Consider the following 53,893-nt stretch of genomic DNA (forward strand, 5'->3'; position numbering starts at 1 on the left):
TGCGGATGCTCTGATGACATTTGCCGAGCAGGCGCTCGGTATGGCGAAGGCATCAGGCGGCGACAGCGTTTCCGTTCACGGCGTTGCCAATATTTCCCACGTGCCGAAAGACTGGCTGATCTACCGGTAGACGAAGCCAATGGTGCCTCGGGCCCCGCGACGCCTCGCGATCTCGTCATGGCTAGCCAAGGGTGCCCTGGGCTGGCTATAAGGGGCTGCGCCTGAGCCAGCATGGCTCGCCAGCCCACATCTATCAGTATCCGAGACAGCATCATGAAAACACGCGAGGAACGGCAGGCACAACGGGTGAGCATGCCGCGCACCCAGCTTGCTGCCCACCACACGGAAAACGCGCGACTGCTTCCAGACCGGGGGGAGCTGCTCTATCGCATCCCCAATGGCGGCATCGGCGTCGAGGTGGGCGCCGCTTTCGGGGAATATACGGCAGAGATCCTCGATAAGAACCGTCCGGCCCAGCTTTACCTGATCGATCCGTGGAGCATGGATCGCTACAGCTCGGGGCTTGATCAGATCCATACCCAGTTCAAGCATCAGATCGAGGCCGGCCAGCTACATCTGATGCAGGGCACGTCGCTCGAAAAGCTTGCGGAGTTCGAGGACGATTTCCTGGACTGGGCCTATATCGACACGGATCACTCGTTCGAACTCACCTGGCAAGAGCTTCTGTTGTGCGAGAAGAAGGTCAAACGCACGGGCAGAATTGCCGGTCACGATTTCTGCACCGGCAACACCGTCAAGCCGATCGTCTACGGCGTGGTCGAGGCCGTAGCCAAATTCTGCAACGACTACGGCTGGCAATTCGAATTTCTCACCATCGAATCACATGCGCATTTCTCCTACTGCCTGAAGCGCCTTTAGGCCGCCTCAGGCCTTTCCGGCGTATTGCTCGTCGCTGACATGTTCCATCCAGTCGGCAGCGTTGCCGTCGAGGGCCTCCTGGATGGCGATATGCGTCATTGCCGTTTCGGACGCGGCGCCATGCCAGTGCTTTTCACCAGGCGCGAACCAGACGGTATCCCCCGCCCGGATGTCGCGGATCTGGCCGCCCCAGCTCTGCGCCAGGCCCCTTCCCGACGTGACGATCAGCGTCTGCCCCAAGGGATGCGTGTGCCAGGCAGTCCGGGCGCCGGGCTCGAAGGTGACGCTGACCACCCTCACCCGCGCAGGCTCGGGCGCTTCCATCAGCGGGTCCTGCCGGACAGCGCCGGTGAAGTACGCGGCGGGCGCCCTCATCGAAGGTCGCGATCCAGCAGCTTTGATCTCCATCGTCCATTCCTTTGCCCGTTGATCTGTTTCGCTCAACCGAACGTAAGGCATAGAGCGGTTTCATCCAAGTAGAGCAAGGAATGATCATGCGCCAGGCCGGAGGGTTCATCGCAAGCGCGCTGGCTGCCAGCTTGCTGCTCCCTCCTCGCGGAGGCGCCGTGATTTCCGGTCCGAGGATTTCCTCGCAGGACGAAGCGTTGCATCGGTCGTTTCCAGGCGATCAGCGGCGTCGATCGCAGCTTCACGGTCGCACTCGCCGGCCGCTGGAACGGCAAGGTGCTGACGCTTTGCGAAGACTTCCTTTATGCCGACGGCAAGCGGGATCGAAAGTCCTGGCGATTTATGAAGACTGCGCCGGGCCGGTACATGGGGACGCGTGAAGACGTGATCGGCGAAGCCAAGGTGAAAATTACAGGCGACGTCGCACGTTACACTCATCTCGTCGATCTCGATCCCAGACCTTGCGAGAATATCGTCCGCTTTCACGACACGCTGCGCCTGATGCCCGATGGCACCCTGTTAAACTCCGCGTGGGGCGAAAAAGTACGCTTTTCCGGTCGCCCGGGTGCAGGTCAGCTTTTCCAAGAAATAGAAACGACGCCGGCGGCATCGTGCCCTATCTCCTGCCGCAACGGCTTGCCCACAGACCGGCCCGCTGCTAGTGCCGGGTCAAATGATCACGCGGAGAATTTCCATGAAACAACATTCTTTCGGCCACCTGCCCCACACCGTCACCAATATCGGCTTCGGTGCGTGGCAGATCGGCGGCGCATGGGGCGATGTCAGCGAGGCGGACGGCCGCGATGCGCTCAACGCGGCGCTAGATGCCGGCATGACCTTCATCGACACAGCAGATGTCTACGGAGATGGGCGCTCGGAAAAGATCATTGCCGACGTGCTGGAAGGCCGTGGCGGCGAGCGTCCAATGGTCGCAACCAAGGCCGGCCGCCGACTCAGCCCGCACGTGGCCGATGGTTACACCAAAGCCAATATCGAGAGCTTCATCGATCGCAGTCTCGCGAATCTTCGTGTGGATTGCCTGGATCTCGTACAGCTTCACTGCCCGCCGACGGATGTACTCTATCGTCCCGAGGTTTTCGAAGGACTGGCCGAACTGCAAAAGGCAGGCAAGATCATGGGCTACGGCGTCAGCGTCGAGAAGGTCGAGGAAGCACTGAAGGCAATCGAATATCCGGGTGTCGTCAGCATCCAGATCATCTACAACATCTTCCGCCAGCGGCCTGATCATCTGTTCTTCCAGGAGGCCCGCCGGAAGAACATCGCGGTCATCGCACGAGTGCCGCTCGCAAGCGGGCTTCTATCGGGCAAAATCACCCGCGAGACGAAGTTCGCAAGTGACGATCATCGCAATTTCAATCGTCACGGCGAAGCCTTTGACGTCGGTGAGACATTTGCCGGCGTACCTTTCGAGGTGGGCCTCCAGGCCGTCGAGGAAGTGCGCAAACTCGTTCCTGCCGGCGTATCGATGGCTGCCTTCGCGCTTCGCTGGATCCTGATGAACGACGCAGTCACCGTCGTTATCCCTGGCGCGCGCAATGCCGAACAGGCAAGCGCCAATGCAGCAGCGGCGAACCTCGCTCCGCCGTCTCATGAGTTGATGGAAGCCACGCGTGAGATTTACGAGCGACTGATTGCCCCGCATGTGCACCAACGGTGGTAACGTCCGCGATCTAAACGGGAATGGCCGGGTTCGACCCGGCCATTCTCACTTCTTACCTGTTTGTTCTCAATTGATGCCAACGAGATTGACCGGGAAGAACAGCGTTTCGCCGGACGTATCGTCGACGCCGTCATTGTCCGTGACCGCATACGCCTTGCCGGAGGCGTCGAAGGCAAAGCCTTCGAGCTTGTCGAGCACGTAGCCGTTGGTCGCCGTCTTGAGCTCGCCCAGGAAATCATGGGCTTCGACCTTTTTGACGACGGGCAGTTTGCCACCGAGCTTGGCAGGCTTCAGGTCGGCGATTGCGACTTTGTAGAGCTTCTTCAGCTTCGACGCATCGCCGATGAGATTGTCTCGCTCGATGATGTAGACGCTGCCGTCGTGCGCGGAGATCTCAGAGAGGCCGACCCAACCCGCTTCGGACTTCTCGAGCGGGTAACGGACGGCGCCCCATTCCTTGCTTTTCGGCTTGTAGGACACGAGCTTAACGAAGCCCTTCTCGTCGTCTTTCCATTCCCGCTGCACCGCCATCCAGAGCGTGGCGTCATCGCCGGAGCCGACAATCGTTACGCCTTCGAAGCCATAACGGATTTCGTTGTCCGTCAACTCCTTGGGCAGCGCAATCTCCTCCTTGATCTCGCCCTTCGGATTGACGTGATAGAGGGCATGCGGCACCAGCTTTTCACTGTTGCCTTCGGAAGCGAGCCAGAACCAGCCCTTTTCGTCGACCGTGACGCCTTCGATGTCCAGCTTCTGGGCAGGCTGGCCATCGCGCTTGACGGTCAGCGTCTCGGTGATCACGGCCGGATTCCTGGTGGCGTCGATCGTGTAGATCGTCGGCTGCAGTCCGAGGACACTGTCGCTGACGGCAAACAGCTGGCCGGGCGCTTCCGGCACCGCGGTGAGCCCGGAGAGAGCCGCGAAACCGACCGGGTTCCCGTCCTTTTCTGCTGCGACAATCTGCGGATAGGCCTTCTCGCCTTCTGCGAATGCGTAGATCATGACATGCGACCGCGGACCGCCATCCTTCCCCAGGTCGACTTCGTTTGCCGTGACAAAGAGGTTGCGGGCAGGCAAAGCCACGGCTCCTTCGGGTGAAACGCCCGAGGGGAGCAATTGCGTGAGTTCCGGCTCCGCGCCGGTATCCTTGTAGACGCCGACCACCGAGGCACGCTCGGCAAGCACAAAGAAATAGGGCTGGCCACCGAAGGTCGCGGCCTCAAGGCCTTCTGGCTCGACGCCCTTCGCGGACGAACGCTTGTCCGGATAGTGACCGATGTTTGCGACTGCGCGTTCGAAGGACGCGCCGGATTCGTAGAGGACCTTGCCAGTTTTGTCGAAGACCGTGAAACCGCGCGATCCGCCCTGATAGTCGCCTTCGTTGGCGACGACCAGACGCTCGTCGTCCAGCCATTTTACCGCGTCGGGCTCGCGCGCGACCGCCTTCAGCTCGCTGGTGAATTTCAGGGCGCCGTCGCGCTTGGTATCGATCCCGGCCAGATCGGTGCTGCCTGCGGTAAAATGCGTCTTCACCTTGGCGGTCGTCGCGTCGATGATGACGATCTCGTTGTTCTCCTGCAGGGTCAACGCGATTTCGTTTTGGTTATTGAACGAAACGAATTCAGGCTCCGGATCTTCCGGTGCAACACCCGCGAGACCTGCGAGCGCGACATGCTGGATGGTGGCGCAATCGACAACGCCGTTCTTCAGCTGGAAGAGAACGAGATCACCCGCCGGCATTTGCGGAATTTTACCGTCGTTGACCTCCTCGTCCCGCTCGTTCTCGATGGCGATCGCACCGAGCGTCTTGTCCTTGTTGAGCGCGATGGAGTCCGGCTGGCCGCCGAGAGCGCAGGTGCCTTCGATTTTCTTCGACGCGACGTCCACCACCGCCAGGTGGCCCGATGGCGTTGCCTTGCTCTGCGACGTGTTGACCGCGACCAGGGCCTTGCCGGCTGCGGAAGCAACGGATGTCGGCTCACCGTCCATCATCAACGCGCCGCCAGCCTTCGGTGACCTGGCGTCGGAGATGTCGACGAAGCCGATCGCGCCCAAGGGGCTGTCGCTGTAGATAAGCGTCATACCATCATCCGTGGCTGTGACGATCTCCGCCGAAGTGGTCGAGAGCTTGTCCTTATCTGCCGGCAGGTTCGATGCCACCGGAAAGGATGCGATGCGGTTGAAGACCGGCTCAGCGGCTGCCGGAAAGGCAACGGATGTCAGGAGCACGGCAGCAAGCGCTGCCTTGCGCGAAAAAGTCGTCATGGAATCCCCCTGCGTCGAAAAGTCGAACCTGTGCGTTGTGGGCGACCGTCGTAACAGGGGCATGACAAGAGCCGACTTTTCTCGACCGGCAGTCAGCCGCCGCGCTGGCGCTCCCGCTTCATCTCGTTTCGCATGATGAAAAGCGACGCGCCGAGAATCAAAAGGGCTCCGAGCCATAGAAAACCCGCCGGCGCGTACCCGAAGACGAGCCAGCCGGCCAGAACATTCAGCGGTAGCTTGAGATCGTCGAAGGGCTGCACATAGGCTGCATCGGCGACGGCGTAGGCAAGCGTCAGGAAATACTGCGCCATGGCCGTCAGCAGTCCTGCCGCGACGAACAGGGCAAGTGCGAGCCCCGTCGGAACGCTGAACCCGGCAGCGAGCGCTAGCCCACCGTTGATCGGCGTCAGGAGAACCAGCAGCCACACCGTGATCGTCTCGGGTCGCTCGATGCCGGTCAAGCTTTTGGTCATCAGCGACGAAGCACCCCAGAGAAGCGCAGAAAGGATCGGCAGGAAAGCTGCCCAGGTAAAACTGTCCGACCATGGCTGCAGGATGATCATCGCTCCGACGAAGCCGACGCCCGTCGCGGCCCAGCGTGCCGATCCGACCTCCTCCGCCAGGAAGAGCCTTGCGCCCAAGATGATGAAGAAGGGCGACGTCATTACCAAGGCAATCGCCTGCCAGATCGGAACGACTGCAAGCCCGGCAATCCAGGCTTGGACGCCAAGGGCCGCGAAGGCTACCCGGATGACATGCCGCCAAGGATAGTGCGTTCGCATCGCCGCGAGACCGACCTTCTTCAGGAATGGCAGCGAAAAGACGAGCGCGAATGCATACTGCCAGAAGGCCGCAGAAGCCGATGGGAATGCAAGTTTCATCGTCAGCCATTGCGTGACGACGTTGAGGATCGCGAAGGCTATGCCAGCGAGCACCATCCAGCCGGCTCCGGCCATGGCGCGTGATGGAAGACGCGCAAGGGAAGTCTGATTCATGTCATTCATCCGCACAAAAGGACCAACACAAATCAGGACGCATGAGCACAACGGCCGACGCCGGGCAGATTCTGCCCTTCGTGCGCTTTGCTCATTCTCTTTCATCCGGCCTTTAACCGTCGGCTCCGGAATCACACCGGATCTGCTGACCCCTGCCGCATCGACCGGAAAGGCGCTMGCGGGCTTGAGCAGATGCTCTTACCGCCGGTGGGGAGTTGCACCCCGCCCTGAGAACGTCCAATTGCCTAGTTCAAAGCCGCATCGACATCAAGGACTTCTGAATGCGAAAAGGGTCCGGCTTGCGCCGAACCCTTCGAAAGACTTTGCACCGCCGGTCTCGTTACCCGGCAGCCAAGCAAACCTATCAGCCGTTGACGGCTTCCTTCAGGCCCTTGCCGGGCGTGAACTTCGGCACGTTGCGAGCCGGAATATCGACTTCTGCGCCCGTGGAAGGATTGCGACCCTTCGTGGCAGCGCGATGGGAAACGGTGAAGCTACCGAAACCAGCGAGGCGAACGTCGCCCTTGCCCTTGAGTTCAGCCTGGACAACTTCGAAAACTGCGTCAACTGCAGAAGCAGCATCGGTCTTCGAGAGTCCTGCCTTTTCGGCAACTGCGGACACGAGTTCATTCTTGTTCATGTTTCCACCCCTTTCTAAATGGTTCGAAACGACTCAAATCTATAAGCTAGGCGCAGAATAACGTTCATCAGGCCCGCCGAACCCCAAAGACCCTGCAAACAAAGGAAATGCAAGCGTCTACACGTGGTTTTCACAAAAAAAGGCTGGCGAAAACGCCAGCCTTTTCAGGGTTTTTAAGCAATTTGGCACGAATGTGGCAAACAGGGCTCAGTGAGCTATGGTTGCGCCCGTTTCATCGAGCCCTTCGACCGTCGCGATGACCGGCGTTTCCACCGTGCCATCCCATTCGATCGGCTCCGGTCTGCGTACCAGAGCATGCTTGATCACCTCGCCCATGCGGGATACCGGGATGATCTCCATGTTGTTCTTCACGTTGTCCGGAATCTCCGCCAGATCCTTGGCGTTTTCTTCCGGAATGAGCACCTTCTTGATGCCGCCGCGAAGCGCTGCTAGCAGCTTTTCCTTGAGCCCGCCGATCGGCAACACGCGACCGCGAAGGGTGATTTCACCGGTCATGGCAACATCCTTGTTCACAGGGATGCCGGTCATGATCGAGACGATCGCGGTCGCCATGGCGACGCCGGCCGACGGACCATCCTTCGGTGTCGCGCCTTCCGGCACGTGCACGTGGATGTCGCTCTTGTCGAAGAGCGGCGGCTGGATGCCGAAATCGACGGCGCGCGAGCGGACATAGGATGCCGCAGCGGAAATCGATTCCTTCATGACTTCCTTCAGGTTGCCGGTAACGGTCATGCGACCCTTGCCAGGCATCATCACGCCTTCGATCGTCAGCAGTTCGCCGCCGACTTCCGTCCAGGCAAGACCGGTGACAACCCCGACCTGATCCTCGCGCTCTGCTTCGCCGTGGCGGAAGCGCGGAACGCCCAGATAGTCGTCGATGTTGGCGGCCGTGACGTGAACGGACTTCGACTTACCCTTGATGATCTCGGTGACCGCCTTGCGGGCGAGCTTCATCAATTCGCGTTCGAAGTTACGAACACCGGCTTCGCGGGTATACTGCTGGCTGATCGCCATCAGGGCATCATCGCTGACCGAGAATTCGTTCGGCTGCAGTGCGTGTTCCTTGATGGCCTTGGGCAGCAGGTGCCGCTTGGCGATCTCGCGCTTCTCGTCTTCGGTGTAGCCGGCGATACGGATGACTTCCATGCGGTCCATCAAAGGTGCCGGAATGTTCAGCGTGTTCGCCGTCGTGATGAACATCACGTCCGACAGGTCATATTCGACTTCCAGGTAGTGATCCATGAAGGTCGAGTTCTGCGCCGGATCCAGCACCTCGAGCAGAGCCGACGACGGATCGCCACGAAAGTCCTGACCCATCTTGTCGATTTCGTCGAGCAGGAAGAGCGGGTTGGACTTCTTTGCCTTCTTCATCGACTGGATGACCTTGCCGGGCATCGAACCGATGTAGGTGCGGCGGTGACCGCGGATTTCGGCTTCGTCACGAACGCCGCCAAGCGCCATGCGAACATATTCGCGGCCGGTCGCTTTGGCGATCGACTGGGCGAGCGAGGTCTTGCCGACGCCCGGAGGGCCGACGAGGCACAGGATCGGACCCTTGATCTTGGTCGCGCGGGCCTGCACGGCCAGATATTCGATGATGCGCTCCTTGACCTTGTCGAGACCGAAATGATCCGCTTCGAGGATCTTCTCGGCATTGTTCAGATCAGACTTGACCTTGGACTTCTTGTTCCACGGAATGCCGAGCAGCCAATCGAGGTAGTTGCGGACAACGGTCGCTTCGGCCGACATCGGGCTCATCTGCCGCAGCTTCTTCAGCTCGGCATCTGCCTTTTCCTTGGCTTCCTTGGAAAGCTTGGTCTTGGCGATGCGCTCTTCCAGTTCGGCCATCTCGTCGCGGCCTTCCTCGCCGTCGCCGAGTTCCTTCTGGATCGCCTTCATCTGTTCATTCAGGTAGTATTCGCGCTGGGTTTTCTCCATCTGGCGCTTAACGCGCGAGCGGATGCGCTTCTCGACCTGAAGGACCGAGATCTCACCTTCCATGAAGCCGAGCGCCTTTTCGAGGCGTGCTTTGACGCTGGTGGTTTCCAACATCTCCTGCTTTTCGGTGATCTTGATCGACAGGTGCGAAGCGACCGTATCGGCAAGCTTCGAGTAATCGTCGATCTGGCTGGCAGCGCCGACAACCTCAGGTGAAATCTTCTTGTTGAGCTTTACGTAGCTCTCGAATTCGGACACGACCGAGCGGCTCAGCGCCTCAAGTTCGACCGGATCGTCGTTTGGCTCATCCAGCACATGGCCAAGCGCTTCGTAAAAATCTTCGCGATCCGTATAGGCGTCGATTTCAGCGCGTGCACGGCCCTCGACGAGAACCTTGACGGTGCCGTCGGGCAGCTTCAGCAATTGCAGAACATTGGCAACAGTGCCGACTTTGTGGATAGCTGAGGGTTCCGGATCGTCGTCGCTGGCGTTGATCTGAGTAACGAGCATGATCTGTTTGTCGGATCCCATGACCTCTTCAAGGGCACGGATCGATTTTTCCCGGCCGACGAACAACGGCACGATCATATGCGGGAAGACCACGATGTCGCGCAGAGGCAAAACCGGATAAGCGATGCTCGCAACTGACGTTTTCTTCGTCATTTTATTTCCTTTCCATCGTCCCGTTGCCGGGCTCTTCTGGCGCGGCCGTTTTGGACCGGCCACACTCTCACTTGAGACACAAGTGGAGGTTCTGACTACGCTTTTCAAGCTGCGCCATGGCCCACGTCCCCCTGGACATGACAGCTATGCTACAACGGAACACCTGCACTCTGGCGCACCATGCTGGACCGGCGCTTACCATTTCCGAACCGGCTAAAATACAAGGCCGAAACACACCAACGGAATCATTGCATAATCGCGAACGGCGCATCAATTCGCAACGGCAACGGAGGTGGTTTCCGATCTCATCAGCAAGATTTATCAGCGCTGCGCACCGGTTTGCAAATAGAAAGGGGCTCGCCGACGGCAAGCCCCTAAAAATCACGGTTCGTATCGCAAAGATATCGAAAGCGCTTTACGCTGAAGCGTTTGCCTTCTCGTCCTGGCGATCCGCGTAGATGTAGAGCGGACGCGAAGAGCCGCGGACAACCTCGTCCGATATGACGACCTCGCGAACACCTTCCAGTGTCGGCAGTTCGAACATCGTGTCGAGCAGGATCTTTTCCATGATCGAGCGCAGACCGCGGGCGCCGGTCTTGCGGGTGATCGCCTTGCGGGCGATTTCGCGCAGAGCGTCCTCGTGGAACGTCAGTTCGACATCTTCCATCTCGAACAGGCGCTGGTACTGCTTGATGAGCGCGTTCTTGGGTTCTGACAGGATCTGGATCAACGCGTCTTCATCGAGGTCTTCAAGCGTTGCCAGAACCGGCAGACGACCGATGAATTCCGGGATGAGGCCGAATTTGACCAGATCTTCCGGTTCGAGTTCACGCAACACTTCGCCAACGCGCCGATCGTCCTGCGATTTGACGGTCGCGCCGAAACCGATCGAGGTCTTCTCGCCGCGGGCGGAGATGATCTTGTCGAGGCCGGCAAAAGCGCCGCCGCAGATGAACAGGATGTTCGTCGTATCGACCTGCAGGAATTCCTGCTGCGGATGCTTGCGCCCGCCCTGCGGCGGCACCGAGGCAACCGTGCCTTCCATGATCTTGAGAAGCGCCTGCTGCACGCCCTCGCCCGACACGTCGCGGGTGATCGAGGGGTTGTCGGACTTGCGCGAAATCTTGTCGACTTCGTCGATATAGACGATGCCGCGCTGGGCGCGTTCGACGTTGTAATCCGCAGACTGAAGGAGTTTCAGGATGATGTTCTCGACGTCTTCGCCGACGTAACCAGCTTCGGTCAGCGTCGTCGCGTCAGCCATCGTGAACGGAACGTCGATGATGCGAGCGAGCGTCTGGGCAAGATAGGTCTTGCCGCAGCCGGTTGGGCCGACCAGCATGATATTGGACTTCGCCAACTCGACTTCGCCGTTCTTGGAGGCGTGCGCGAGGCGTTTGTAGTGGTTGTGAACGGCAACAGACAGGATCTTCTTCGCCTGACGCTGGCCGATGACGTACTCGTCGAGGACCTTGATGATATCCTGGGGCGTCGGAACGCCGTCACGGGACTTGACCATCGAGGACTTGTTTTCCTCGCGGATGATGTCCATGCACAGTTCGACGCATTCATCGCAGATGAAAACTGTCGGTCCGGCAATAAGCTTCCGGACTTCGTGCTGGCTCTTTCCGCAGAACGAACAATAGAGGGTGTTTTTGGAGTCGCCGCCGTTGCTGCCGCTGACTTTGCTCATATCACTTTCCTTCCAGCACGCCGCATTTCAAGGTGAAATAACGGTCAACTCATTGGCCTGCTCCACTCTGGAGCTCCAGCCGGCCAAGGCCGTTAAGGGGCACGAACCGGGTCAAGACTAGGCAGTCCTGGCTCCGGCGGCAACGATTTCCCCTTCGAAGCCGAATGCTATGTCATAAAAATTCAACATAGCATTAATACTTGAGATTGGTTCACCCGCCACCGGGTTTATTCCCTTGTTCGATCACAAATGAGATAGAACTGTGGCGGATAAAACACCATCCCTACTTCTTACTAGGCCGCATCGCCTTCCATTTCGGCGCGAGACGTCAGGACTTTGTCGATAACGCCCCAGTCGCGCGCCTCGGCGGCATCCATGAAATGGTCGCGATCCAGTGTCTTTTCAACTTCGTCATAGGTGCGGCCCGTGTGCTTCACGTAGACCTCGTTCAGGCGGCGCTTCATCTTGAGGATATCGCGCGCGTGGCGCTCGATATCGGAAGCCTGCCCCTGGAAGCCGCCTGAAGGCTGGTGAACCATGATGCGGGAATTCGGCGTCGCGAAACGCATGTCCTTGTCGCCGGCAGCCAGCAGCAGCGACCCCATCGATGCTGCCTGACCGACGCAGAGCGTCGATACAGCAGGCTTGATGAACTGCATCGTATCGTAGATCGCCATGCCGGCAGTCACGACGCCGCCTGGCGAATTGATGTAAAGCGCGATCTCCTTCTTCGGGTTCTCGGCTTCGAGGAAAAGCAGCTGGGCGCAAACGAGCGTCGCCATGTGATCCTCGACCGGACCTGTCAGGAAGATGATGCGTTCCTTAAGCAGGCGCGAATAGATGTCGTAGGATCGTTCACCGCGATTGGTCTGTTCCACAACCATCGGCACGAGGGCCATAGCGGTATCGACTGGGTTTCTCATGTGCGTCCTTTGTCAACGTCTTTCCGGCCCGACGCCGGGAATCAAAGAAAATGCCTTACCTCTACATAGAACTTCCCTACCCTCCTCTTCAAGACGCGCCTATGCATAACGTTAAGAGGGCCGGGAGCCATGTGAATAACTTTGTGCCTTTCCTAGGGGTATTGTCCAAAACGGTCATCAATGGCGATGGGCGGGTGCGCGCCCTCACAGCTTTTCTCGGCAGCAAGATGAAGGAAAGCTGAATCCGCAGGCCGCCTCATGTTTACCTCACGGAAATCCTATCGTCGGATAAGTGCGGGCGGGCATCAGCGAGTGGCCGGTGATTAACGAAGTTGCCAGCTTCTTCGACGAGTATGCGCCCAACAAGGGGTATTGCCGTGTTTAATGTTACAACGGGATTGGCCATTTGGTGCTCCGAGGCCATGACGCTTGCACTGGTTGCATTCATGGCCTGGCGCCATGATGTCCGCAACAGGACCTATCTTTTTTGGGGCATCGGCTTTTTGCTAAGCGCCGCCGGCTTTGCCATGGTGGCCCTGCGCGGCCACATCCCGAACTTCCTCTCGATCGAAGCAGGCAATGCTGTCGCGCTTTCTGGTCAGAGCGCCTGGGTTGCCGGCTATCTGGCGCTCTACAGGCGCAAGGCCGAGTGGTGGATGCTGCTGCCTCCCCTTGTCTGGCTCGCAGGTGTCTTCCTTCCCTGGGTCAACGACGACTACGCAAATCGCGTCATTCTCTACAATCTCGCCTCGGCAACCGGCGCAACGGCACTTGCCATGGCTGTCACGTCGCCCCATGCCGGGAGTGACGCTGCCAGGACCAAGCTTGCGGCCATCTTTCTCATCCAGAGCGGCCTCTGCTTCGGTACCGCAGTGGCCATCGGGCTCGCCGCTCCCACGGATCTGCAAGCCGCCAACTACGCCGGCGCTGCCGCGCTCGGCACGGCATTCCTTTTGACGTTTGCCTGCGCGCTTACCTTTCGGGTGATCATGGAGCGGTCGGAGAGGCATCTGCGGTTGCTCAGCGTGACGGACGCGCTGACCGGCGTCCTCAACCGACGCGGTCTGTTCGGGCAGTTCGAACCCGTCCAAACCAGGGCGTTCGACGAAAAGCGGCAGATCGCCGTTCTTCTGTTCGACCTGGACAACTTCAAGCGGACTAACGACCGCTTTGGCCATCAGGCCGGCGACGCGGTGCTGACTGTCTTTGCCAGAATGGCGCGCCAGTATACCCAGGCAGGTGTCTTCGGACGGATGGGCGGCGAGGAGTTCGCAGCTTTCACCGGTGTCGCCGACCAAACCGAAGCCGAAGCACTTGCGGAATCGATCAGGGCGGAATTCTGCCGCGTCCCGATCAGCACCGGCAACGCCCTCATTCCGGCGACGGTCAGCATAGGTGTTGCGCTCGCATCGCCTATCAACGCCAACATGGATAGGCTGGTTTCCGCAGCGGACCGTGCCCTCTACGCTGCGAAAGCAGCGGGCCGGAACTGCACCGTCATCTTTGGAGAAGCCGAGACTGCCGCCCCTGCGCCGACCGAGCCTGATCGCACCAGCGGCGAGCTCGTTCCGACGCTCGACGATCAGATCCATGCCCTTCGCCGTGTCGGATCTCTGTCGAGAGGTTGAAGATCCGCAGGCGTTCTCTTTTCGAGACCTGGCAAATCCGCTAAGCCTTGAGACATGATGATACCGGCCTTTATTTCGATCGATCCCGCCACACGCCGCGTCTCTCTCGACGCCGGCAATCGAGCTTTCTACAGCAACCCCAACGCCGCATACGCGGCGTTGCATGCCCATTGTCCGACCTTCTACTGGGAAGAGCAGAAGCAATGGTTCTTTACCGGCTACGACCATGTGAACGCGCTGTTGCGCGACCGCCGATTCGGCCGTCAGATCCTGCACATTGCAACGCGGGAGGAACTCGGTCTTCCCGAGCCGGACCAGCATCTCGCCAACTTCGATCTTGCCGAGCGCTATTCGCTGCTTGAGCTGGAGCCGCCCGAGCACACCCGCCTCAGAACTCTCGTCAACCGCGCCTTCGTGTCGCGACATGTCGAGAAGATGAAGCCCGAGCTTGCCGAACTGGCCAACAGGCTGATCGACGACTTCGAGAAGAAGGGACAAGTTGAGCTGCTGTCGGCCTTTGCCGATGTCATCCCCGTTACGATGATCGCTCGCATGATCGGCATCCCGGAAGAGATGGGGCCGCAGCTTCTGAGGTGGTCGCATGCCTATATCCGCATGTATCTCTTTGGCCGCACCAGAGAGGATGAGGACGGCGCCGAAATGGCAGCCAAGGAATTTTCCGACTACGTGAAGACCGTCATTGCCGAGCGCCGCGCCAATCCCCGCGACGACTTGCTGACGCACATGATCCACACCGAGCACAAGGGCCAGTACCTGACCGAGGACGAGCTGGTCTCTACCACGATCGTGCTGCTGAACGCCGGCCATGAAGCAACCGTCCACCAGATCGGCAACTCCGTCCGCATGATCCTAGATAGCGGCTACGATCCGGCAGAACTTTTCAAGGATGAAGCCGCCACTGAGCGTACGGTGGAAGAATCGCTGCGCATCTGTGCGCCCGTGCACATCTTCCAACGCTGGGCGCTGGAGTCCGCTGAGATCGACGGTGTTTCGTTCAAGCGCGGCGACAAGGTCAGCCTTATCCTGGCGGCCGCCAACCTCGATCCGCTGAAATTCACCGAACCATTGATGTTCAAGCCGGCCCGCAACGAGGCGCCCAATCTCTCCTTCGGAGCCGGCATTCATTTCTGCATCGGCGCGCCGCTTGCGCGCCTGGAGCTCAACGTCGCGCTGCCGATCCTGTTCCAGCGGTTGCCGGGCCTCAGGATTGCGACGACGCCGTCCGTCAAGGATGTTTACCACTTCCACGGATTGGACCGGCTGGAACTCAGTTGGTAAGCGGAACAAAAATATCCGCGCTTCAGGTGAAGCGCGGATTGCCGATGATCCGACGGGGTCGCCGATGATCCGGCAGCCCTTGCTGCGAGGGTTATTCTGCCGCCTGCAGGGCGGGTATAGTGACTTCGATTTCCTCCGGCAATTCGCCGGCCATCGCAGCGGCAAACTGCGTCTGGTCCAGTTCATTCTCCCAGCGTGCGACAACGACCGTCGCGACCGCGTTGCCGACGAAGTTCGTCAGTGCGCGGCATTCTGACATGAACCGGTCGATGCCGAGGATGAGCGCCATGCCGGCAACCGGAACGGAGGGGACAACGGAGAGCGTCGCTGCCAGGGTAATGAAACCGGCGCCGGTAATGCCGGCCGCACCCTTGGAGCTCAGCATCGCCACGAGCAGAAGCAGGATCTGATCAGCAAGGGTAAGCGGCGTGTCCGTCGCCTGGGCGATGAACAGCGCTGCAAGCGTCATATAGATGTTGGTGCCGTCGAGATTGAACGAGTAGCCGGTGGGGATGACGAGGCCGACGACAGAGCGCTTGCAGCCCGCCCGCTCCATCTTCGCCATGAGGCCTGGCAGTGCGGCTTCCGAGGAAGACGTGCCCAGCACCAGCAGCAGTTCCTCCTTGATGTAGCGGATCAGCGCCAGGATCGAGAAACCGTTGTACCGTGCAACAGCACCGAGAACGACGAGCACGAAGATCAGCGACGTCAGGTAGAAGGTACCGATCAGCATGGCGAGGTTGGCAATGGAACCGATGCCGTACTTGCCGATGGTGAAAGCCATCGCGCCGAATGCACCGATCGGCGCTGCCTTCATCAGGACGGCCACCAGCTTGAATACAGGCGCAGTCAGAGCCTGCAGAAAATCGACGACCGGGCGGCCGCGGTCACCGACCATGGCAAGCGCAATGCCGAAAAGGACAGAGAAGAAAAGTACCTGCAGAATGTCGCCATCGGCGAAGGCGCCGACGATCGTGTTCGGGATGATGTTCATTAAGAAGCCGGTGACCGTCGCGTCGTGCGCCTTTGCGGTATAGGTCGCAATGGCCTTCGCATCCAGAGTGGCAGGATCAATGTGCATCCCGGCACCCGGCTGTACGACGTTGGCGACGACGAGGCCGACGGCGAGTGCCAGCGTGGAGAAGACGAGGAAGTACAGCATCGCCTTTCCTGCAACACGTCCAACTTTCTGCAGATCGGACATGCCGGCGATGCCGGTCGCAACCGTCAGGAAGATAACCGGCGCGATGATCATCTTCACGAGCTTGATGAAAGCGTCGCCAAGCGGTTTCAGCGACGTGCCGATGTCCGGATAGAAGTGCCCGAGCAGGATGCCCGCGGCGATGGCGGCGAGAACCTGCACGTAGAGATGCCGGTAAAATGGTACTTTGCCGCGCGGCTGCGCGACCGGAAGTGCTACACCCATAGTGTCCTCCATCAGGCCCCAAACCAATTCGGCCTCCCGGGGCAATTGCGTTGCTCGATCAACAGCCGTGCAGCTGTTTGCGGACACATAGCAACGCGCATGCCAGTCCACGCATGACGCCCTATCCATATGATTTTATGTTATTTTTATCGCAACCCCTCAGACGACGTGAGGACATTGCGCGGCATTTCGCACAAATTTATTTGACGAATGTGCGAAATTGCGCACATCTTGGACGATGGCAACGCCAGTATCGATCCCAGAATTTCAGTTTGTCGCTGACGTCAGCCGGCGCGCGCGGCGCGTCTGGCTTGTTTTTGCCGCTCTGTCAGCGATTACGCTTGTCGCCGCGCTCGCCGGGGCGGAGTTCTACGGCCGCCGATCCTCGATCGAGGCGCTTGAAAGCCAGAGCCGGACCGATGCCACTCTCAAGGTCGCATTGCTGCGCGCCGTTCTGGAGAGACCGCGAGCGCTGCCTCTCCTGCTTGCGGAAGACCAGCAGGTGGACGATGGGCTGTCGTCGCCGCACAGCAGGGCTGTCGATGTTTTGAACCGCAAGCTCGAGCGGCTGGTTTCGGGCACCCAGGCGGCGGTGCTCTACGCTATCGGCAAGGATGGGATCGCGATCGCGTCGAGCAACTGGCGGGAACCGATCAGCTTCGTCGGCAATGACTACACCTTCAGAGACTACTTCCGACGAGCGATCGAACAGGGAACCGCCGAGCATTTCGCGCTAGGCAGCGTCAGCAAACGTCCGGGCCTCTACATCTCGCGCCGTGTCGGCAGTGCCGCGGCCCCGCTCGGCGTGGTGGTGGTCAAGCTTGAATTCGACAGACTCGAGGACGATTGGCGCGACGCACGCCGCCCCGTCTACGTGACGGATGACCATGGGGTCGTGCTGATCACGAGCATTCCATCGTGGCGTTTCATGACGGCAGCTCCGATACCGCAAGAGGATCTTGCGGCGATCCGCAACAGCCTTCAATTCGGCGATGCCCCGCTTGCGCCCCTCCCCATCATGCGCCCCGAGATCATCAATCCGGAAGCCTCGCTCGTCTCGGCAGTGCTGCCCGGCAGCGGCGAAGCGGAATATCTGCGTCTTTTTGCTGCCGTCCCCACAACCCCCTGGCGACTTGAATATCTCGTTCCGACCGACGCCCCGATCGCTTCCGCCGTGCGGGAGATGCGACTCCTGACGCTCGCTGTACTCGTGCCCATTCTGGCAATCGGCGCCTTTCTCCTGCGGCGTCGCCAAGTCGCGGCGATGAGGATCGCCGTCGAACAGGGGATGCGCGAGGAACTCGAGTGGCGCGTCGCTGAGCGCACCGAGGATCTCAGCCGCGCTCGGGACCGCCTTCAGGCCGAGATTTCCGACCATCGAAACACCGAGGCACGACTTCAAGTGGTACAGCAGGAGCTTGTGCAGGCAAACCGACTCGCCATCCTGGGCCAGGTCGCGGCGGGCGTCGCGCACGAGATCAACCAGCCGGTCGCCACCATTCGCGCATATGCGGACAACGCCCGCGTCTTCCTGGAACGCAGGCAGACCGATCCGGCGCGGGAAAACCTCGGCGCAATTGCCGCGCTGACGGAGCGCATCGGTAGGATCACGGAGGAGCTCAAGGCATTCGCCCGCAAAGGCAGAACCGCAGCGGAACCGGTTGAGCTGCGCGATGTCATCGACGGTGCTCTGGTGCTGCTAAAAAGTCGGTTTTCCGGTCAGCTTGAAGCGCTGTCCATTCGCCACCCCCCGCCAGGCCTGACAGTCCTCGGCAATCGCGTTCGCCTGGAGCAGATCCTGATCAACCTTTTCCAGAACGCTTTGGAGGCGCTTGAAGGCCGCGACGATGCGAAGGTGGAGATTTCGGTTACCGAGACATCAGATGAGGCCGCGATCACGATCGCCGACAACGGCCCGGGGATCCCTGCCGCGATTTTGGGTTCGCTTTTCACGCCGTTCAACACATCGAAGGAAAACGGACTGGGGCTCGGCCTCGTCATCTCCAAGGATATTGCCGCTGACTACGGGGGGCGCATCGATGTCACCAGCGGCGACAGCGGCACGAGTTTCACCGTGCATCTTGTGAAGGCGAAACCATGAGCGAAGCAGCCCCCATTTTCCTTATCGATGATGACAGGGATCTCCTTCGGGCGACAAAGCAGACGCTTGAGCTTGCAGGCTTCTCCGTGTCCGCCTTTTCGGCAGCAGGCGACGCACTCGCTGCCCTCACCCCGGATTTCCCAGGGGTCGTGGTTTCAGATATCCGGATGCCTCACATCGACGGGCTGCAGCTTTTCGGACGCGTACGGAAGCGGGACGAAGACCTGCCCGTCATCCTCATCACCGGCCACGGCGACATTCCAATGGCCGTGAAGGCCATGCAGGATGGCGTGTACGACTTCATCACCAAGCCGTTTGCAACGGACAGGCTGATTCAGAGTGTTCGGCGGGCGGCCGAGAAACGCCGTCTCGTTCTGGAAAACCGCGCATTGCGCAAGGCGACGGAGCAGGTTCGCGACGATCTGCCCCTGATCGGCCAAACACCAGCTATGGAACGGTTGCGGCACACCTTGCGGCAGATCGCCGATACCGATGTCGATGTGCTGGTGACTGGCGAGACCGGCAGCGGCAAAGAGGTCGTCGCGAGCCTGTTGCATCAGTGGAGCCGCCGCGCATCGGGAAACTTCGTTGCACTCAACTGCGGAGCGCTGCCGGAAACGGTGATCGAAAGCGAGCTCTTCGGCCATGAGCCGGGCGCCTTCACGGGCGCGCAAAAGAAGCGCATCGGGCGCATCGAGCATGCAAGCGGCGGCACGCTCTTTCTGGACGAGATCGAAAGCATGCCGCCATCGACGCAGGTACAGATGCTGCGCGTTCTCGAAATGCGGGAGGTCACGCCACTCGGCACGAACGACGTCCGGCCGGTTGACCTTCGCGTCGTCGCAGCCGCCAAGGTCGATCTCGGCGACCCCAGCCAGCGCGGTGATTTCCGTGAAGATCTCTATTACCGTCTGAATGTCGTCACGATTTCCATTCCGCCTCTCAGAGAGCGGCGAGACGACATTCCGCTTCTCTTCGGCTACTTCGCAGAACGCGCCGCGAAGCGATTCAAACGGGACGTGCCCGCTGCCTCGGCCTCGATACACCACCATCTGCGCGACCACAGCTGGCCGGGAAACGTTCGCGAGCTGTCGCACTTTGCCGAGCGTTTCGTCCTTGGCGTCGAACAGATTTCGAGTGGACCGCCGGCGCCGATACCGGACCAAGGCGAGTCCATGCCCCTGCCGGAGAGGCTGGAGCGCTATGAGGCCCATATTATCCGCGAAGCCCTGGACGCCAACAACGGCGATGTCCGGCGGACGATCACCGATCTGGGCATCCCCCGCAAGACGTTCTACGACAAGCTCCAGCGCCACGGCATCGTGCGCGCCGACTTTGCCCCGAATGGCGACCGGACTTAAGACACTTCGACGGAAGTAGTGCCCATGCGGGGTGCCGCTAAGCGCCTATTGCAAAGCGCTTGGCATCGGGCGCCTATTTTAGAGCCTGATCACATAGTCCTTGCGAGTCGTTTCAATGACTTCCCATGTTCCCCTGAAGCCCGGTCTCAGGATCATCCTATCGCCGGCGTGCAAATGAACTGGTTCGCCGCCGTCCTCTGTGACGACAGAGTGGCCGGACAGCACACTGAAGTATTCCCACTCGTCGTAAACGATGCGCCATTTGCCCGCAGTCGCTTCCCAAACACCGGAATAGATGCCTCCCGCGGCCTCCTCCAGATTCCACGTTTTGAACTGGGGATCGCCGGAAACGATCCGGTCGGCCTCAGGGGCGCCGAACTCCGGTTCGGCGCCCCTGATGTCGAAGGTGACGTGGTTTGCCATCGGGCTCAGATCTTTGCGAAAGACTGTTCGAGGTCGGCGATGATGTCCTTCACGTCTTCGATGCCGATCGAGAGGCGGACGACGTCAGGGCCGGCACCGGCTGCGATCTTCTGTTCGTCGGTCAGCTGGCGATGGGTTGTCGATGCCGGATGGATAACGAGCGAGCGCGTATCACCGATATTGGCGAGATGCGAGAAGAGCTGCAACCCTTCCACGAGCGACTTGCCGGCCTCGTAGCCACCCTTGACGCCGAACGTGAAGACCGAACCTGCCCCTTTTGGCGAGTAGCGCTGCTGCAGCGCGTGGTTCGGATCGTCCTCCAAGCCCGCATAGTGCACCCAGGCGATCTTGCTGTGGGCTTTCAGCCATTTTGCAACGGCAGCGGCATTTTCGCTATGGCGTTGCATGCGAAGCGGTAGTGTCTCGATACCGGTCAGGATCAGGAAAGCGTTGAAGGGCGATATCGCCGGGCCGAGATCGCGCAGGCCGAGAACACGGCACGCGATGGCGAACGCAAAATTCCCGAAGGTCGAATGCAGGACGACGCCGTTGTACTCCGGCCGCGGGCTGGAGAGCATCGGATAGTTGCCGGATTTCGACCAATCGAAGGTGCCGCCATCGACAATGATGCCGCCCATGGAGTTGCCATGGCCACCGAGGAATTTCGTCAGCGAGTGGACGACGATGTCGGCGCCGTGCTCGATCGGGCGAATGAGATAGGGGCTTGCCATGGTGTTGTCGACGATAAGCGGCAAACCATGCTTGTGGGCTACGTCAGCGATGGCTGCGATGTCGACAAACGTTCCGCCCGGGTTCGCAAGGCTCTCGATGAAGATGGCGCGAGTCTTTTCGTCTATCTGGCTCTCGAAGCTCGCCGGATCAGCAGGATCGGCCCAGCGGACCTGCCAGCCAAAGTTTTCGAAGGCGTGGCCGAACTGGTTGATGGAGCCGCCATAGAGGCGCTTGGCGGCCACGAAATTCTCGCCCGGCCGTAGAATCGTATGGAAGACGATCATCTGTGCGGCATGACCGGAGGCCACGGCAAGAGCCGCCGTGCCGCCCTCGAGTGCAGCGACCCGTTCCTCGAGCACAGCCTGTGTCGGGTTCATGATGCGCGTGTAGATGTTGCCGAATTGCTGCAGGCCGAAAAGCGCGGCGGCATGATCGGCGTCATTGAAGACGTAGGCGGTGGTCTGATAGATCGGCGTCGCGCGTGCGCCGGTTGCAGGGTCCGGCTTGGCCCCCGCGTGCACTGCCAAAGTATTGAATCCCGGATCGTTATTGGCCATGAAGCCCTCCCATTCTGGTTGACCGAATGGGCCGGAGCATAGCGGACGATCAAGAAAAGTTAATCTCCATCTGTTTCAACCGAAACGCGTTTGGCGAAAAATTTTCCCCTTCCTATGCGACAAGACGCGGATACTCAATTGCCGGGCAGCGATCCATGACGACCTTGATGCCTCCAGCTTCCGCCCTTGCGGCAGCGGCGTCATCACGGACGCCAAGCTGCGCCCAGATCACCTTCGGCCGAGGATTCATGGCAAGCGCTTCATTCACGACACCAGACAGATGTTCCGAAGCGCGGAAGACGTCGACCATGTCGACGGGAGCGGGAAGATCGACGAGCCGGCCATAGACCGTCTGCCCCTGTATCAGTTTTCCCGCCTGTCCCGGATTGACAGGTATCACTTCATATCCGCGCGACAGCAGATAGCCCATAACGCCGTTGCTCGGTCGGGCAGGATTGGGGGATGCACCCGTCAAAGCGATGGTCTTCACCGAATGCAAAATGTCGAGAATATAGTCGTCGTCGTATCGATCGTGATTCATATCGCCTATTCTCCCAATAATGATCGCACTTAGGTCCGCGCAATTGAAACCGATGGCCGGTTCCAACGTATATAGGCATCAGAAAGCCGAAGGAGGAAGTCTCGATGAGAAAACCGGCGCTTTTCGCCGCCTTCGTTCTGGCCGCATCGCCAGCGTTGGCAATCTCCCGCTACAATTCGCAGGCGATGACCTGTCAGAAGGCCCGTGCGGCAATTCACAACGAAGGCGCGGTCATCTTGCGCTATCCCTCGAAGCGCGTTGCCAGCATGACCTTGTACGACCGTTACATTCGCAACAGCCGCTTCTGCGACGCCAACCAATACGCGGAGTGGACGGGGGTCCCGACAAAGGACGATCCGAACTGCCGCGTTCTTAATTGCCAGAACCTAGACAACCTGGACGGGACTTTCATAATTCCAGACAATAGGCTCTAAACGCAGTTCGCCTTGACTGCTTCATGCCGTGGCAGCGGTTGCATGACACAACCCGACCATCGTCGAAACCAACCGAGAATTGGCACGCGTGTGCCTATCGCGCATCACGCCTAAAAATTGCGACTCCTGAACGCGCAAATGTTCACTGTATATCGTGTATATGTCTACATTTGTTCACGCGTATGTTAGAAACATCTCATGGTTGAATGAGGATATTCTATTGAAAGTCCTTGGCGTACGTGCATCTTCCAATGCTCCCCGAAAATCATCTGAGAGTTGTATTTTTTCGCTCCATTTGCTCTATTGCCGGTTCTGGCACGGGTGTTGCTTTTTATCGGCGTCGGCGTAACAAGCTTCCGGCTATTCCTTCCAATACACCACCCGGTAGTCCTTGCCTTGTCCATCACCGTCATTCTGCTGGTTCTATTCGGGGCGTTGCTGCACGCAACGTGGAACGCCATCATCAAGGCAGGAACGGACAAGTCCCTCGATGCCAGTCTCGTCTCAGCAGGCGGCGCGGTGGCAGCACTGCCCTTCCTGGCGCTATTGCCGCTTCCAGACGCAGCGGCCTGGCCCTACATCGGCGCCTCGGCGATCCTTCAGTTTATCTACTTCCAGCTTGTCGCAGCAGCCTATCGGGCGGGCGATATCGGGCTCGTCTATCCGCTGATGCGGGGATGCGCACCGCTTCTGATTGCCGCGACGAGCGGCTTCATTCTGAACGAGAGCCTTTCCGGCGGAACGCTCCTCGGCACGGTGACGATCTGCGCCGGAATTTTGACCCTCGCCTTCGAAGCGCCCAAAGGCAGCGGACAGGCGATTCGTCTGGCGCTCGCCAATGCGTGCGTGATTGCCACCTACACCTACGTCGACGGAATCGGGGCGCGAATTTCCGGTAATCCCGTGTCCTATACGCTCTGGATGTCGCTGCTGCCGCCAGTGCTGCTACTTTCCTGGGCTGTCTCGCGCCGCGGCCTCTACACCGTTGCGATGCATGTGCGGGTGAACTGGTGGCGTGGCCTGATCGGCGGCGCAGGCTCGATCGCGTCCTACGGGCTGGCGCTCTGGGCGATGACCAAGGCGCCGGTCGCGACCGTTGCAGCACTGCGCGAAACGTCGATCCTCTTCGCGCTGATCATCTCCGTCGTCGTATTGAAAGAAAAGGCGAGCCGGTGGCGATATCTTGCCGGCGCGATCATCGCCCTCGGCGGGTTGGTCTTGAAACTTGGCTAGAGCTATTCGCCGGTCCACTCCGGCATGCGCTTATCCAGAAATGCACCAATCCCTTCCTCGGCGTCGCCGCTCGTCATGCTGTCGACCATCACCTGCGCGGTATAGCTGTAGGCCTCCTCCACCGGCATCTCAAGCTGGCGATAGAATGCCTCCTTGCCAACCCGTAGCGTCAGCGGCGACTTGCTGGCGATGATTGATGCGTATTTGGTGACGACTTGGGTGAGGTATTGTTTCGGCACGATACGGTTCACCAGACCGAAATCCTTGGCGGTTGAAGCATCGATCGTCTCACCGGTCAGCAGCATCTCCATCGCCTGCTTACGGTGCGCCGCGCGCGAAACGGCCACCATGGGCGTCGAGCAGAACAGCCCGATGTTCACGCCGGGCGTGCAGAAGGTGGCAGTATCGGTGCAGATCGCAAGGTCGCACGACGCGACTAGCTGGCAGCCGGCGGCGGTGGCCAGTCCGTCGATCTCGGCGACGACCGGCTTCGGCAGACGCGTGATCTCTAGCATCAGGTCGGCGGCGAGCGCGAAGGTTTCCTCGAAGAATGCCACGCCGCCATCCGGATCGGCGCGATGTGCCGTCAACTCCTTCAGGTCGTGGCCGGCGGAAAAAACGTTGCCGGTCGACGCAATGACGACGATGCGAACGTTGTCGTCCTCACCGGCCTCCTGGAGCTCGCCGAGCAGCGTCTCGAGAACCGCGATCGAAAGCGCATTGGCGGGTGGGTTGTTGAGTGTCAGCCTCAATATGCCGTCGGAAAGCCTGCAGAGCACCAACGCGGTCGCTTTGCTTGGGTCCGTTCGGAATGATACGACTTCAGCCATGGTAGAACTCCCTGAATGTCCATTTCATGCTAACAGTTCTGCCATAAGCCATGAACAATTTCGAGAAGAAGCGATGCAGTTGGTCATGACGATCGAGGAGGTCAACCGGTTTCTGGAGACGGATTTTCCGCAGATCCACACCGATGGGCGTGTCTTTGCAGTGACCGACATCGCACCGGGCCGCGCTTGCATGCGGCTCGAACCCGCCGAGCGGCATCTGAGACCCGGTGGCACGGTGTCCGGCCCTGCCCTGTTCACGCTGGCCGATGTCACCGCCTATGTTGCCGTGCTCGCGCATATCGGCCCGGTGGCGCTGGCTGTGACGACCAGCCTGAACATCAATTTCCTGCGGCTGCCAAAGCCACTGCCGACCACGTGCACCTGCAAGATCCTGAAACTCGGCAAACGCCTCGCCATCATGGAAGCATCCATTTTTCAACAAGACCCGGATGAACTGGTCGCCCATGCAACAGTAACGTACTCGATTCCACCGCGACAAATTTGAGGTATCAAAATACCACATATCTAAGCTATTGATTTTGCTATTTTGTTTTTCCAATCGTCCCTGTCATCAATCTTGACCGGAAAGGTGTTTGCTTCTATACACGCCACCAGAACGCAGCCTTTCCCGGCTGCTTTCTTTTTGGTGCGCCCATTGGCCATCAAATCAAGCAACAAGAAACGCCCTTTCGCCTTCGGGCCAAGGGATCCGAAAGAGAGTAACTACTATGGCAACCTTCTCCCAGAAGCCTGCAGAGGTGGAGAAGAAGTGGGTGATCATCGACGCCGAAGGGCTTGTCGTTGGCCGTCTCGCTTCTGTTATCGCTATGCGTCTGCGTGGCAAGCACAAGGCTACCTTTACGCCTCACGTTGACGACGGCGACAACGTTATCGTCATCAACGCCGACAAGGTCGTATTCACCGGCAAGAAGTATTCCGACAAGGTTTACTACTGGCACACCGGTTATGCCGGCGGCATCAAGGAGCGTACCGCTCGCCAGATCATGGAAGGCCGCTTCCCGGAGCGCGTTCTTGAAAAGGCAGTTGAGCGTATGGTTCCGCGTGGCCCGCTCGGTCGTCGCCAGATGAAGAACCTTCGTGTTTACACCGGTTCCAACCATCCTCATGAAGCACAGCAGCCTGTCGCTCTCGACGTCGCCAAGCTGAACAAAAAGAACGTAAGGAGCGCCTAACAATGGCTGACCTCTCCTCCCTGAAGGATCTCGGCACGTCTTCCGAAGCAGCTGCTCCGGTTCACGTCCGTAAGGTCGACTCGCTTGGCCGTTCCTACGCGACCGGCAAGCGCAAGAACGCCGTTGCCCGCGTCTGGATCAAGCCTGGCTCCGGCAAGATCGTCGTCAACGGCAAGGAATTTGCGGAGTACTTCGCACGTCCGGTTCTGCAGATGATTCTGCGCCAGCCGATCGTTGCTGCTGCTCGTGACGGCCAGTTCGACGTCATCGCAACGGTTGCCGGCGGCGGTCTTTCCGGCCAGGCCGGTGCCGTTCGTCACGGCGTGTCCAAGGCACTCACCTACTTCGAACCGGGCCTGCGCGCGGTTCTGAAGAAGGGTGGCTTCCTGACCCGCGACAGCCGCGTTGTCGAGCGTAAGAAGTACGGCAAGGCCAAGGCCCGCCGTTCGTTCCAGTTCTCCAAGCGTTAATCGCTTACCGAGAATACGGGAATTACGAAGGCCGGGTTTTTGCCCGGCCTTTTTCTTTGCCGGCTCGGCCCTTTTTTCCCTGGCGGATTGACGAAGTCATTCAAGCCGGTCGCGACTTGGTGGTAGGTTGCGCTCGGGTGAAGGCGCGCACAGAGGAGACGACGATGACCAAACTTGCTCTCTACGTTGAACTCAAAGCCAAAGCCGGCAAGGAAGAAGAGGTCGCGCAATTCTTGACAAGCGCGCAGGCGTTGGTGGCCGCCGAGCCCGCAACGATCGCATGGTTCGCGATTCGCCATGACCACAATACATTTGCGATCTTCGATGCCTTTGACAATGAGGCCGGCAGACAGGCGCATCTGACCGGCAAGGTGGCGGCCGCCCTGATGGCGCGAGCGGGCGAACTTTTTGAAATACCACCGCGAATCGGACGCCCCGAGGTCTTGGCAGACCGCCTGCCCGGCTGATTTACTGCCGGCGGCGAGGCCGGCCGGCTCCGGCCTCCCGCATTTCGAAAGATGTTTTTGATCAGCACAGTTCTTTCATCCATCCAGAGGAGCAGATCTTGGCGAACAAGTCGATCGACCATGCCTTCACGGCAACCAGCCTCACTTCCGCTGCGACGGACCCGACATTTGCCGGCGCGCTGTCTTTCATGCGCCGGCGCTTCACGAAGGACCTCACCGGCGTGGATGCCGTCGTGTGGGGCATCCCCTTCGATGCGGCGACTTCCAATCGACCGGGGACTCGTTTCGGGCCGCAGGCGATCCGGCGCGCATCGGCGATCTTCGACAACGATCCGCAGTATCCGTTCAACCGCGATCTCTTCGCCGAGATGGCGGTCATCGACTACGGCGATTGCCTGCTGGATTATGGCAATCACCAAGAAACGCCTGCCGCGATCGAGCAACAGTCAAAGACGATCGTAGACAGCGGCGCCTTCGTCCTGACGCTCGGCGGCGACCATTATGTCACCTGGCCGATCCTCAAGGCCCATGCGGCGAAGCACGGCCCGCTGGCGCTCGTGCAGTTCGACGCGCATCAGGATACGTGGTTCGACGACAACAGGCGCATCGATCACGGTTCCTTCGTGGCGCGCGCAGCGCGCGATGGCATCATCGACCCGGACCGCTCAATCCAGATCGGCATCCGCACCCACGCACCTGAAGACTTCGGCATTCAGATTCTCTATGGCCACCAGGTCGAAGACATGAGTGCCAACGACATCGCGGCAACCATCATCTCGCATACCCGGGGGGCGCCCGCTTATCTGAGCTTCGACATCGATTGCCTGGATCCGGCCTATGCGCCAGGCACCGGAACACCTGTTTCGGGTGGTCCGTCGAGCGCGAAAATCCTCTCCGTGCTGCAACGGCTGCACCAGCTCGACATCCGCGGCGCCGACGTCGTCGAAGTCTCACCGCCCTACGACCATGCAGATATCACCGCCATTGCGGGCGCGACGGTCGCGATGTATATGCTGGGACTGCATGCCGAACGGCGCGCTGCAGCGTCAGACGGCTGACTCATCCAACTCGCAAAATGATTCCGGATTTCTTTCTAACCTATTGAAAGTGTGAGCAAGACAATGGCACCGAAGATCTTCATCGATGGCGAACACGGCACAACGGGCTTGCAGATCCGCACGCGCATGGCCGGACGCCGGGATGTCGAGCTTCTGTCCATTCCGGAAGCCGAGCGGCGCAATGCCGCGATCCGCGAAGACATGCTAAACAGCGCCGATATCGCCATCCTGTGCCTGCCTGACGACGCTTCCAAGGAAGCAGTGCAGATGGTTTCGGCCAACAACAATGTGCGCGTCATCGACACGTCGACGGCCTTCCGCGTCACTCCCTCCTGGGCCTACGGCTTTGCGGAGATGGACAAGGAGCAGGCCGAGAAGATCAAGGCCGCCCGTTTCGTGGCAAACCCAGGCTGCTATCCCACGGGCGCCATCGGCCTCATCCGGCCACTGCGCGCAGCAGGAATGCTGCCGGACGGTTATCCGGTCACTGTCAACGCTGTGTCGGGCTACACCGGCGGCGGCAAGCAGATGATCGCGCAAATCGAAGACCAGAGCCGCGACGATGCCATTTCGGCGCCTCACTTTCTTTACGGCCTGCCGCTGACGCACAAGCACGTGCCCGAAATGAAGATCCATGGCCTGCTCGACCGCGCGCCGATCTTCTCCCCGTCGGTCGGCAGATTCGCGCAGGGCATGATCGTGCAGGTGCCGCTTTATCTCGATGAACTTGCTGAGGGCTCCACACTAGAGGGCATTCACGCAGCATTGGCGGCCCATTATGCGGGTCAGGACATCGTGACGGTCGTGCCACTTGAGGAGAGCCGCGGGCTTTCCCGCGTGGACGCTGTGGAACTCGCCGGCAAGGATACGATGAAGCTCTTCGTGTTCGGCACGCCGGGCACTTCGCAGGTGAACCTCGTCGCGCTACTCGACAACCTCGGCAAGGGTGCATCGGGCGCAGCGGTGCAGAACATGGATCTGATGCTGGCCTCGTAATTCCGGGCCGCCTCTCCATGACTTTCGGCGCTTGGATGTCCGACCTCAACACATCATTTGCCGCCGCGCTGCCTGATCACGGGCTTTACGCATTGATTGCAATCGCTTTCGTCGCAGGGCTTGCCCGCGGTTTCTCCGGTTTCGGGGCGGCTCTGATCTTCATACCGCTCGGCGGCGCGATCATCGGGCCAAAACTCATTTCACCCGTTCTTCTGGTGATCGACGGACTGGCGACACTCAGCATGATCCCACCTGCCTGGAAAAGCGCCAACAGACGCGACGTTTTCACGATGGCCATCGGCGCAGCGCTCGGTGTCCCCGCAGGCACCGCCGTTCTGGCGCTGATGGACCCACTCATTCTGCGCTGGGCCATCACGATCATCGCCGCCTGCCTGCTCGCCCTCCTCGTCTCCGGCTGGCGCTTCCACGGCGAGCCGCGCACCTACTTCACCACCGCAGTCGGTCTGGTCGCCGGCCTGTTCAGCGGCGCAGCCCAGCTCGGTGGCCCACCCGTCGTTGCCTATTGGCTCGGTGGGAAGACCGACTTTGCCAGGGTCAGAGCCAACGTCATTCTCTATTTCTCGATATCGACCTGCTTCAGCGTCGTCAGTTACTACGCCGGCGGCCTGTTCGTGCAGGCGGTGTTTGCACTGACTGTCATCATCCTGCCGAGCTATGCGGTCGGCTTGTTCGCAGGCTCCAGACTGTTCGGCCTTGCAAAGGAAAGCACCTTTCGGATCATCTGCTATGTGCTGATCGGCACCTCCGCCGCCATCGGAATGCCCGCCCTCGACGGCATATTGCGTTAACGCGCGAAATCAGGCGGTTCGACGCGCGAGGCCCGCTTTCACGACCAACGCATCGCCCGGACCATGGACGGCCGCAAACAGCAGTCCGGCGAGGAATGTGAAGTGGTCGATAAAAAATCCAAACTCTGCCTGGCTTCCACTCCAACGACCGGGGCCGTGGAATGCGAAGGCAAGAAAGACAACGTAGATTCCAGCTAGCAGCGACGCCTCGGAAAAGAAGGCACCTGTCAGCAAAGCAAGGGCGAGCGCAAGTTCGAAGAAGGCCGCGACCCAGGCTAGGAAAAGCGGGAAGGGAAAACCCGCAGCGGCAATGAAGCTTGCGGTCGACTGCATATCGAGGAACTTGAAGCTCGTCGCCATGACAAAGACGGCACCAAAGATCAGTCGCGCGATGAGGATTGCGATTGTCTTGCTCATGTCAGTCTCCTCCTTGGCCGCAATGGGCTCTCAATGGTCTACTTGTCCGCTGCACTGTGATCGCTGCCTTCCGGTATATGCCAAGGACGGCGCAGAGCCTCTCTTTCCGACAACGGAGCTTGTCTTTTTCAATCATGCCCATTCGCGGTGGTCGGCCAAAACGTCATCGATCACCCGCCACGACCTCTCAACTCCGGACTGGCTGGCGCCCGCCGTCCCCGCCGCGACGATCAGCGCCTTCCACAGCGTCCAGCCGCGCCCGCGCGCCCAGGTTCCCTTGTCGAGCGGTCGGGCCTTGCGAAAGGCCTCGCGGCTCTCCCCTTCGAACAGGTGCCAGGTAATCGCGAGATCGCAGGCAGGGTCACCGATGCCGGATGTGCCAAAATCGATGACTGCGCTGAGGCTGCCATCCTCGACGAGGAGGTTGCCGTAGGCGACGTCTCCATGGAACCAGACGGGCGGCCCACACCAGGAGGTCGAAAGCCCCGCCTCCCATACTTCGGTCGCGGCCTTCACGTCGATCCTTCCGTCAAGAGCCAGCAACGCCCTGCGGGTCTCGGTATCGTACACGTGTAGTGTCCCTCCGCGGTGGAAGTTATGCGGGCCGGGCAGCGGCCCTCCTGTCGCATCCACCCGCTGCAGCGCGTCCAGAAAGCCGGCGAGCGTCAGGGCGAATTCCGTGAGATCTGCAATCCGTTCTATTCGGGCAGTCTCACCCTCGCGCCACTCGTAGACGGACCACGGCCACGGGTAGGACTTGGCCGGACGGCCCATTGCAAGCGGCAACGGGATCGCCAGCGGTAGTTGGGGCGCGAGGATCGGCAGCCAATGCTGTTCCTTTGCGACCTGATCGGCATAGTGCGTAGCGCTCGGCAGCCGCACCGTCATGCGATCGCCGAGGTGAAACGTCCTGTTGTCCCAGCCACCGAGTTCGACCGGCTTCACCGGCAATGTAGACCATTGGGGAAACTGCTGTTCAATCAGCCGGCGCACGAGCGCCGTATCGATCAAGGGCTGTTCTATCGACATATCAAGCGCTTCTGGCTCCTTCGGATGTGGCGCGATAGTGTTCGACATTCAGACCGACAGATCAAGCCGGCATGGCTCGTCTTCTGATTCAAGCGCCTCTGAGATCGATTCCGAGGTCGCCGACAAGAACCTGATTTCGCATGCAATTCCGGCGTCGGAACCACCGCGAATGACGGCTGTCTTTTATACCATTTCTATTTCTTTCGGTCCTGGTCCGAATGGATTTCCTAGGTCGAAAGGCGCTAGCCTGTGCCTGCAATCCAGAGGTAGAAGCAATGCGATATTTCATGTCTGTGAACTTTCTCGTCGCCCGGCCGCGAAAGCCGATGCCGAGGCGACAGATGCGCGAAAGGCGAACGGCGCAGGCGCTGATCATATTCGGTATCGTGCTCGCCACCGTCGAGCTCTATGTAATTCTTGGCGGTTTCTGAGGCGCAGATGCGAGCGAGCACTTCGTTGCGCCTCGGCACCATCACGACGGCGCTCACCACACCGTTTCGCGACGACAAAGTCGATTTCGCGGCGCTGGAACATCAGGCGGAACGGCAGATTCGTTCCGGCATTGACGGCCTGGCGGTATGCACGGTGACCGGCGAGGGCCCAACTCTCTCCGTGGAGGAGCGGGCCGCAGTGATTCGGACGTGTATCAGGGTCGCGGCAGGCCGCGTGCCGGTCATTGCCGCCACTGGCACCAATTCCACGTCGGGCACCGTCGCCCTCACCCAACAGGCAGAAGAGCTGGGAGCCAGCGCGGCTCTGGTTACACTCCCCTACTATTCCAAGCCGGGGCAGAAGGGCATCGTGCATCACTTCGAGATGCTGGCGGCCGCAACAACGCTGCCCCTGATCGCCGAGAGCACCCCGTCTCGTTGTGCCATTGGTCTTTCACTGGAGACGCTTGAAGCTTTTTCCTGCATCCCGTCGATCGTCGGCTTGGTGGGGGCGCTCGGGAATTGCGCCTGCTCGAGCGCGCTGCCGCCGCATCTGCGCGGTCGGTTCACTTTCCTGTCCAATAGCGACGACACAGCCATCGCCTTTTTGAGCCAGCGCGGCGACGGCATTATCTCAGCTGGAGCGAATGTCCATCCTCGACTGTTTGCCTCGCTTCACCAGGCGGCACGTGCCGGAAATATCCTCGCCGCACTGGCACTTGAAGGACGGCTGCTCCCTCTTATGCGGGCGCTGGGACCCGATGGGGATCCGTCCGCGATCAAACACGCACTGTGCGTTCTGCTCGATACAGGCGCCACTGTGCGGCTGCCGATGGTCGCGCTGGATCCTGACGAGAAGGCTTCAGTCTTCGATGCCCTGACTATGGTTTCCGATCTTGGCAGAAGATCCATATCTGTATGATATTATTAGTTTTTTATAATTTCCAACAATGGAACTGGCATCCATCCGCGCTCAAGTTGACAGGCACCGGCTCGAAACGCGCGCGAGAAGCCGCAAACCCTTCCTTAACCCGGCGCTGCTAGTTTGAGCGTATAGATCACTGACGCCAGAGACCGATGTCGAAACCGAATTTTCGCTTTACCCACTACGATCTCAAAGACCAGCGGGCCGGGACGATCATCGAGGTGACGCTGAACGCGGTCGCGAATGTGCGGCTGATGACCGCGCCGAACTACCAGCGCTTCACCGAAGTCCTGGATTTCAAGTATGTTGGCGGTATCGCCCGCAAATCCCCCATCCGCATGCCCATCCCCGAAAGCGGCCACTGGCATCTTGTGGTCGACATGGAAGGCCACCACGGGCTCGCGGAGTCCTCGGTCAGGATCACTCCGCCTGCTGGACAGATGCGGGCATCGTAATCAGCGTTGATTGCGCTCGTTCCTGAGTTTCGACCACCATTCCAGACGCTTGCGGATATCGCGCTCGAAGCCTCGTTCGGGTGGATCGTAAAATGTTTGGCGACCCATCTTCTCTGGGAAGTAATCCTGACCGGAGAAGGCATCCGGCTCGTCGTGGTCATAGCGATAGCCGTCGCCGTAGCCCTCGCCCTTCATCAGCTTTGTCGGTGCGTTCAGGATATGCTTGGGCGGCAGGAGCGAGCCATTCTGCTTGGCGGCCTGCGTAGCGGCCTTGAATGCAGTGTAGACTGCGTTCGACTTCGGCGCGGTGGCGAGATAGACGCAGGCTTGTGCCAGCGCCAACTCGCCCTCGGGAGACCCGAGATAGTCGTAGGCGTCCTTGGCGGCGTTGCAGATCACCAGCGCTTGCGGATCGGCAAGGCCGATATCCTCCACAGCCATGCGCACAAGCCGCCGACCGAGGTAGAGCGGATCTTCTCCCGCATCGAACATGCGCGCGAGATAGTAAAGCGCTGCGTCGGGATCCGAACCTCGTACGGACTTATGCAATGCGGAAATGAGGTTGTAGTGCCCATCCTGCGCTTTGTCGTAGACCGGTGCGCGGCGCTGCACGATGCGGGTCAGGCCCTGCGTATCGAACGTCTCGCCCTCTCGCGCCGCGCGCCAGATTTCCTCGGCGAGCGTGAGCACGGCCCGGCCATCGCCATCTGCCATGCGCAGAAGGCTTACCCTTGCCTCCGGCGTCAGGGGCAATGCCTTTTCTTCGGTTGTCTCCGCACGGTTCAGCAACTCTGCAAGGCTCTCGTCATCGTGCGACTTGAAGGTCAGGACGCGTGCACGAGAGAGAAGAGCGGCATTGAGCTCGAATGACGGGTTTTCCGTGGTAGCTCCGACGAGGATCACAGTGCCGTCTTCCATGACAGGCAGAAAACTATCCTGCTGAGCGCGGTTGAAGCGATGGATCTCGTCCACGAACAGCAGCGTCTGGCGACCGTCCATGCGGCGCAGCCGAGCGCCTTCGAAGACCTTCTTCAGGTCGGCCACGCCGGAGAAGATTGCGGATATCTGCTCGAAGGCAAGACCGGCCTCGCCGGAGAGCAGTCGCGCGACCGTGGTTTTTCCTGTCCCGGGCGGTCCCCAGAAGATCATTGATCCCAACGAGCCACTCTCAATCATCCGCCGCAGCACGCCATCCTCACCGGTCAAATGCTCCTGGCCGGTGACCTCGGCCAGCGTTTGCGGACGGAGCCGATCCGCGAGCGGCCGCCGGTTGGCGACCTCCTGCGGAATGCGCGGCGCGAAGAGATCGTTGCTCATCGGAAGAACTGCCGGACACGCTGGCCGTCGCGTTCGATCTCGACACGCCAGAAGCTCGGTTCCTGGCTCGCCATTGCGGCGAGATCCTTGGTGGTTTTCACTTCCGTGCCGTTGATGGACACGATGATATCCTTCGGTTCGAAGCCCAGGCGGGCAGCGAGGGATTCGTCCTTCACCTCGGATACGACGACGCCTGATGATTCCGACGGCATGCGCAGCTCGTCGGCAACCCGCGGCGAGAGGTTTTCGACGACAGCGCCGGTAAAGGGCGAGTGTCCGCCTATGGTGCGCTGATCGCGGGGCGCGGTTTCGGGCGCCCGTCCGAGTGCGATGGAAACCGTCTGCTCTCGACCACTCTCGATAACTGTCAGGTTGACCGATTTGCCGAGACCGGCCGTCGTCAGTCTGTAGAGCAGCGCATCCGGGTGTTCGACCGGAACACCATCGACCGCCGTTACCACCTGACCGGCCTTCAGGCCAGCCTTTGCGGCGGGTCCGCCGTCCGTAACCTTGACCACGATCGCCCCGCGTGCCTTGGCAAGCCCCAGTGCATCGGCCACCTCGGAGGTAACAGCGTCGAACGTCGCGCCGACATAGGGCCTCTCGAATGATTTTACGCCCGCATCGGCCGACGTCAGGAAAACCTTGACCAGATTGGCGGGGATGGCGAAGCCAATGCCGTTGGAACCGCCGCCGCGCGAGAAGATCGCGGTGTTGATACCGATCAGCTCACCCTTCATGTTCATCAACGCACCGCCGGAATTGCCGGGGTTGATCGATGCATCCGTCTGGATGAAGAAGCCGAACTCATTCTTGACAACCTGGTTGCGGGCAAGTGCCGATACGATGCCGCTCGTGACGGTCTGCCCGACACCGAAGGGGTTGCCGATTGCCAACACCAGGTCACCGACCTCGACGGCGTCCGAGTTTCCGATCGGAAGTGCAGGAAAGGTTTCCTTGGTCTCGATCTTCAATACAGCAAGATCGAGACGGTCGTCCTTCAGCACGACMTTGCATGGAAACTCCCGGCCATCGGAGAGAGCGACCTTGATGTCATCCGCGCCGTCGATGACGTGGTTGTTGGTTACCACAGTCCCATTTGCCTCAACGATGACGCCGGAGCCGAGCGAGGATTGCTTCTCGCTGCGATTGGGCATTTGCTGGCCGAAGAACTGTTCGAAGAAGGGGTCGCCGGCAAAGGGCGACTGGCGCCGCACTGTCTTCTCCGCATAGACGTTGACGACAGCCCCGGTCGTCTGCTTGACCAGCGGAGCAAACGACAACTGCATTTCCACCTGGCTCTGCGGCACGGTCTTGGCAGTTTGGGCATAGGCATCGAGCGGCAGTGCAAGCACCAGAGCGAGCATCGGCAAAGAGGCGCGCTTCAATAGGTCGTGCATGGGAATCCCTTCTGAAATACTCTTGAGAGGACGTTGTAGCGTCGGACGCTAGAAAGGAAAGAGGGCGGAAGCATGGAAGAATGCGAGCGCTCACGCGATGCTGAAGCTGGCTGTCAAAATGAGTCAGGAACAGCCGCCATGTTGCTGATATCAAAGCCAAACCCTGGGCAAGTCACCAAAACGACGCCCGATTGTCGCTTTGGCTTGCCATCCGCGATGACTACCTCCCCTGGCATACCTGAGCAGTGGTTGTCGCTGTGGCTTCCCATGCGCATCCAACCGTCGACCCGATCATCGTAGCAATCGGCATCATGACGACAATCGGCGCGGTTGATGGGCGCGTTTTGCAGGACGGCGGCAGAGCGCCTTGCGCATCCCGTCAGCCACACCCGGCTGCTTTTTGTCTTGCCGTCTTGCTGTGCTGCATCATTTTCATCGCTATGGCCCTGATGGGAGCCAGATAGCAATGGTACAGGAACGAATGCATGACGCGATATTGCAACCCCTTCCTCCCTATGGCCGCCGCCACTCTGGCCCTCATATCCAGCATCGCCAATGCGGCGAGCTTCAACTGCGAAAACAAGGAATTGAAGCCCGACGAGAAGGCGATCTGCGACACCCGGGCTCTCAACGATGCCGACGTGAAGATGGTGACCACCTTCGACCTTCTCTCGGGGCTTATGGCCATGGGCGCACGCGGGGCGCTGCAGGACGAGCAGACGGCGTGGCTCAAGACGAGACAGACATGCGGGGCGGATGCGAGTTGCATCAAGGCAGCCTATGAGGAGCGCTTGAGGCAACTGGACGAAACCTACAAAAAAATAAACCGGCCGCTTTGAAGCGACCGGCCTTGAGCAGCTGACTCTCAATCAGCGGGTCAGGAATTGGGACGTCAGCGGCCACCGAGATCACGGACTGCGCCGCGATCAGCGCTGGTCGCAAAGGCAGCATAGGCCCTGAGCGCGGTGGTGACGTTGCGCTTGCGCGGTTCTGCCGGATGCCAGCCCTTTTCCTCCTGCTCGGCGCGACGCGTAGCAAGTTCCTTGTCATCGACGCGCAGGTTGATGGTGCGGTTCGGGATGTCGATGTCGATCATGTCGCCCTCGCGGACCAGACCGATCGTGCCGCCATTGGCCGCTTCGGGAGAAGCGTGGCCGATCGACAGACCCGAAGTGCCGCCGGAGAAGCGGCCATCGGTTATCAGCGCGCAGGCCTTGCCGAGGCCCTTCGACTTCAGATAGCTGGTCGGATAGAGCATTTCCTGCATGCCAGGGCCGCCCTTCGGCCCTTCGTAGCGGATGACGACGACGTCGCCGGCCTTGACCTCGTTGGCAAGGATTGCCTTGACGGAGGCATCCTGGCTTTCGAAGACACGCGCAGGGCCTGAGAACTTCAGGATCGATTCATCGACGCCCGCCGTTTTCACGATGCAGCCGTCAAGCGCCAGATTTCCCTTGAGGACAGCAAGGCCGCCATCTTTGGAAAACGGATGTTGGGCGTCACGGATGACGCCTTTTTCACGGTCGACGTCAAGCTCTTCCCAGCGCGAACTCTGGCTGAAGGCAACCTGCGTCGGAACGCCGCCTGGCGCTGCGCTGAAGAGCTCAAGGGCTGCCTTGTTGTCGGTGACGGCAATGTCCCACTGAGCGAGCGCCTCCCGCATCGTCGGGGCGTGGACGGTCGGGAGATCGACGTTGAGCAGGCCAGCGCGGTTCAGTTCGCCCAGGATCGCCATGATGCCGCCGGCACGATGCACGTCTTCCATGTGAACGTCGGCCTTTGCGGGCGCGACCTTCGAGAGACATGGCACGCGACGGGACAAGCGGTCGATGTCGTCCATGGTGAAATCGATCTCGCCCTCGTGGGCAGCCGCCAGAATATGAAGCACGGTATTGGTTGAACCACCCATGGCGATATCGAGCGCCATGGCGTTTTCGAAGGCGCCCTTGCTGGCGATGGTGCGTGGCAAGGCGGTAGCGTCGTCCTGCTCGTAGTAGCGCTTGGCCAAGTCGACGACGCGACGGCCGGCTTCAAGGAAAAGCCCCTTGCGGTCAGAATGCGTGGCCAACGTCGAACCGTTGCCGGGCAGCGATAGGCCAAGGGCTTCAGTCAGACAGTTCATCGAATTTGCCGTGAACATGCCGGAGCAGGAACCGCAGGTCGGGCACGCCGAGCGCTCGATGACGGCGACGTCCTCATCGCTGATCTTATCGTCGGCGGCGGCCACCATGGCGTCGACCAGATCGAGCGCGACCTTTTTGCCATGCATCGTGACCTTGCCGGCCTCCATCGGACCGCCGGATACGAATACCGTCGGAATGTTGAGGCGCAGAGACGCCATCAGCATGCCGGGAGTGATCTTGTCGCAGTTGGAGATGCAGACCATGGCGTCGGCGCAGTGGGCGTTGACCATGTATTCGACGCTGTCGGCGATGAGTTCGCGCGACGGCAGAGAGTAAAGCATGCCATCGTGGCCCATGGCGATGCCGTCGTCGACGGCAATCGTGTTGAACTCCTTTGCGACGCCGCCTGCAGCTTCGATCTCGCGGGCGACCAGCTGGCCAAGGTCCTTGAGGTGGACGTGGCCGGGAACGAACTGGGTGAAGGAGTTCACCACAGCAATAATCGGCTTGCCGAAGTCAGCATCCTTCATGCCCGTTGCGCGCCAAAGGCCGCGCGCACCCGCCATGTTGCGGCCGTGGGTCGTGGTTCTGGAACGATAGACTGGCATAGGCGTATTCCTCAACGTGTCGGAAGTTGTCCACGATGCAGGGCGGCAAATTCTTGCGGCCGGGCAATCGCTGCTTTTGGAATTGTCGTAGTCCAAACGGCCTTTACTGTCACTACCGGGAAGGCCGAAAGCGGTACGCCATGTGCGTCCAGATGCCAATCGCGCATATACGTAGGCGTCAGGTGTTTTGTTACGGACTATCCCATCACAGCCGTACACAAAAAATTGGCTTCCCGCAGATAAGGAAGACGGCATAAACAATGATCCGGATACACGTATGATGCGTTCAAGGCATATGCCGAGCCATCATGCTCAGGAGGCCTCCCGATGCCAGCTTACCGCCCACCCAGAATAAGCTCCTCCGAGATCACGCCGCGTCAGGTGTATGTTCGACGCCGAGAGTTTCTTGGTGCGGCCGCACTTGGAGCCATGGCGCTTTACAGCGCAGGCAAGGCAAGTGCCGCCGCTCTCTCCGCCGTCGAGAGCAAGTATGCGGTCGATGAGAAAGCCACGCCGCTGAAGGACGTCACGACCTACAACAACTTCTACGAATTCGGCCTCGACAAGGGCGACCCCGCCGCATTGTCCGGCGACTTCAAGCCGCTGCCGTGGACGATCAAGGTCGATGGTATGGTCGGCAAGCCCGGCACATTCGATGTCGAGGCGCTGATGAAGGAGTTCCCGATCGAGAGCCGCACCTATCGGATGCGCTGCGTCGAAGCCTGGTCGATGGTGATCCCCTGGGACGGCTTTCCGCTGGCTGCGCTGCTCAGCAAGGTCGAGCCGCTCGGAAGCGCCAAGTATGTTGCCTTCGAAACCGTCGTGCGTCCGGAAGAAATGCCGGGCCAGAAAGGCATATTCCAGTCCCTGGAGTGGCCCTATGTCGAGGGCCTTCGCCTCGACGAGGCAAACCATCCGCTGACGCTGCTCGCCGTCGGCCTTTATGGTGAGACGCTGCCGAATCAGAACGGCGCGCCGATCCGGCTGGTCGTGCCGTGGAAGTACGGCTTCAAGGGCATCAAGTCGATCGTGCGGATCACGTTGACCGACAGGGAGCCGAAGAACACCTGGCAGGCGACGAACCCGCAGGAGTACGGCTTCTATGCCAACGTCAATCCGGCAGTTGATCATCCGCGCTGGAGCCAGGCGACCGAACGGCGCATCGGCGAAAGCGGCTTCTTCGGCGCCGGCCGCCATAAGACCCTGCCCTTTAACGGCTATGCCGCCGAGGTCGCTAGCCTCTACTCCGGCATGGATCTAAAGGCCAATTTCTGATGGCGGCCCTGTCGTTCAATCTGCCGAAACGTTGGCAGCCGGCGTCAGTCTGGCTGCTCTACGTGTTAGGTCTGATGCCGGCCGCCTGGACCTTCTATCTCGGCGCATCGGATCAACTCGGCGCCGACCCCGTCAAGACATTCGAGCTGTTTCTCGGCCTCTGGGCGATCCGCTTCCTCATCCTGACACTTGCGGTGAGCCCCGCCCGCGATCTCCTCGGCTGGAACTACCTGCGCTATCGCCGCGCACTTGGGCTACTCTGTTTTTACTATGTGGTGATGCATTTCACGGTCTATATGGTGCTGGATCAGGCCCTCGCCGTCTCTGCGGTCGTGGCCGATGTGCTGAAGCGCCCGTTTATCATGTTCGGGATGGCCGGGCTTTTACTGCTGGTTCCGCTAGCGGTCACGTCCAACAACTACTCGATCCGCAAGCTCGGACCGACATGGATCTGGCTGCACCGGCTCGTCTATGTCATTGCGGCCTGCGGCTCCATCCACTTCGCACTTTCAACGAAGCTGCTCGATCTCGAGCAATATATCTACGTCGGCCTGATCATCCTGCTTATCCTCTACCGATCCTGGCGGCCCATTGCCCGGAGCCGGAAGCCGGGGCGCGGCCGACAGAACGCTTCAGCGGCAGCACGGCCGGCAAGCTAGGGAGGGGCTATGGAGAACCCCTCGCCGTCGACCTCCGCCGCCGCGCGACTTTACAGCTAGTCGCCGCGGGTCAGGGGACGGCGGCCTGTCCCGTGTGTTTCATAGAAACGACCGTGCGCCAAAAGCATGCGCAAACGAAAACAGCCGGGCTTCGCAGCCCGGCTGTTTTGTTTCCGGCGAACCGGAAAGGATCAGGCAGCTTCAGCAGCAGCGGCTTCGGCTTCAACGCGAGCCTTGTCGGCTGCGCCCTTGGCGTAGGTGTCGCGGTCAACGAATTCGATGACTGCGAGAGCAGCGTTGTCGCCCTGGCGGAAGCCAGCCTTCATGATGCGCAGGTAGCCGCCGTTGCGGGTTGCGTAGCGCGAAGCGATCGTGTCGAAGAGCTTCGAAACAACAGCGGCGTCGCGGATCTGCGAGATCGCCTGACGACGAGCATGCAGGTCGCCGCGCTTGCCGAGGGTTACGAGCTTTTCAACGATCGGACGGATTTCCTTTGCCTTCGGCAAGGTCGTCACGATCTGCTCATGGGTGATGAGCGAAGCCGCCATGTTGGCAAACATTGCCTTGCGGTGGCTAGCAGTTCTATTCAGCTTGCGGCCGGCTTTACCGTGGCGCATTGCTATTCTCCTTCACATGCAGGCATCTCGCCCGCCGTTTGAACGTTAGTATTGGTCTTCGTAGCGCTTTGCGAGATCTTCGATGTTCTCAGGCGGCCATGCCGGCACTTCCATGCCGAGGTGCAGACCCATGGAAGCGAGAACTTCCTTGATTTCGTTCAGCGACTTGCGACCAAAATTCGGCGTGCGGAGCATTTCTGCTTCGGTCTTCTGAATGAGGTCGCCGATGTAGACGATGTTGTCGTTCTTCAGGCAGTTTGCCGAGCGAACAGACAGTTCGAGTTCGTCCACCTTCTTCAGGAGAGCCGGGTTGAAAGCGAGTTCAGTGACTGCTTCCTCTTCGGTTTCCTTCTGCGGCTCGTCGAAGTTGACGAACACGCCGAGCTGATCCTGGAGGATGCGAGCCGCAAACGCGACAGCATCTTCGCCGGTGATCGAACCGTCGGTTTCGATCGTCATGTTCAGCTTGTCGTAGTCGAGAACCTGTCCTTCGCGGGTATTTTCAACCTTGTAGGACACCTTCTTGACCGGCGAATAAAGGCTGTCGACCGGGATGAGACCGATCGGAGCATCTTCCGCACGATTGCGATCGGCCGGGACGTAGCCCTTACCGTTGTTGACCGTGAATTCCATACGGATTTCGGCGCCCTCGTCGAGCGTGCAGATGACATGCTCGGGGTTGAGGATTTCGATATCACCGACCGTCTGGATGTCGCCAGCCGTTACAACGCCCGGGCCTTGCTTACGCACGACCATGCGCTTTGCGTCATCGCCATCCATCTTGATGGCGATTTCCTTGATGTTGAGGACGATGTCCGTAACGTCTTCGCGGACGCCAGGAATCGACGAGAATTCATGCAGCACGCCATCGATCTGCACGGCCGTCACTGCGGCGCCGCGCAGCGAGGACAGCAGAACGCGGCGAAGCGCGTTGCCGAGGGTGAGGCCGAAACCGCGCTCCAGCGGCTCTGCTACCAGCGTCGCCTTGATGCGCGAGCTCGAAGAGAACTCGACCTTGTTCGGCTTGATCAATTCCTGCCAGTTTTTCTGAATCATATTTTTGCCTTCCGTTCGTTGCCACCATCCAATCGTGGCAACCGAGCTTGAGAAGCACCGGGAACGACAAACCGCCCACCGGTGTTGTGAATGGCGATGATCAGACGCGGCGCTTCTTGCGCGGGCGGCAGCCATTGTGCGGGATCGGCGTCACGTCGCGGATGGACGTGATCATGAAGCCAGCAGCCTGGAGCGCGCGCAGAGCGGATTCACGACCGGAACCCGGACCGCAAACTTCGACTTCCAGCGACTTCATGCCATGTTCCTGAGCCTTCTTAGCGCAGTCTTCAGCAGCGATCTGAGCAGCGAACGGGGTCGACTTGCGCGAGCCCTTGAAGCCCTTGGCGCCAGCAGACGACCAGGCAATCGCGTTGCCCTGTGCATCGGTGATGGTGATCATGGTGTTGTTGAACGTCGAGTTGACGTGGGCAACACCCGACGAAATGTTTTTACGTTCGCGACGGCGAACGCGCACGGCTTCCTTGGCCATTTAAATCCCTTTCTTGGATCTCTTCACCGCCGTAATGCCAGCGGCTACACCGGAACGAGACCTTGCGGCCCTGCCCGAAACTCAAAAGAGGCCGGCGCAGACCGCCAGCCCCCTCATCTCCGGTTTCCCGGAAATTACTTCTTCTTACCAGCGATCGCCTTTGCAGGACCCTTGCGGGTACGAGCATTGGTGTGCGTCCGCTGACCGCGGACCGGCAGCCCGCGGCGATGACGCAGACCGCGGTAGCAGCCCAGGTCCATCAGACGCTTGATGTTCATCGAGGTTTCGCGACGCAGGTCGCCTTCAACCTGATAATCGCGATCGATGGTTTCGCGGATCTGCAGGACCTCAGCGTCAGTCAGCTGATTTACACGACGATCAGCCGGAATACCGACCTTCTCGACGATCTCCTGTGCGAATTTCGAACCAATCCCGTGAATATACGTCAGCGCAATAACAACGCGCTTTGCAGTCGGGATGTTGACGCCAGCGATACGTGCCACGCCTATTCTCCTTGCGTTCCAGTTGCCATCCGGCAAGAGGCTTTTCGTTAGGCAGCCGGGAATGGCCGCTCGTTCAGATTTGGGTTCGTACATGTCAAAACGACCGAACCCGGAATTCCATTTTAGGAAGTCCGCGCCGATCGCATTAGATGTCGCGAGTTGGCGCGGTGTTTAACGGAATCAGTGCCGAAAAGCAACCGTTCCCGCCAAGTTTTATTTCCGAAGGTTCAAAGCTTCGAAAGAATTGCCTCGATCTCGCTGGTGACGTGATCGATATCCGCCATGCCGTCCACCGACTTCAACTTGCCCTTGGCATAGTAGTAGCCGATCAGCGGCGACGTTTCCTTGTAATAGGCACCGAGACGGGTGACGACCGTTTCCCGGTTGTCGTCGGGGCGACGCTTGAAGTGAGTCGAACCGCAACGGTCACAGACCCCTTCCACCTTCGGCTTTACGTTGGTGTCGTGGTACCCGGCACCACAGTTGGCGCAGGTATAGCGACCCGAAACACGGTCCGCCAGGATATTGTCGTCCACTTGGATTTCAATGACCGTAGACAGTTCGATGCCCTTGCCTTTCAGCATGGTTTCGGTCGCATCGGCTTGGACCAGAGTCCGTGGAAAACCGTCAAGGATAAAGCCCTTGGAGCAATCCGGCGCATCGAGCCGCTCTGAGACGATGGCATTGACGATTTCGTCGGAGACAAGCTTGCCGGCGTCCATGACGGCCTTTGCACGCTTGCCAACCTCTGTGCCTGCCGCCACGGCCGCACGAAGCATATCGCCCGTGGAAAGTTGCGGAATACCGTACTTCTCCACGATCCGCTGGGCTTGGGTCCCCTTACCCGCGCCCGGCGGCCCTAACAGTATAAGTCTCATCGCCCCCTCTTTCCTCCACGCAGCTTCGATTTCTTGATCAGGCCTTCGTACTGCTGTGCGATCAGGTGACCTTGAATCTGCGCCACCGTATCGAGAGTTACGCTAACCACGATCAAAAGCGAAGTGCCACCGAGAGACAATGGAATGCCCGTTTGCGACACCAGAATTTCCGGCAGAATGCACACGAAGACGAGGTAGATCGCGCCGATGACCGTAATGCGGGTCAGGACGTAGTCGATGTATTCCGCGGTCCGCTCGCCCGGCCGAATGCCGGGGATGAAGCCGCCGTGCTTCTTCAGATTGTCGGCCGTGTCCTTCGGATTGAAGACAATGGCCGTATAGAAGAAGGCAAAGAAGGCGATCAGCAGACCGTAGAGGAGCATGTAGAGCGGCTGGCCGTGACCGAGTGCAGCCACGATGGACGTTGCCCATGCCGGCAGAGCCGTGGTGTTGGCAAAGCCTGCAACGGTGGCCGGAAGCAACAGCAGCGAGGAAGCGAAGATCGCCGGGATGACGCCGGAGGTGTTGAGCTTCAGCGGAAGATGCGAGGTATCGCCCTGGAACATGCGGTTGCCGACCTGGCGCTTCGGATACTGGATCAGAAGGCGGCGCTGGGCTCGCTCAACGAAGACGATGACCGCGATGACCGCGATCGCAACGATGATAACCGCAAGAATCAGCGTCGTCGACAGTGCACCGGTACGGCCGAGTTCAAGGGTGCCAGCGAGAGCGGTCGGAAGGCCCGCAGCGATGCCAGCGAAGATGATGAGCGAAATGCCGTTGCCGATGCCACGCGAGGTGATCTGCTCGCCGAGCCACATCAGGAACATCGTGCCGCCGAGCAGCGTGATGACGGTGGAAACGCGGAAGAAGATGCCGGGATCAACCACGAGACCGTTGCCGCTCTCGAGCCCGACGGAAATGCCGTAGGCCTGGAGGGCACCGAGAAGCACGGTGCCGTAGCGGGTGTACTGGTTGATGATCTTGCGACCCTGCTCGCCTTCCTTCTTCAGGTTTTCGAGCGCCGGTACGACCGACGTCATCAGCTGCACGATAATCGAAGCGGAGATGTAGGGCATGATGCCGAGCGCGAAGATCGCCATACGCTGTACAGCGCCGCCCGAAAACATGTTGAAGAGACCGAGTATGCCACCGGACTGGCCGCGGAATGCCTGGGCGTAGGCTTCTGGATTGAGACCCGGGAGCGGAATATGCGTACCCAACCGGTACACGAGGAGAGCTGCCAGTGTGAACCACAGGCGCTTCTTGAGATCCTCGGCTTTGGCGAAGGTCGAGAAATTAAGGTTGGAAGCCAACTGTTCCGCTGCAGACGCCATACGATTCTCCGCGCTGCCAATTTCGGATCCAAATCAAGCGAGCTGGACCCCGAATCAGCATTCTGAATTATTCAAAAGCGGGTTTCGGACGGATTGCGGGCGCAACCTATGCCTCACCCTTGTTTTTAGTCCTACCGTCCCTGACGCACGTGCGTCCAGCCGGTTTTTGTGAGGCTCACATATGGGAGCAAAATCGCCCGGTGTGAAGCACCCCGGGCGACTTATCATAGATTATATTATTCCGCAGCTGCGGCAGAAAGAAGCGTGACGGAACCGCCAGCCTTTTCAATCTTTTCGACAGCCGGCTTGGAAGCGCCGGCAACTTCGAACTTGACCTTTGCCTTCAGCTCACCATCACCGAGAACGCGAACGCCGTCCTTGATGCGGCGGATAACGCCGGCAGCCTTGAGAGCTGCTGCGTCGACTGTCGACTTGGCGTCGAGTTTGCCAGCATCGATCGCTGCCTGAACACGCTCCAGGGACACGACAACGAAGTCGGCCTTGAAGATGTTGTTGAAGCCGCGCTTCGGCAGACGACGGTAGATCGGCATCTGACCGCCTTCAAAGCCGTTGATGGCGACGCCGGAACGGGACTTCTGACCCTTTACACCGCGACCACCAGTCTTGCCCGAGCCCGAACCAATACCGCGGCCGAGGCGCTTGCGGCTGTGGGTCGAACCTTCGTTGTCTTTAATTTCATTGAGTTTCATAGCGAATACTCCCGGCTTACTTCTCGTCGACGACGCGAACGAGATGCTGGACAGCACGGATCATGCCGCGAACGGAAGGCGTATCTTCCAGCGTGCGACGACGGTGCATCTTGTTCAGTCCGAGACCGATCAGCGTACGCTGCTGGTAGTCCGGACGGCGAATCGGGCTGCCGATCTGTTCGACAGTCACCGTCTTCGCTTCAGTCTTCTTGGTAGCCTTAGCCATCTGTCAGACTCCTCTTATTCTTCAGAGGCGTTGCCGGAAGCGGCACGGCGAGCTTGAAGCGTTGCATACTTGATGCCGCGCTGTGCTGCGATGTCCTTCGGGTGCACCTGGTGCTTCAGAGCGTCGAAGGTAGCGCGAACCATGTTGTATGGGTTCGAGGAACCAGTCGACTTGGCGACAACGTCGTGAACGCCGAGCGTTTCGAAAACAGCGCGCATCGGACCACCGGCGATGATACCGGTACCAACCTTGGCCGAACGAAGCAGAACCTTGCCGGCGCCATGGCGACCATTGACGTCGTGATGCAGCGTACGGCCGTCACGCAGCGGTACAAAGATCAGTTCGCGCTTGGCAGCTTCAGTCGCCTTGCGGATTGCTTCCGGCACTTCGCGCGCCTTGCCGTGACCAAAGCCAACGCGGCCCTTCTGGTCACCTACAACGACGAGAGCGGCGAAACCGAAACGGCGGCCACCCTTTACGACCTTGGCAACGCGATTGATCGCGACCAGCTTGTCGACGAATTCGCTATCGCGTTCCTCGCGGTTCTGGCGATCGTCGCGAGAACCTCTTCTTTCCTGTGCCATTGTCCTTTTCCTTTTTCTTTTCCGGGTGCAAACGGCAAACAAAACGAAGACCGCATCAACCTCCTCCTAAGAAAAGTGTTTGCGGTCCGGTGAAAATCCGGCCGGCACCTTGTAGGTCCGGCCGGAAATCTTAATCAGAAGGTCAGGCCGCCTTCGCGGGCTGCATCTGCCAGAGCCTTGATACGGCCGTGATAGATGAAGGCGCCACGGTCGAATACGACCTCATTGACGCCAGCCTTGGAGGCGCGCTCAGCAACCAGCTTGCCTACGAGGGCAGCTGCAGCTGTGTCAGCACCGGTCTTCAGAGAACCGCGCAGATCCTTATCGAGGGTCGAGGCAGACGCGAGCGTCTTACCAGCAACATCATCGATAACCTGAGCGTAGATGTTCTTCGAGGAGCGATGAACCGACAGGCGCGGACGGCCATTGGCCACCGACTTGAGTTGACGGCGCACGCGGTTGGCACGACGTGCAAGTGCTTCTTTCCTGCTAGCCATTTCGCGTGATCCTTACTTCTTCTTGCCTTCTTTGCGAACAATCCGTTCGCCGGCATACTTGACGCCCTTGCCCTTGTAAGGCTCAGGACCGCGATACTCGCGGATTTCAGCGGCAACCTGACCGACCTGCTGCTTATTGATGCCAGTGACAACAATTTCGGTCGGCTTCGGAACAGCAATCGAGATGCCCTGCGGGGGCTCATAGATCACGTCGTGGCTGAAACCGAGCGCGAGCTGCAGGTTCTTGCCTTGGAGCGTTGCGCGGTAACCAACGCCGCTGATTTCGAGCTTGCGCTCATAGCCGTCCTTAACGCCCGTGAAGATGTTTTCGATCATCGTGCGGGACATGCCCCACTTCGAACGAGCATCCTTCGACTGCGTCAGCGGCGTGACTACAACCGCATTGTTTTCGAGCTTAACGCCGACTTCGTCATTTGCGACGAAGAACAGCTCGCCCTTCGGGCCCTTTGCAGTGACCTTCTGGCCTTCGACCGTAGCCGTAATCCCAGCAGGTACCTGAACGGGTTTCTTACCGATACGAGACATGTTTCAATCCTGTCTGTTCGCTATGGAGATCGATGCTCAATCTTAGAAGACCGAGCAAAGAACCTCACCACCAACGTTCTGTTCGCGAGCCTGGTGATCTGCCATCACACCCTTCGGAGTCGAAAGGATAGTGATGCCGAGACCGTTCGCGACCTGCGGAATGGACTTGACCGAGACATAAACCCGGCGGCCCGGCTTAGACACACGGCCGATCTCACGGATCACCGATGCGCCTTCATAGTATTTCAGCTCGATGCTGATTTCAGACTTGCCATTGCCAAAATCGACAAGGGAGTAGCCACGGATGTAGCCTTCAGCCTGAAGAACATCGAGAACGCGTGCACGGAGCTTCGAAGCAGGCGTCGAAACCGACGACTTGCGGCGAGAAGCGCCGTTGCGGATGCGAGTGAGCATATCGCCCAACGGATCAGTCATTGTCATCTAACCTGCTCCTTACCAGCTCGACTTGACGATGCCCGGCACCTTGCCGAGATTGCCGAGTTCACGCAGCGCGATACGCGACATGCGCAGTTTGCGGTAGTATGCGCGCGGACGGCCCGATACTTCACAACGGTTGCGAATACGGGTTTTCGATCCATCGCGCGGCAGGGATGCCAGCTTGATCGAGGCCTTGAACCGCTCTTCGATCGGAAGAGCCTGGTTCATGATGATCGCTTTCAACTCAGCCCGCTTAGCGGCGTGGTTTGCGACCGTAATACGGCGGCGCTTGTTCTTTTCAACTGCGCTTGTCTTCGCCATGTGTGGTTCCTTTTCTACGCTCGTCGTTACGGTTACTGACGGAACGGGAAGTTGAACTCTGTCAAGAGAGCTCGCGCTTCGTCGTCCTTGGTGGCCGTCGTGCAAACGATGATGTCCATGCCCCACATCTGATCAACCTTATCATAGTTGATTTCTGGGAACACAATGTGCTCCTTGATGCCCATGGCGAAGTTGCCACGGCCGTCAAAGCTTTTCGGGTTCAGGCCACGAAAGTCGCGAACGCGCGGAAGCGCGATGTTGATCAGACGGTCCAGGAACTCGTACATGCGAGCGCCGCGCAGGGTAACCTTTGCGCCGATCGGCATATCTTCGCGGAGCTTGAAGCCAGCGATAGAGTTGCGTGCACGGGTGATGACCGGCTTCTGACCAGCGATAGCGGCCAGGTCAGCTGCAGCAACAGACGGCTTCTTCGAGTCTGCCGTTGCTTCACCAACACCCATGTTGATCACGATTTTGTCGAGCTTGGGGATCTGCATCTCGTTGGCGAAGGAGAACTTCTCCTGCATCGCCGCACGAATGCGCTCGACATATTCCTTCTTGAGCCGCGGCTCATACTTTGCGTCAGCCATCGATCACATCTCCAGAACGCTTGGCCACACGGACCTTCTTGCCATCAACAACCTTGAAACCAACGCGGGTCGGCTTGCCGTCCTTGTCGATGATCGAGACGTTGGACAAGTGAACCGAGGCTTCCTTGCTGATGATGCCGGCTTCCTGGGTCTGCGTCTGGCGCTGGTGGCGCTTTACGACGTTGACGCCACGAACTACGGCGCGATCTTCCTTGGGCAGAACCTGGAGGACTTCGCCAGTGCGGCCCTTGTCCTTGCCTGCGAGCATGACGACCGTGTCGCCCTTACGAATCTTTTGCATCGTTCGCGCTCCTTACAGTACTTCTGGAGCGAGCGAGATGATCTTCATGTGGTTCTTGGCGCGAAGTTCGCGCGGAACCGGTCCGAAGATACGAGTGCCGATCGGCTCTTTCTTGTTGTCGATGAGGACTGCTGCATTGGTGTCGAAGCGGATGACACTGCCATCAACGCGACGGATTTCCTTGGCGGTACGAACGACGACCGCCTTCATCACGTCACCCTTCTTCACGCGGCCACGCGGGATCGCTTCCTTGATCGATACGACGATAATGTCGCCGATCGAGGCATACTTGCGCTTTGAGCCGCCCAGCACCTTGATGCACATGACACGACGTGCGCCGGAATTATCCGCCACGTCGAGGTTTGTTTGCATCTGAATCATATCAGGTCGCCTTCTTGGTTTACCGGAATGGTTGGGCTTGCGCCCCCTACCCCGGCTTATGAAAATTGTCAGCCGGCCGCTTGCCAAGACAGCAGGCGAAAACACGGCAATAGCTTGAATAGCGCGGGATCGATCGTGCCAGGGTGGTTTCCCAACGGGACCTTCCGTGCGCTCAAAGCAAAAGAACGCTCGACGAACGAGCGTTCTGACGCTGCTTCATACAGATATTTCCGCGAGACGCAAGGCCTCGCGCAAAAATCTTACTTGCTCTGGGCGGAAACGACCGTCCAGCGCTTGTCCTTGGAGATCGGTGCGCATTCCTCGATGGAAACGGCGTCGCCGATTTTGTACTGGTTGGTTTCGTCGTGGGCCTTGTACTTCTTGGAACGACGAACGGTCTTCTGGAGCAGCGGATGAGCGAAACGACGCTCAACGCGAACGACTACAGTCTTTTCGTTCTTGTCGCCAACGACGACGCCCTGCAGGATGCGCTTCGGCATATTCTTAGGCCTTTGCTTCTGCCGCCTTCTGGCGGGCAATGGTTTTCACGCGGGCGATGTCTTTACGGACTTCGTTGACGCGGGAGGACTTTTCGAGCTGACCGGTGGCCTTCTGGAAGCGCAGGTTGAACTGCTCTTTCTTCAGGTCGGCAAGCTTGTCCTTGAGCTGATCGGCCGTCAGGCCGCGAACTTCATCGGCTTTCATGTGCCTTGCTCCTTACTCTGCAATGCGCTGTACGAAGCGCGTCTTGACCGAGAGCTTGGCAGAGCCAAGACGAAGAGCTTCGCGAGCGATCTCTTCGCTGACGCCGTCGATCTCGAACATCATGCGGCCTGGCTTGACCTTGCATGCCCAATATTCAACGGAGCCCTTACCCTTACCCATACGGACTTCGGTCGGCTTTGCGGTTACCGGAACATCCGGGAACACGCGGATCCATACACGGCCGGCGCGCTTCATGTAGCGCGTGATCGCGCGGCGAGCCGCTTCGATCTCGCGTGCATTGACGCGGTTCGGCTCTTGAGCCTTAAGGCCGAATTCGCCGAATGCGAGGTCTGAACCACCCTTGGCGACGCCCTTGATGCGGCCCTTAAATTGCTTGCGGTACTTGGTACGCTTTGGCTGCAACATTTTCTTATTCTCCGAACTTATCTGCCACCAACGCTATTAAGCGTTGTCGCGGCGACGATCGCGATCACGGCTAGCCGGACCCTGAGCGTCACCCTCGAGTGCGCGGCGCTCGGAGGCCATCGGATCGTGCTCAAGGATTTCGCCCTTGAAGATCCAAACCTTGATGCCGCAAATACCGAAAGCGGTTTCCGCTTCAGCTGTGCCGTAGTCGATGTCAGCGCGCAGCGTATGCAGCGGAACGCGACCTTCGCGATACCACTCCGTACGGGCGATTTCAGCACCGCCGAGACGGCCTGCGCAGGTGATCTTGATGCCTTCGGCGCCAAGACGCATTGCAGACTGAACGGCACGCTTCATGGCGCGACGGAAAGCAACACGACGCTCGAGCTGCTGAGCGATCGACTGGGCGACCAGAACAGCGTCGACTTCCGGCTTGCGAACTTCAACGATGTTGAGGTGCGTTTCGGAATTCGTCATGTCCGACAGCTTCTTGCGGAGCTTGTCGATGTCCGCGCCTTTCTTGCCGATGATCAGGCCCGGACGGGCCGAGTGGATCGTGACGCGGCACTTCTTGTGCGGACGCTCGATAACCACCTTCGAAATACCGGCCTGCTTCAGTTCGCTCATCACGAACTTGCGCATCTTCAGGTCTTCGTGAAGCAGCTGACCATACTCGGCATTGTCCGCAAACCAGCGGCTATCCCAGGTACGGTTGATGCCAAGACGGAAACCGATTGGATTGATTTTCTGACCCATTATGCGGCCTCCTCTTGTGCCTGCACTTCGCGGACAACGATCGTGAGGTGAGCAAACGGCTTCTCAACGCGAGATGCACGGCCACGGCCACGAGCGTGGAAACGCTTCATGACGATCGACTTGCCGACGTAGGCTTCCGCCACGACCAGAGAGTCAACGTCGAGATCATGGTTGTTCTCGGCGTTGGCGATTGCAGATTCAAGCGTCTTCTTGACAGCACCTGCAATGCGCTTGCGGGAGAATTCCAGCTCAGCGAGTGCACGCTCGACCTTCTTGCCGCGGATAGCCGCAGCAACGAGGTTGAGCTTCTGTGGGCTGACGCGGAGCGTGCGGGCGACTGCTTGCGCCTCGTTGTCCTTCAGCCGGCGTTCGGCTTTTGCCTTGCCCATTTTACTTCCTCTTTGCCTTCTTGTCCGCACCGTGACCGTAGTAGGTACGGGTCGGAGAGAATTCACCGAATTTGTGGCCGACCATGTCTTCATTGACGTTGACCGGAATATGCTTGCTGCCGTTGTAGACGCCGAAGGTGAGACCGACGAACTGCGGCAGGATCGTGGAGCGACGGCTCCAGATCTTGATTACTTCTGCACGTCCGCCTTCACGAACCTTCTCAGCCTTCTTGAGAAGATAGCCGTCAACGAACGGACCTTTCCATACTGAACGAGCCATTGGAGACTTCCTCTCTTACTTCTTACGCTGATGACGCGAGCGCATGATCATCTTGTCGGTCGACTTGTTAGACCGTGTGCGCTTGCCCTTGGTCGGCTTGCCCCACGGAGTAACCGGATGACGACCACCAGATGTGCGACCTTCACCACCACCGTGCGGGTGGTCAACCGGGTTCATGACGACGCCGCGGTTATGCGGACGCTTGCCGCGCCAAACAGTACGACCGGCCTTGCCGTCATTGATGTTGGCGTGGTCCGGGTTCGAAACCGCACCGATTGAAGCAAGGCAGGTGCCGTGCACGAGGCGCTGTTCACCGGAGTTCAGGCGAAGGATCGCCATGCCCTGGTCGCGGCCCACGAGCTGTGCGTAGGAACCGGCAGAACGGGCGATCTGACCGCCCTTGCCCGGCTTCATTTCCACGTTATGGATGATGGAGCCGACCGGGATGAACTGCAGCGGCATCGTGTTGCCTGGCTTCACGTCAACAGCCTTTTCAGAGGCGATAACCTTGTCGCCTGCAGCAAGGCGCTGCGGAGCGATAATGTAGGCCTGTTCGCCGTCAGCGTAGCTGATGAGCGCGATGAACGCCGTACGATTGGGGTCGTATTCGATACGCTCGACCGTGCCTTCTACGTCGAACTTGCGACGCTTGAAGTCGATCAGACGATAAGTGCGCTTGTGACCGCCGCCGATGAAGCGGGCGGTGATGCGGCCGAGGTTGTTACGACCGCCGCTCTTGGTCAGACCTTCCGTCAGCGCCTTGACCGGCTTGCCCTTGTAGAGCGAGGAGCGATCGACGATGACCAGCTGACGCTGGCTCGGGGTTGTAGGATTGAATGTTTTCAATGCCATTTTTTTATTCCTCAGAGACCGGTGGAGACGTCGATCGTCTGGCCTTCAGCCAAAGTCACGATTGCCTTCTTCACGTCCTTCTGCTTGCCGACAAAACCACGGAAACGCTTGGTCTTGCCCTTGCGGAGCAGAGTGTTGACGGCCGTGACCTTGACGCCGAAGAGCGCCTCGACTGCAGCCTTGATTTCCGGCTTCGACGCCGTCTTGGCGACATTGAAAACAACCTGGTTGTTTTCGGATACCAGAGTGGACTTTTCGGTGATCGCCGGCGAGACGATCACATCATAGTGGCGAAGATCGGTCACTTGAAACGCTCCTCTAGAGCTTCAACGGCAGCCTTGGAAAGCACGAGCTTGCCACGGCGCACGATGTCATAAACGTTGATGCCCTGGATCGGCAGAACATCGATGTTCGGGATGTTCTTTGCTGCGAGCTTGAAGTTGCCATCAAGCTCAGCGCCACCGATGAAGAGGGCGTTGGTCAGGCCGAGCGTCTCGAAAACCGATGCCAGCGCCTTTGTCTTTGCTTCAGCAGCAACCAGGTTGTCGATGATGATGACATCATCGGACTTCAGCTTCGCCGAAAGTGCGAGACGCAGACCGAGAGCGCGAACCTTCTTGGGAAGGTCGTGTTCGTGGCTGCGAACAACCGGGCCGTGAGCCTTACCACCGCCGCGGAACTGCGGAGCACGAGCCGAATGGTGACGA

At 59.5% G+C, this 53,893-nt stretch carries 64 protein-coding genes, 1 pseudogene and 1 riboswitch (2 of these 66 cut by a window edge); of the genes and pseudogenes, 23 read left to right on the top strand and 42 right to left on the bottom strand.

All coding sequences use genetic code 11. The features are described 5' to 3' along the window. Both AC1DMK_RS02035 and AC1DMK_RS02040 read left to right on the top strand, forming a co-directional pair. Positions 1–130, top strand: the 3' portion of a protein-coding gene (locus AC1DMK_RS02035; RefSeq protein ID WP_477856845.1) for a GGDEF domain-containing protein. Its footprint begins 923 nt before the window's first position; only the last 130 of its 1,053 coding nucleotides appear in the window; the start codon falls outside the window, past its left edge; the stop codon is at positions 128–130. Between the two features lie 143 nt (positions 131–273). After that, positions 274–879 carry a class I SAM-dependent methyltransferase gene (locus AC1DMK_RS02040; RefSeq protein ID WP_037063402.1) on the top strand — a complete coding sequence of 202 codons (606 nt, stop codon included), beginning with the start codon at positions 274–276 and terminating at the stop codon, positions 877–879. A 6-nt stretch (positions 880–885) separates the two neighbouring features. Here the strand turns inward: AC1DMK_RS02040 and AC1DMK_RS02045 are convergent, their stop codons facing one another. Continuing rightward, a complete protein-coding gene (locus AC1DMK_RS02045; RefSeq protein WP_037063622.1) occupies positions 886–1,287 on the bottom strand; it encodes a (R)-mandelonitrile lyase in 402 nt (133 codons plus the stop codon). 219 nt (positions 1,288–1,506) lie between these two features. Between AC1DMK_RS02045 and AC1DMK_RS02050 the strand changes: the two are divergent. Both AC1DMK_RS02050 and AC1DMK_RS02055 read left to right on the top strand, forming a co-directional pair. Then, a pseudogene (locus AC1DMK_RS02050) lies at positions 1,507–1,758 on the top strand (DUF3833 family protein); the annotation flags it as partial. A gap of 223 nt (positions 1,759–1,981) precedes the next feature. After that, positions 1,982–2,968 (top strand): aldo/keto reductase, encoded by a 987-nt coding sequence (locus tag AC1DMK_RS02055; protein WP_477856847.1) that lies wholly within the window; start codon positions 1,982–1,984, stop codon positions 2,966–2,968. 66 nt (positions 2,969–3,034) lie between these two features. Here the strand turns inward: AC1DMK_RS02055 and AC1DMK_RS02060 are convergent, their stop codons facing one another. The 6 genes from AC1DMK_RS02060 to clpP all read right to left on the bottom strand — a co-directional run bounded on the left by AC1DMK_RS02060 (position 3,035) and on the right by clpP (position 12,106). Next, positions 3,035–5,233, bottom strand: a complete 2,199-nt coding sequence (locus AC1DMK_RS02060) for an esterase-like activity of phytase family protein (protein WP_477856848.1) — start codon at positions 5,231–5,233, stop codon at positions 3,035–3,037. Positions 5,234–5,325: 92 nt separating this feature from the next. Next, the gene (locus AC1DMK_RS02065; RefSeq protein ID WP_477856850.1) at positions 5,326–6,237 is read right to left on the bottom strand and encodes a DMT family transporter; all 912 of its coding nucleotides are present in this window, start codon (positions 6,235–6,237) and stop codon (positions 5,326–5,328) included. Between the two features lie 80 nt (positions 6,238–6,317). Next, a riboswitch (FMN riboswitch) is annotated at positions 6,318–6,467 on the bottom strand. Positions 6,468–6,592: 125 nt separating this feature from the next. Continuing rightward, a complete protein-coding gene (gene hupB, locus AC1DMK_RS02070; protein WP_018900220.1) occupies positions 6,593–6,868 on the bottom strand; it encodes a DNA-binding protein HupB in 276 nt (91 codons plus the stop codon). A gap of 207 nt (positions 6,869–7,075) precedes the next feature. Further along, a complete protein-coding gene (gene lon / locus AC1DMK_RS02075; RefSeq protein ID WP_037063394.1) occupies positions 7,076–9,490 on the bottom strand; it encodes an endopeptidase La in 2,415 nt (804 codons plus the stop codon). A 415-nt stretch (positions 9,491–9,905) separates the two neighbouring features. Further along, the gene (clpX, locus tag AC1DMK_RS02080) at positions 9,906–11,183 is read right to left on the bottom strand and encodes an ATP-dependent Clp protease ATP-binding subunit ClpX (protein WP_037063391.1); all 1,278 of its coding nucleotides are present in this window, start codon (positions 11,181–11,183) and stop codon (positions 9,906–9,908) included. Between the two features lie 293 nt (positions 11,184–11,476). After that, entirely contained in the window at positions 11,477–12,106 is a 630-nt protein-coding gene (gene clpP, locus AC1DMK_RS02085) for an ATP-dependent Clp endopeptidase proteolytic subunit ClpP (RefSeq protein ID WP_037063390.1), read from the bottom strand. Between the two features lie 377 nt (positions 12,107–12,483). Here clpP and AC1DMK_RS02090 point away from each other — a divergent pair, with 377 nt between their 5' ends. Together AC1DMK_RS02090 and AC1DMK_RS02095 are read left to right on the top strand one after the other, a co-directional pair. After that, positions 12,484–13,734, top strand: a complete 1,251-nt coding sequence (locus AC1DMK_RS02090; RefSeq protein WP_477856852.1) for a GGDEF domain-containing protein — start codon at positions 12,484–12,486, stop codon at positions 13,732–13,734. Positions 13,735–13,788: 54 nt separating this feature from the next. Continuing rightward, a complete protein-coding gene (locus tag AC1DMK_RS02095) occupies positions 13,789–15,033 on the top strand; it encodes a cytochrome P450 (protein ID WP_477856853.1) in 1,245 nt (414 codons plus the stop codon). A 91-nt stretch (positions 15,034–15,124) separates the two neighbouring features. On the opposite strand, the gene AC1DMK_RS02100 is transcribed toward AC1DMK_RS02095, so the two are convergent. Then, on the bottom strand, positions 15,125–16,459 hold the full coding sequence (locus AC1DMK_RS02100) for a dicarboxylate/amino acid:cation symporter (protein WP_037063381.1): 1,335 nt from the start codon (positions 16,457–16,459) through the stop codon (positions 15,125–15,127). Between the two features lie 238 nt (positions 16,460–16,697). Between AC1DMK_RS02100 and AC1DMK_RS02105 the strand changes: the two genes are divergently transcribed. Then, positions 16,698–18,560, top strand: a complete 1,863-nt coding sequence (locus AC1DMK_RS02105; RefSeq protein WP_477856855.1) for a sensor histidine kinase — start codon at positions 16,698–16,700, stop codon at positions 18,558–18,560. Next, a complete protein-coding gene (locus tag AC1DMK_RS02110) occupies positions 18,557–19,921 on the top strand; it encodes a sigma-54-dependent transcriptional regulator (RefSeq protein ID WP_477856857.1) in 1,365 nt (454 codons plus the stop codon). Before AC1DMK_RS02105 ends, AC1DMK_RS02110 begins: the two co-directional genes overlap by 4 nt. Positions 19,922–19,999: 78 nt before the next feature. Here AC1DMK_RS02110 and AC1DMK_RS02115 read toward each other — a convergent pair whose 3' ends face one another. The 3 genes from AC1DMK_RS02115 to AC1DMK_RS02125 form a co-directional block, all read right to left on the bottom strand. Beyond that, positions 20,000–20,344 (bottom strand): cupin domain-containing protein, encoded by a 345-nt coding sequence (locus AC1DMK_RS02115; protein WP_037063375.1) that lies wholly within the window; start codon positions 20,342–20,344, stop codon positions 20,000–20,002. A 5-nt stretch (positions 20,345–20,349) separates the two neighbouring features. Then, positions 20,350–21,633: an O-acetylhomoserine aminocarboxypropyltransferase gene (locus AC1DMK_RS02120; RefSeq protein ID WP_477856859.1), complete on the bottom strand. Its 1,284-nt coding sequence runs from the start codon at positions 21,631–21,633 to the stop codon at positions 20,350–20,352. A 112-nt stretch (positions 21,634–21,745) separates the two neighbouring features. After that, positions 21,746–22,174 (bottom strand): CoA-binding protein, encoded by a 429-nt coding sequence (locus AC1DMK_RS02125; RefSeq protein WP_037063370.1) that lies wholly within the window; start codon positions 22,172–22,174, stop codon positions 21,746–21,748. A gap of 104 nt (positions 22,175–22,278) precedes the next feature. On the opposite strand from AC1DMK_RS02125, the gene AC1DMK_RS02130 reads away from it, so the two are divergent. Both AC1DMK_RS02130 and AC1DMK_RS02135 read left to right on the top strand, forming a co-directional pair. Continuing rightward, entirely contained in the window at positions 22,279–22,608 is a 330-nt protein-coding gene (locus AC1DMK_RS02130) for a hypothetical protein (RefSeq protein WP_037063368.1), read from the top strand. 396 nt (positions 22,609–23,004) lie between these two features. Beyond that, positions 23,005–23,841 (top strand): DMT family transporter, encoded by an 837-nt coding sequence (locus AC1DMK_RS02135; RefSeq protein ID WP_037063617.1) that lies wholly within the window; start codon positions 23,005–23,007, stop codon positions 23,839–23,841. A gap of 2 nt (positions 23,842–23,843) precedes the next feature. Here AC1DMK_RS02135 and AC1DMK_RS02140 read toward each other — a convergent pair whose 3' ends face one another. Then, the gene (locus AC1DMK_RS02140) at positions 23,844–24,671 is read right to left on the bottom strand and encodes an enoyl-CoA hydratase (protein ID WP_477856862.1); all 828 of its coding nucleotides are present in this window, start codon (positions 24,669–24,671) and stop codon (positions 23,844–23,846) included. A 73-nt stretch (positions 24,672–24,744) separates the two neighbouring features. Between AC1DMK_RS02140 and AC1DMK_RS02145 the strand changes: the two genes are divergently transcribed. From AC1DMK_RS02145 to AC1DMK_RS02175, 7 genes are all read left to right on the top strand, one after another. Then, the gene (locus AC1DMK_RS02145) at positions 24,745–25,176 is read left to right on the top strand and encodes a PaaI family thioesterase (RefSeq protein ID WP_477856897.1); all 432 of its coding nucleotides are present in this window, start codon (positions 24,745–24,747) and stop codon (positions 25,174–25,176) included. A gap of 223 nt (positions 25,177–25,399) precedes the next feature. Next, positions 25,400–25,864 carry a 50S ribosomal protein L13 gene (rplM, locus tag AC1DMK_RS02150; RefSeq protein ID WP_037063363.1) on the top strand — a complete coding sequence of 155 codons (465 nt, stop codon included), beginning with the start codon at positions 25,400–25,402 and terminating at the stop codon, positions 25,862–25,864. Between the two features lie 2 nt (positions 25,865–25,866). Continuing rightward, positions 25,867–26,334: a 30S ribosomal protein S9 gene (gene rpsI / locus AC1DMK_RS02155; protein ID WP_037063361.1), complete on the top strand. Its 468-nt coding sequence runs from the start codon at positions 25,867–25,869 to the stop codon at positions 26,332–26,334. 164 nt (positions 26,335–26,498) lie between these two features. Continuing rightward, positions 26,499–26,801: a putative quinol monooxygenase gene (locus AC1DMK_RS02160; RefSeq protein ID WP_477856864.1), complete on the top strand. Its 303-nt coding sequence runs from the start codon at positions 26,499–26,501 to the stop codon at positions 26,799–26,801. 98 nt (positions 26,802–26,899) lie between these two features. Beyond that, on the top strand, positions 26,900–27,859 hold the full coding sequence (speB, locus tag AC1DMK_RS02165) for an agmatinase (protein ID WP_037063358.1): 960 nt from the start codon (positions 26,900–26,902) through the stop codon (positions 27,857–27,859). Between the two features lie 63 nt (positions 27,860–27,922). Further along, entirely contained in the window at positions 27,923–28,855 is a 933-nt protein-coding gene (gene argC, locus AC1DMK_RS02170) for an N-acetyl-gamma-glutamyl-phosphate reductase (RefSeq protein WP_477856866.1), read from the top strand. A 17-nt stretch (positions 28,856–28,872) separates the two neighbouring features. Beyond that, positions 28,873–29,664 (top strand): sulfite exporter TauE/SafE family protein, encoded by a 792-nt coding sequence (locus AC1DMK_RS02175; protein WP_477856867.1) that lies wholly within the window; start codon positions 28,873–28,875, stop codon positions 29,662–29,664. Between the two features lie 9 nt (positions 29,665–29,673). Here the strand turns inward: AC1DMK_RS02175 and AC1DMK_RS02180 are convergent, their stop codons facing one another. Together AC1DMK_RS02180 and AC1DMK_RS02185 are read right to left on the bottom strand one after the other, a co-directional pair. Then, positions 29,674–30,081 carry a DoxX family protein gene (locus AC1DMK_RS02180; RefSeq protein ID WP_037063349.1) on the bottom strand — a complete coding sequence of 136 codons (408 nt, stop codon included), beginning with the start codon at positions 30,079–30,081 and terminating at the stop codon, positions 29,674–29,676. A 132-nt stretch (positions 30,082–30,213) separates the two neighbouring features. Beyond that, positions 30,214–31,110: an aminoglycoside phosphotransferase family protein gene (locus AC1DMK_RS02185; RefSeq protein ID WP_477856869.1), complete on the bottom strand. Its 897-nt coding sequence runs from the start codon at positions 31,108–31,110 to the stop codon at positions 30,214–30,216. A gap of 287 nt (positions 31,111–31,397) precedes the next feature. Between AC1DMK_RS02185 and AC1DMK_RS02190 the strand changes: the two genes are divergently transcribed. From AC1DMK_RS02190 to AC1DMK_RS02200, 3 genes are all read left to right on the top strand, one after another. After that, a complete protein-coding gene (locus tag AC1DMK_RS02190) occupies positions 31,398–31,541 on the top strand; it encodes a hypothetical protein (RefSeq protein WP_158447537.1) in 144 nt (47 codons plus the stop codon). 7 nt (positions 31,542–31,548) lie between these two features. Next, positions 31,549–32,463, top strand: coding sequence for a 4-hydroxy-tetrahydrodipicolinate synthase (dapA, locus tag AC1DMK_RS02195; protein WP_477856871.1), 915 nt, complete (start codon positions 31,549–31,551; stop codon positions 32,461–32,463). A 155-nt stretch (positions 32,464–32,618) separates the two neighbouring features. After that, complete coding sequence (locus tag AC1DMK_RS02200) at positions 32,619–32,921, top strand: DUF1883 domain-containing protein (protein WP_037063338.1); 303 nt, start codon at positions 32,619–32,621, stop codon at positions 32,919–32,921. Here AC1DMK_RS02200 and AC1DMK_RS02205 read toward each other — a convergent pair whose 3' ends face one another. Then, positions 32,922–34,238: a replication-associated recombination protein A gene (locus AC1DMK_RS02205; protein ID WP_037063336.1), complete on the bottom strand. Its 1,317-nt coding sequence runs from the start codon at positions 34,236–34,238 to the stop codon at positions 32,922–32,924. Continuing rightward, the gene (locus AC1DMK_RS02210; protein ID WP_477856873.1) at positions 34,235–35,638 is read right to left on the bottom strand and encodes a DegQ family serine endoprotease; all 1,404 of its coding nucleotides are present in this window, start codon (positions 35,636–35,638) and stop codon (positions 34,235–34,237) included. Before AC1DMK_RS02210 ends, AC1DMK_RS02205 begins: the two co-directional genes overlap by 4 nt. Before the next feature lie 515 nt (positions 35,639–36,153). On the opposite strand from AC1DMK_RS02210, the gene AC1DMK_RS02215 reads away from it, so the two are divergent. Then, positions 36,154–36,477 carry a lysozyme inhibitor LprI family protein gene (locus tag AC1DMK_RS02215; RefSeq protein WP_037063330.1) on the top strand — a complete coding sequence of 108 codons (324 nt, stop codon included), beginning with the start codon at positions 36,154–36,156 and terminating at the stop codon, positions 36,475–36,477. Positions 36,478–36,530: 53 nt separating this feature from the next. Here AC1DMK_RS02215 and ilvD read toward each other — a convergent pair whose 3' ends face one another. Next, positions 36,531–38,369, bottom strand: coding sequence for a dihydroxy-acid dehydratase (gene ilvD / locus AC1DMK_RS02220; protein ID WP_037063329.1), 1,839 nt, complete (start codon positions 38,367–38,369; stop codon positions 36,531–36,533). A 327-nt stretch (positions 38,370–38,696) separates the two neighbouring features. Between ilvD and msrP the strand changes: the two genes are divergently transcribed. Both msrP and msrQ read left to right on the top strand, forming a co-directional pair. Continuing rightward, positions 38,697–39,644, top strand: a complete 948-nt coding sequence (gene msrP, locus AC1DMK_RS02225) for a protein-methionine-sulfoxide reductase catalytic subunit MsrP (protein ID WP_477856874.1) — start codon at positions 38,697–38,699, stop codon at positions 39,642–39,644. After that, positions 39,644–40,303 carry a protein-methionine-sulfoxide reductase heme-binding subunit MsrQ gene (gene msrQ, locus AC1DMK_RS02230; RefSeq protein WP_477856876.1) on the top strand — a complete coding sequence of 220 codons (660 nt, stop codon included), beginning with the start codon at positions 39,644–39,646 and terminating at the stop codon, positions 40,301–40,303. Before msrP ends, msrQ begins: the two co-directional genes overlap by 1 nt. A 191-nt stretch (positions 40,304–40,494) precedes the next feature. Here the strand turns inward: msrQ and rplQ are convergent, their stop codons facing one another. The 25 genes from rplQ to rplD all read right to left on the bottom strand — a co-directional run. After that, entirely contained in the window at positions 40,495–40,920 is a 426-nt protein-coding gene (gene rplQ / locus AC1DMK_RS02235; RefSeq protein WP_007531696.1) for a 50S ribosomal protein L17, read from the bottom strand. Between the two features lie 45 nt (positions 40,921–40,965). Further along, positions 40,966–41,976, bottom strand: a complete 1,011-nt coding sequence (locus AC1DMK_RS02240) for a DNA-directed RNA polymerase subunit alpha (protein ID WP_037063320.1) — start codon at positions 41,974–41,976, stop codon at positions 40,966–40,968. 100 nt (positions 41,977–42,076) lie between these two features. Next, entirely contained in the window at positions 42,077–42,466 is a 390-nt protein-coding gene (gene rpsK / locus AC1DMK_RS02245; protein ID WP_003547577.1) for a 30S ribosomal protein S11, read from the bottom strand. 134 nt (positions 42,467–42,600) lie between these two features. Then, entirely contained in the window at positions 42,601–42,969 is a 369-nt protein-coding gene (gene rpsM, locus AC1DMK_RS02250; protein WP_037063318.1) for a 30S ribosomal protein S13, read from the bottom strand. Positions 42,970–43,196: 227 nt separating this feature from the next. Beyond that, positions 43,197–43,847, bottom strand: a complete 651-nt coding sequence (locus tag AC1DMK_RS02255) for an adenylate kinase (protein WP_037063315.1) — start codon at positions 43,845–43,847, stop codon at positions 43,197–43,199. Further along, positions 43,844–45,184 (bottom strand): preprotein translocase subunit SecY, encoded by a 1,341-nt coding sequence (gene secY, locus AC1DMK_RS02260; RefSeq protein ID WP_037063313.1) that lies wholly within the window; start codon positions 45,182–45,184, stop codon positions 43,844–43,846. The genes AC1DMK_RS02255 and secY overlap by 4 nt, the downstream gene beginning before the upstream one ends. 236 nt (positions 45,185–45,420) lie before the next feature. Next, on the bottom strand, positions 45,421–45,894 hold the full coding sequence (gene rplO / locus AC1DMK_RS02265) for a 50S ribosomal protein L15 (protein ID WP_037063311.1): 474 nt from the start codon (positions 45,892–45,894) through the stop codon (positions 45,421–45,423). Between the two features lie 16 nt (positions 45,895–45,910). Then, on the bottom strand, positions 45,911–46,120 hold the full coding sequence (rpmD, locus tag AC1DMK_RS02270; protein WP_037063309.1) for a 50S ribosomal protein L30: 210 nt from the start codon (positions 46,118–46,120) through the stop codon (positions 45,911–45,913). Positions 46,121–46,134: 14 nt separating this feature from the next. Beyond that, complete coding sequence (gene rpsE, locus AC1DMK_RS02275) at positions 46,135–46,704, bottom strand: 30S ribosomal protein S5 (protein WP_037063307.1); 570 nt, start codon at positions 46,702–46,704, stop codon at positions 46,135–46,137. Positions 46,705–46,838: 134 nt separating this feature from the next. Continuing rightward, entirely contained in the window at positions 46,839–47,201 is a 363-nt protein-coding gene (gene rplR / locus AC1DMK_RS02280) for a 50S ribosomal protein L18 (protein WP_037063305.1), read from the bottom strand. Positions 47,202–47,213: 12 nt separating this feature from the next. Next, positions 47,214–47,747: a 50S ribosomal protein L6 gene (gene rplF / locus AC1DMK_RS02285; protein ID WP_037063302.1), complete on the bottom strand. Its 534-nt coding sequence runs from the start codon at positions 47,745–47,747 to the stop codon at positions 47,214–47,216. Positions 47,748–47,789: 42 nt separating this feature from the next. Beyond that, positions 47,790–48,188, bottom strand: a complete 399-nt coding sequence (gene rpsH / locus AC1DMK_RS02290) for a 30S ribosomal protein S8 (RefSeq protein WP_037063300.1) — start codon at positions 48,186–48,188, stop codon at positions 47,790–47,792. Positions 48,189–48,200: 12 nt separating this feature from the next. Beyond that, positions 48,201–48,506, bottom strand: coding sequence for a 30S ribosomal protein S14 (gene rpsN, locus AC1DMK_RS02295; RefSeq protein ID WP_057467180.1), 306 nt, complete (start codon positions 48,504–48,506; stop codon positions 48,201–48,203). 32 nt (positions 48,507–48,538) lie between these two features. Continuing rightward, positions 48,539–49,096, bottom strand: coding sequence for a 50S ribosomal protein L5 (rplE, locus tag AC1DMK_RS02300; RefSeq protein WP_037063297.1), 558 nt, complete (start codon positions 49,094–49,096; stop codon positions 48,539–48,541). After that, complete coding sequence (gene rplX / locus AC1DMK_RS02305) at positions 49,089–49,397, bottom strand: 50S ribosomal protein L24 (protein ID WP_037063294.1); 309 nt, start codon at positions 49,395–49,397, stop codon at positions 49,089–49,091. The genes rplE and rplX overlap by 8 nt, the downstream gene beginning before the upstream one ends. Before the next feature lie 12 nt (positions 49,398–49,409). Further along, positions 49,410–49,778 carry a 50S ribosomal protein L14 gene (gene rplN / locus AC1DMK_RS02310; RefSeq protein WP_037063292.1) on the bottom strand — a complete coding sequence of 123 codons (369 nt, stop codon included), beginning with the start codon at positions 49,776–49,778 and terminating at the stop codon, positions 49,410–49,412. Between the two features lie 260 nt (positions 49,779–50,038). Further along, complete coding sequence (gene rpsQ, locus AC1DMK_RS02315; protein ID WP_037063290.1) at positions 50,039–50,278, bottom strand: 30S ribosomal protein S17; 240 nt, start codon at positions 50,276–50,278, stop codon at positions 50,039–50,041. 4 nt (positions 50,279–50,282) lie between these two features. Beyond that, complete coding sequence (gene rpmC, locus AC1DMK_RS02320; RefSeq protein WP_037063288.1) at positions 50,283–50,483, bottom strand: 50S ribosomal protein L29; 201 nt, start codon at positions 50,481–50,483, stop codon at positions 50,283–50,285. Positions 50,484–50,495: 12 nt separating this feature from the next. Continuing rightward, on the bottom strand, positions 50,496–50,909 hold the full coding sequence (gene rplP, locus AC1DMK_RS02325; RefSeq protein WP_003573792.1) for a 50S ribosomal protein L16: 414 nt from the start codon (positions 50,907–50,909) through the stop codon (positions 50,496–50,498). 36 nt (positions 50,910–50,945) lie between these two features. Beyond that, positions 50,946–51,665 (bottom strand): 30S ribosomal protein S3, encoded by a 720-nt coding sequence (gene rpsC, locus AC1DMK_RS02330; protein ID WP_018900270.1) that lies wholly within the window; start codon positions 51,663–51,665, stop codon positions 50,946–50,948. Beyond that, complete coding sequence (gene rplV, locus AC1DMK_RS02335) at positions 51,665–52,054, bottom strand: 50S ribosomal protein L22 (RefSeq protein WP_037063285.1); 390 nt, start codon at positions 52,052–52,054, stop codon at positions 51,665–51,667. The genes rpsC and rplV overlap by 1 nt, the downstream gene beginning before the upstream one ends. Before the next feature lies 1 nt (position 52,055). After that, on the bottom strand, positions 52,056–52,334 hold the full coding sequence (rpsS, locus tag AC1DMK_RS02340) for a 30S ribosomal protein S19 (RefSeq protein ID WP_018900272.1): 279 nt from the start codon (positions 52,332–52,334) through the stop codon (positions 52,056–52,058). A gap of 15 nt (positions 52,335–52,349) precedes the next feature. Further along, positions 52,350–53,186: a 50S ribosomal protein L2 gene (gene rplB / locus AC1DMK_RS02345; protein ID WP_037063282.1), complete on the bottom strand. Its 837-nt coding sequence runs from the start codon at positions 53,184–53,186 to the stop codon at positions 52,350–52,352. An 11-nt stretch (positions 53,187–53,197) separates the two neighbouring features. After that, a complete protein-coding gene (locus AC1DMK_RS02350) occupies positions 53,198–53,491 on the bottom strand; it encodes a 50S ribosomal protein L23 (RefSeq protein ID WP_037063279.1) in 294 nt (97 codons plus the stop codon). Next, positions 53,488–53,893 carry the 3' portion of a 50S ribosomal protein L4 gene (gene rplD, locus AC1DMK_RS02355; protein WP_037063276.1) on the bottom strand. It continues 215 nt past the right edge of the window, so the window shows 406 of its 621 coding nt (coding positions 216–621); its start codon lies off the right edge, out of view; it ends in the stop codon at positions 53,488–53,490. Before rplD ends, AC1DMK_RS02350 begins: the two co-directional genes overlap by 4 nt.

It is taken from the genome of Rhizobium sp. 05L419, assembly GCF_056397845.1.

Excerpts from the sequence above, each read along its gene's own strand:
- AC1DMK_RS02125 (WP_037063370.1), bottom strand. The coding sequence starts at position 22,174 with ATGAATCACGATCGATACGACGACGACTATATTCTCGACATTTTGCAT.
- AC1DMK_RS02215 (WP_037063330.1), top strand. The coding sequence starts at position 36,154 with ATGGCCGCCGCCACTCTGGCCCTCATATCCAGCATCGCCAATGCGGCG.
- hupB (WP_018900220.1), bottom strand. The coding sequence starts at position 6,868 with ATGAACAAGAATGAACTCGTGTCCGCAGTTGCCGAAAAGGCAGGACTC.
- rplB (WP_037063282.1), bottom strand. The coding sequence starts at position 53,186 with ATGGCATTGAAAACATTCAATCCTACAACCCCGAGCCAGCGTCAGCTG.
- argC (WP_477856866.1), top strand. The coding sequence starts at position 27,923 with ATGGCACCGAAGATCTTCATCGATGGCGAACACGGCACAACGGGCTTG.
- AC1DMK_RS02200 (WP_037063338.1), top strand. The coding sequence starts at position 32,619 with ATGTCGAAACCGAATTTTCGCTTTACCCACTACGATCTCAAAGACCAG.
- rpsH (WP_037063300.1), bottom strand. The coding sequence starts at position 48,188 with ATGACAATGACTGATCCGTTGGGCGATATGCTCACTCGCATCCGCAAC.
- rpsN (WP_057467180.1), bottom strand. The coding sequence starts at position 48,506 with ATGGCGAAGACAAGCGCAGTTGAAAAGAACAAGCGCCGCCGTATTACG.
- clpP (WP_037063390.1), bottom strand. The coding sequence starts at position 12,106 with ATGAGAAACCCAGTCGATACCGCTATGGCCCTCGTGCCGATGGTTGTG.
- rpsS (WP_018900272.1), bottom strand. The coding sequence starts at position 52,334 with ATGGCTCGTTCAGTATGGAAAGGTCCGTTCGTTGACGGCTATCTTCTC.
- AC1DMK_RS02185 (WP_477856869.1), bottom strand. The coding sequence starts at position 31,110 with ATGTCGATAGAACAGCCCTTGATCGATACGGCGCTCGTGCGCCGGCTG.
- rplV (WP_037063285.1), bottom strand. The coding sequence starts at position 52,054 with ATGGGCAAGGCAAAAGCCGAACGCCGGCTGAAGGACAACGAGGCGCAA.
- rplN (WP_037063292.1), bottom strand. The coding sequence starts at position 49,778 with ATGATTCAGATGCAAACAAACCTCGACGTGGCGGATAATTCCGGCGCA.
- rplE (WP_037063297.1), bottom strand. The coding sequence starts at position 49,096 with ATGGCTGACGCAAAGTATGAGCCGCGGCTCAAGAAGGAATATGTCGAG.
- rplR (WP_037063305.1), bottom strand. The coding sequence starts at position 47,201 with ATGGCTAGCAGGAAAGAAGCACTTGCACGTCGTGCCAACCGCGTGCGC.
- AC1DMK_RS02145 (WP_477856897.1), top strand. The coding sequence starts at position 24,745 with ATGCAGTTGGTCATGACGATCGAGGAGGTCAACCGGTTTCTGGAGACG.
- rpsQ (WP_037063290.1), bottom strand. The coding sequence starts at position 50,278 with ATGCCGAAGCGCATCCTGCAGGGCGTCGTCGTTGGCGACAAGAACGAA.
- AC1DMK_RS02190 (WP_158447537.1), top strand. The coding sequence starts at position 31,398 with ATGTCTGTGAACTTTCTCGTCGCCCGGCCGCGAAAGCCGATGCCGAGG.
- rpmC (WP_037063288.1), bottom strand. The coding sequence starts at position 50,483 with ATGAAAGCCGATGAAGTTCGCGGCCTGACGGCCGATCAGCTCAAGGAC.
- AC1DMK_RS02040 (WP_037063402.1), top strand. The coding sequence starts at position 274 with ATGAAAACACGCGAGGAACGGCAGGCACAACGGGTGAGCATGCCGCGC.
- rpmD (WP_037063309.1), bottom strand. The coding sequence starts at position 46,120 with ATGGCTAAGGCTACCAAGAAGACTGAAGCGAAGACGGTGACTGTCGAA.
- rplO (WP_037063311.1), bottom strand. The coding sequence starts at position 45,894 with ATGAAACTCAATGAAATTAAAGACAACGAAGGTTCGACCCACAGCCGC.
- msrP (WP_477856874.1), top strand. The coding sequence starts at position 38,697 with ATGCCAGCTTACCGCCCACCCAGAATAAGCTCCTCCGAGATCACGCCG.
- AC1DMK_RS02120 (WP_477856859.1), bottom strand. The coding sequence starts at position 21,633 with ATGGCCAATAACGATCCGGGATTCAATACTTTGGCAGTGCACGCGGGG.
- AC1DMK_RS02095 (WP_477856853.1), top strand. The coding sequence starts at position 13,789 with ATGATGATACCGGCCTTTATTTCGATCGATCCCGCCACACGCCGCGTC.
- AC1DMK_RS02130 (WP_037063368.1), top strand. The coding sequence starts at position 22,279 with ATGAGAAAACCGGCGCTTTTCGCCGCCTTCGTTCTGGCCGCATCGCCA.
- clpX (WP_037063391.1), bottom strand. The coding sequence starts at position 11,183 with ATGAGCAAAGTCAGCGGCAGCAACGGCGGCGACTCCAAAAACACCCTC.
- rplP (WP_003573792.1), bottom strand. The coding sequence starts at position 50,909 with ATGTTGCAGCCAAAGCGTACCAAGTACCGCAAGCAATTTAAGGGCCGC.
- dapA (WP_477856871.1), top strand. The coding sequence starts at position 31,549 with ATGCGAGCGAGCACTTCGTTGCGCCTCGGCACCATCACGACGGCGCTC.
- rplM (WP_037063363.1), top strand. The coding sequence starts at position 25,400 with ATGGCAACCTTCTCCCAGAAGCCTGCAGAGGTGGAGAAGAAGTGGGTG.
- rplF (WP_037063302.1), bottom strand. The coding sequence starts at position 47,747 with ATGTCTCGTATCGGTAAGAAACCCGTTCAGGTACCTGCTGGGATTACG.
- lon (WP_037063394.1), bottom strand. The coding sequence starts at position 9,490 with ATGACGAAGAAAACGTCAGTTGCGAGCATCGCTTATCCGGTTTTGCCT.
- secY (WP_037063313.1), bottom strand. The coding sequence starts at position 45,184 with ATGGCGTCTGCAGCGGAACAGTTGGCTTCCAACCTTAATTTCTCGACC.
- rpsE (WP_037063307.1), bottom strand. The coding sequence starts at position 46,704 with ATGGCACAGGAAAGAAGAGGTTCTCGCGACGATCGCCAGAACCGCGAG.
- AC1DMK_RS02160 (WP_477856864.1), top strand. The coding sequence starts at position 26,499 with ATGACCAAACTTGCTCTCTACGTTGAACTCAAAGCCAAAGCCGGCAAG.
- ilvD (WP_037063329.1), bottom strand. The coding sequence starts at position 38,369 with ATGCCAGTCTATCGTTCCAGAACCACGACCCACGGCCGCAACATGGCG.
- AC1DMK_RS02060 (WP_477856848.1), bottom strand. The coding sequence starts at position 5,233 with ATGACGACTTTTTCGCGCAAGGCAGCGCTTGCTGCCGTGCTCCTGACA.
- rpsK (WP_003547577.1), bottom strand. The coding sequence starts at position 42,466 with ATGGCCAAGGAAGCCGTGCGCGTTCGCCGTCGCGAACGTAAAAACATT.
- rpsI (WP_037063361.1), top strand. The coding sequence starts at position 25,867 with ATGGCTGACCTCTCCTCCCTGAAGGATCTCGGCACGTCTTCCGAAGCA.
- AC1DMK_RS02255 (WP_037063315.1), bottom strand. The coding sequence starts at position 43,847 with ATGAGACTTATACTGTTAGGGCCGCCGGGCGCGGGTAAGGGGACCCAA.
- rpsC (WP_018900270.1), bottom strand. The coding sequence starts at position 51,665 with ATGGGTCAGAAAATCAATCCAATCGGTTTCCGTCTTGGCATCAACCGT.
- AC1DMK_RS02100 (WP_037063381.1), bottom strand. The coding sequence starts at position 16,459 with ATGGGTGTAGCACTTCCGGTCGCGCAGCCGCGCGGCAAAGTACCATTT.
- rplX (WP_037063294.1), bottom strand. The coding sequence starts at position 49,397 with ATGCAAAAGATTCGTAAGGGCGACACGGTCGTCATGCTCGCAGGCAAG.
- AC1DMK_RS02175 (WP_477856867.1), top strand. The coding sequence starts at position 28,873 with ATGACTTTCGGCGCTTGGATGTCCGACCTCAACACATCATTTGCCGCC.
- AC1DMK_RS02110 (WP_477856857.1), top strand. The coding sequence starts at position 18,557 with ATGAGCGAAGCAGCCCCCATTTTCCTTATCGATGATGACAGGGATCTC.
- AC1DMK_RS02065 (WP_477856850.1), bottom strand. The coding sequence starts at position 6,237 with ATGAATGACATGAATCAGACTTCCCTTGCGCGTCTTCCATCACGCGCC.
- AC1DMK_RS02105 (WP_477856855.1), top strand. The coding sequence starts at position 16,698 with ATGGCAACGCCAGTATCGATCCCAGAATTTCAGTTTGTCGCTGACGTC.
- AC1DMK_RS02140 (WP_477856862.1), bottom strand. The coding sequence starts at position 24,671 with ATGGCTGAAGTCGTATCATTCCGAACGGACCCAAGCAAAGCGACCGCG.
- rplQ (WP_007531696.1), bottom strand. The coding sequence starts at position 40,920 with ATGCGCCACGGTAAAGCCGGCCGCAAGCTGAATAGAACTGCTAGCCAC.
- AC1DMK_RS02045 (WP_037063622.1), bottom strand. The coding sequence starts at position 1,287 with ATGGAGATCAAAGCTGCTGGATCGCGACCTTCGATGAGGGCGCCCGCC.
- AC1DMK_RS02180 (WP_037063349.1), bottom strand. The coding sequence starts at position 30,081 with ATGAGCAAGACAATCGCAATCCTCATCGCGCGACTGATCTTTGGTGCC.
- AC1DMK_RS02240 (WP_037063320.1), bottom strand. The coding sequence starts at position 41,976 with ATGATTCAGAAAAACTGGCAGGAATTGATCAAGCCGAACAAGGTCGAG.
- AC1DMK_RS02055 (WP_477856847.1), top strand. The coding sequence starts at position 1,982 with ATGAAACAACATTCTTTCGGCCACCTGCCCCACACCGTCACCAATATC.
- AC1DMK_RS02115 (WP_037063375.1), bottom strand. The coding sequence starts at position 20,344 with ATGGCAAACCACGTCACCTTCGACATCAGGGGCGCCGAACCGGAGTTC.
- msrQ (WP_477856876.1), top strand. The coding sequence starts at position 39,644 with ATGGCGGCCCTGTCGTTCAATCTGCCGAAACGTTGGCAGCCGGCGTCA.
- AC1DMK_RS02205 (WP_037063336.1), bottom strand. The coding sequence starts at position 34,238 with ATGAGCAACGATCTCTTCGCGCCGCGCATTCCGCAGGAGGTCGCCAAC.